This is a genomic window from Kitasatospora sp. NPDC004614 (assembly GCF_042873675.1).
Classification (GTDB): domain Bacteria; phylum Actinomycetota; class Actinomycetes; order Streptomycetales; family Streptomycetaceae; genus Kitasatospora.
In genome coordinates, this window is the sequence record NZ_JBIALR010000012.1 from 56355 (window position 1) to 113624 (window position 57270).

At 72.0% G+C, this 57270-nt stretch carries 53 protein-coding genes and 1 tRNA gene (2 of these 54 running past the window's edge); 33 read left to right on the forward strand and 21 right to left on the reverse strand.

Translation table 11 applies throughout. The features are described from left to right. Together ACFYST_RS23560 and ACFYST_RS23565 are read left to right on the forward strand one after the other, a co-directional pair. Positions 1-8 carry the 3' portion of a sigma-70 family RNA polymerase sigma factor gene (locus ACFYST_RS23560; RefSeq protein ID WP_387638242.1) on the forward strand. Its footprint begins 964 nt before the window's first position, so only the last 8 of its 972 coding nucleotides appear in the window; the start codon falls outside the window, past its left edge; it ends in the stop codon at positions 6-8. A 66-nt stretch (positions 9-74) separates the two neighbouring features. Next, a complete protein-coding gene (locus tag ACFYST_RS23565; RefSeq protein ID WP_387638240.1) occupies positions 75-242 on the forward strand; it encodes a hypothetical protein in 168 nt (55 codons plus the stop codon). 11 nt (positions 243-253) lie between these two features. Here ACFYST_RS23565 and mscL read toward each other — a convergent pair whose 3' ends face one another. The 4 genes from mscL to ACFYST_RS23585 all read right to left on the reverse strand — a co-directional run bounded on the left by mscL (position 254) and on the right by ACFYST_RS23585 (position 4664). Next, entirely contained in the window at positions 254-694 is a 441-nt protein-coding gene (gene mscL, locus ACFYST_RS23570; protein WP_387638238.1) for a large conductance mechanosensitive channel protein MscL, read from the reverse strand. Between the two features lie 554 nt (positions 695-1248). Continuing rightward, the gene (locus ACFYST_RS23575) at positions 1249-1548 is read right to left on the reverse strand and encodes an FmdB family zinc ribbon protein (protein WP_387638235.1); all 300 of its coding nucleotides are present in this window, start codon (positions 1546-1548) and stop codon (positions 1249-1251) included. Between the two features lie 94 nt (positions 1549-1642). Beyond that, entirely contained in the window at positions 1643-2935 is a 1293-nt protein-coding gene (locus tag ACFYST_RS23580) for an MFS transporter (protein ID WP_387865208.1), read from the reverse strand. A 208-nt stretch (positions 2936-3143) separates the two neighbouring features. Beyond that, positions 3144-4664, reverse strand: coding sequence for a potassium/proton antiporter (locus tag ACFYST_RS23585; protein ID WP_387865209.1), 1521 nt, complete (start codon positions 4662-4664; stop codon positions 3144-3146). A gap of 217 nt (positions 4665-4881) precedes the next feature. Here ACFYST_RS23585 and ACFYST_RS23590 point away from each other — a divergent pair, with 217 nt between their 5' ends. Further along, on the forward strand, positions 4882-7626 hold the full coding sequence (locus ACFYST_RS23590; protein WP_387865211.1) for a penicillin acylase family protein: 2745 nt from the start codon (positions 4882-4884) through the stop codon (positions 7624-7626). Between the two features lie 202 nt (positions 7627-7828). On the opposite strand, the gene ACFYST_RS23595 is transcribed toward ACFYST_RS23590, so the two are convergent. Further along, a complete protein-coding gene (locus tag ACFYST_RS23595) occupies positions 7829-8425 on the reverse strand; it encodes a 5-formyltetrahydrofolate cyclo-ligase (RefSeq protein ID WP_387638223.1) in 597 nt (198 codons plus the stop codon). Positions 8426-8485: 60 nt separating this feature from the next. Here ACFYST_RS23595 and ACFYST_RS23600 point away from each other — a divergent pair, with 60 nt between their 5' ends. The 8 genes from ACFYST_RS23600 (at position 8486) to ACFYST_RS23635 (ending at position 14746) form a co-directional block, all read left to right on the forward strand. Beyond that, the gene (locus ACFYST_RS23600; protein ID WP_387638221.1) at positions 8486-9325 is read left to right on the forward strand and encodes a GGDEF domain-containing protein; all 840 of its coding nucleotides are present in this window, start codon (positions 8486-8488) and stop codon (positions 9323-9325) included. A gap of 57 nt (positions 9326-9382) precedes the next feature. After that, on the forward strand, positions 9383-10303 hold the full coding sequence (galU, locus tag ACFYST_RS23605; RefSeq protein ID WP_387638219.1) for a UTP--glucose-1-phosphate uridylyltransferase GalU: 921 nt from the start codon (positions 9383-9385) through the stop codon (positions 10301-10303). A 26-nt stretch (positions 10304-10329) separates the two neighbouring features. Next, entirely contained in the window at positions 10330-11643 is a 1314-nt protein-coding gene (gene glp, locus ACFYST_RS23610; RefSeq protein WP_387865214.1) for a gephyrin-like molybdotransferase Glp, read from the forward strand. 116 nt (positions 11644-11759) lie between these two features. Next, positions 11760-12197: a cyclic pyranopterin monophosphate synthase MoaC gene (moaC, locus tag ACFYST_RS23615; RefSeq protein WP_387638881.1), complete on the forward strand. Its 438-nt coding sequence runs from the start codon at positions 11760-11762 to the stop codon at positions 12195-12197. Beyond that, on the forward strand, positions 12194-12685 hold the full coding sequence (locus ACFYST_RS23620; RefSeq protein ID WP_387865217.1) for a molybdenum cofactor biosynthesis protein B: 492 nt from the start codon (positions 12194-12196) through the stop codon (positions 12683-12685). The genes moaC and ACFYST_RS23620 overlap by 4 nt, the downstream gene beginning before the upstream one ends. After that, positions 12682-13308: a GNAT family N-acetyltransferase gene (locus ACFYST_RS23625; RefSeq protein WP_387638878.1), complete on the forward strand. Its 627-nt coding sequence runs from the start codon at positions 12682-12684 to the stop codon at positions 13306-13308. The genes ACFYST_RS23620 and ACFYST_RS23625 overlap by 4 nt, the downstream gene beginning before the upstream one ends. A gap of 163 nt (positions 13309-13471) precedes the next feature. Beyond that, complete coding sequence (glpR, locus tag ACFYST_RS23630; RefSeq protein ID WP_387638212.1) at positions 13472-14533, forward strand: gephyrin-like molybdotransferase receptor GlpR; 1062 nt, start codon at positions 13472-13474, stop codon at positions 14531-14533. A gap of 139 nt (positions 14534-14672) precedes the next feature. Further along, a tRNA-Ala gene (locus tag ACFYST_RS23635) sits at positions 14673-14746 on the forward strand. Positions 14747-14998: 252 nt separating this feature from the next. On the opposite strand, the gene ACFYST_RS23640 is transcribed toward ACFYST_RS23635, so the two are convergent. Continuing rightward, the gene (locus ACFYST_RS23640) at positions 14999-15178 is read right to left on the reverse strand and encodes a hypothetical protein (RefSeq protein WP_387865220.1); all 180 of its coding nucleotides are present in this window, start codon (positions 15176-15178) and stop codon (positions 14999-15001) included. 187 nt (positions 15179-15365) lie between these two features. Then, complete coding sequence (locus ACFYST_RS23645; RefSeq protein ID WP_387865222.1) at positions 15366-15932, reverse strand: hypothetical protein; 567 nt, start codon at positions 15930-15932, stop codon at positions 15366-15368. 207 nt (positions 15933-16139) lie between these two features. Between ACFYST_RS23645 and ACFYST_RS23650 the strand changes: the two genes are divergently transcribed. Then, the gene (locus tag ACFYST_RS23650; protein WP_387865223.1) at positions 16140-16715 is read left to right on the forward strand and encodes an AAA family ATPase; all 576 of its coding nucleotides are present in this window, start codon (positions 16140-16142) and stop codon (positions 16713-16715) included. Here ACFYST_RS23650 and ACFYST_RS23655 read toward each other — a convergent pair. The 4 genes from ACFYST_RS23655 to ACFYST_RS23670 are packed head-to-tail and all read right to left on the reverse strand — an operon-like array spanning position 16712 to position 20662. Beyond that, on the reverse strand, positions 16712-17569 hold the full coding sequence (locus ACFYST_RS23655; RefSeq protein WP_387865224.1) for a hypothetical protein: 858 nt from the start codon (positions 17567-17569) through the stop codon (positions 16712-16714). The genes ACFYST_RS23650 and ACFYST_RS23655 overlap by 4 nt on opposite strands. After that, on the reverse strand, positions 17569-18804 hold the full coding sequence (locus ACFYST_RS23660) for a hypothetical protein (RefSeq protein WP_387865227.1): 1236 nt from the start codon (positions 18802-18804) through the stop codon (positions 17569-17571). Before ACFYST_RS23660 ends, ACFYST_RS23655 begins: the two co-directional genes overlap by 1 nt. After that, entirely contained in the window at positions 18801-19514 is a 714-nt protein-coding gene (locus tag ACFYST_RS23665) for a hypothetical protein (protein ID WP_387865229.1), read from the reverse strand. Before ACFYST_RS23665 ends, ACFYST_RS23660 begins: the two co-directional genes overlap by 4 nt. Next, positions 19511-20662 carry a glycosyltransferase gene (locus ACFYST_RS23670; RefSeq protein WP_387865232.1) on the reverse strand — a complete coding sequence of 384 codons (1152 nt, stop codon included), beginning with the start codon at positions 20660-20662 and terminating at the stop codon, positions 19511-19513. Before ACFYST_RS23670 ends, ACFYST_RS23665 begins: the two co-directional genes overlap by 4 nt. Before the next feature lie 139 nt (positions 20663-20801). On the opposite strand from ACFYST_RS23670, the gene ACFYST_RS23675 reads away from it, so the two are divergent. From ACFYST_RS23675 to ACFYST_RS23720, 10 genes are all read left to right on the forward strand, one after another. Then, positions 20802-21746: a helix-turn-helix domain-containing protein gene (locus ACFYST_RS23675; RefSeq protein ID WP_387865234.1), complete on the forward strand. Its 945-nt coding sequence runs from the start codon at positions 20802-20804 to the stop codon at positions 21744-21746. 17 nt (positions 21747-21763) lie between these two features. Then, positions 21764-22327 carry a peptide deformylase gene (locus ACFYST_RS23680; RefSeq protein WP_387865237.1) on the forward strand — a complete coding sequence of 188 codons (564 nt, stop codon included), beginning with the start codon at positions 21764-21766 and terminating at the stop codon, positions 22325-22327. Between the two features lie 792 nt (positions 22328-23119). Beyond that, positions 23120-23554: a hypothetical protein gene (locus ACFYST_RS23685; protein WP_387865240.1), complete on the forward strand. Its 435-nt coding sequence runs from the start codon at positions 23120-23122 to the stop codon at positions 23552-23554. Between the two features lie 5 nt (positions 23555-23559). After that, the gene (locus tag ACFYST_RS23690) at positions 23560-25608 is read left to right on the forward strand and encodes a hypothetical protein (protein ID WP_387865243.1); all 2049 of its coding nucleotides are present in this window, start codon (positions 23560-23562) and stop codon (positions 25606-25608) included. Beyond that, on the forward strand, positions 25605-26417 hold the full coding sequence (locus ACFYST_RS23695; RefSeq protein WP_387865245.1) for a hypothetical protein: 813 nt from the start codon (positions 25605-25607) through the stop codon (positions 26415-26417). Before ACFYST_RS23690 ends, ACFYST_RS23695 begins: the two co-directional genes overlap by 4 nt. Before the next feature lie 493 nt (positions 26418-26910). Beyond that, positions 26911-27846: a GIY-YIG nuclease family protein gene (locus tag ACFYST_RS23700; protein ID WP_387865247.1), complete on the forward strand. Its 936-nt coding sequence runs from the start codon at positions 26911-26913 to the stop codon at positions 27844-27846. A gap of 515 nt (positions 27847-28361) precedes the next feature. Continuing rightward, on the forward strand, positions 28362-29579 hold the full coding sequence (locus tag ACFYST_RS23705) for a DEAD/DEAH box helicase (RefSeq protein WP_387865250.1): 1218 nt from the start codon (positions 28362-28364) through the stop codon (positions 29577-29579). 93 nt (positions 29580-29672) lie between these two features. Then, positions 29673-32426 carry a hypothetical protein gene (locus tag ACFYST_RS23710; RefSeq protein WP_387865253.1) on the forward strand — a complete coding sequence of 918 codons (2754 nt, stop codon included), beginning with the start codon at positions 29673-29675 and terminating at the stop codon, positions 32424-32426. 437 nt (positions 32427-32863) lie between these two features. Further along, positions 32864-33358: a hypothetical protein gene (locus ACFYST_RS23715; protein ID WP_387865256.1), complete on the forward strand. Its 495-nt coding sequence runs from the start codon at positions 32864-32866 to the stop codon at positions 33356-33358. A gap of 119 nt (positions 33359-33477) precedes the next feature. After that, positions 33478-35601: a tetratricopeptide repeat protein gene (locus ACFYST_RS23720; protein ID WP_387865259.1), complete on the forward strand. Its 2124-nt coding sequence runs from the start codon at positions 33478-33480 to the stop codon at positions 35599-35601. Between the two features lie 279 nt (positions 35602-35880). Here the strand turns inward: ACFYST_RS23720 and ACFYST_RS23725 are convergent, their stop codons facing one another. The 6 genes from ACFYST_RS23725 to ACFYST_RS23750 form a co-directional block, all read right to left on the reverse strand. Beyond that, a complete protein-coding gene (locus ACFYST_RS23725) occupies positions 35881-37566 on the reverse strand; it encodes a hypothetical protein (RefSeq protein WP_387865261.1) in 1686 nt (561 codons plus the stop codon). A 297-nt stretch (positions 37567-37863) separates the two neighbouring features. After that, positions 37864-38508, reverse strand: a complete 645-nt coding sequence (locus ACFYST_RS23730) for a response regulator (protein ID WP_387638198.1) — start codon at positions 38506-38508, stop codon at positions 37864-37866. Then, positions 38460-39737, reverse strand: coding sequence for a sensor histidine kinase (locus tag ACFYST_RS23735; protein ID WP_387638195.1), 1278 nt, complete (start codon positions 39735-39737; stop codon positions 38460-38462). Before ACFYST_RS23735 ends, ACFYST_RS23730 begins: the two co-directional genes overlap by 49 nt. Further along, positions 39734-40507 (reverse strand): CPBP family intramembrane glutamic endopeptidase, encoded by a 774-nt coding sequence (locus tag ACFYST_RS23740; protein ID WP_387638192.1) that lies wholly within the window; start codon positions 40505-40507, stop codon positions 39734-39736. Before ACFYST_RS23740 ends, ACFYST_RS23735 begins: the two co-directional genes overlap by 4 nt. 121 nt (positions 40508-40628) lie before the next feature. Next, complete coding sequence (locus tag ACFYST_RS23745; RefSeq protein ID WP_387638189.1) at positions 40629-40865, reverse strand: response regulator transcription factor; 237 nt, start codon at positions 40863-40865, stop codon at positions 40629-40631. 34 nt (positions 40866-40899) lie between these two features. Then, positions 40900-41103, reverse strand: coding sequence for a hypothetical protein (locus ACFYST_RS23750; RefSeq protein ID WP_387638186.1), 204 nt, complete (start codon positions 41101-41103; stop codon positions 40900-40902). 313 nt (positions 41104-41416) lie between these two features. Here ACFYST_RS23750 and ACFYST_RS23755 point away from each other — a divergent pair, with 313 nt between their 5' ends. Both ACFYST_RS23755 and ACFYST_RS23760 read left to right on the forward strand, forming a co-directional pair. Continuing rightward, the gene (locus ACFYST_RS23755) at positions 41417-41839 is read left to right on the forward strand and encodes a hypothetical protein (protein ID WP_387638183.1); all 423 of its coding nucleotides are present in this window, start codon (positions 41417-41419) and stop codon (positions 41837-41839) included. A 119-nt stretch (positions 41840-41958) separates the two neighbouring features. Further along, positions 41959-42453 carry a hypothetical protein gene (locus ACFYST_RS23760; protein WP_387865263.1) on the forward strand — a complete coding sequence of 165 codons (495 nt, stop codon included), beginning with the start codon at positions 41959-41961 and terminating at the stop codon, positions 42451-42453. An 11-nt stretch (positions 42454-42464) separates the two neighbouring features. Here ACFYST_RS23760 and ACFYST_RS23765 read toward each other — a convergent pair whose 3' ends face one another. Next, entirely contained in the window at positions 42465-42785 is a 321-nt protein-coding gene (locus ACFYST_RS23765; protein WP_387865265.1) for a hypothetical protein, read from the reverse strand. 205 nt (positions 42786-42990) lie between these two features. Between ACFYST_RS23765 and ACFYST_RS23770 the strand changes: the two genes are divergently transcribed. Continuing rightward, a complete protein-coding gene (locus ACFYST_RS23770) occupies positions 42991-45183 on the forward strand; it encodes a germacradienol/geosmin synthase (protein ID WP_387865268.1) in 2193 nt (730 codons plus the stop codon). A gap of 151 nt (positions 45184-45334) precedes the next feature. On the opposite strand, the gene ACFYST_RS23775 is transcribed toward ACFYST_RS23770, so the two are convergent. Continuing rightward, the gene (locus tag ACFYST_RS23775; RefSeq protein ID WP_387865271.1) at positions 45335-46201 is read right to left on the reverse strand and encodes a peptidase; all 867 of its coding nucleotides are present in this window, start codon (positions 46199-46201) and stop codon (positions 45335-45337) included. 2 nt (positions 46202-46203) lie between these two features. Next, complete coding sequence (locus ACFYST_RS23780) at positions 46204-47526, reverse strand: VWA domain-containing protein (RefSeq protein WP_387865273.1); 1323 nt, start codon at positions 47524-47526, stop codon at positions 46204-46206. Positions 47527-47621: 95 nt separating this feature from the next. On the opposite strand from ACFYST_RS23780, the gene ACFYST_RS23785 reads away from it, so the two are divergent. The 8 genes from ACFYST_RS23785 (at position 47622) to ACFYST_RS23820 (ending at position 56970) form a co-directional block, all read left to right on the forward strand. Then, on the forward strand, positions 47622-48452 hold the full coding sequence (locus ACFYST_RS23785) for an ATP-binding cassette domain-containing protein (protein WP_387865276.1): 831 nt from the start codon (positions 47622-47624) through the stop codon (positions 48450-48452). Beyond that, complete coding sequence (locus ACFYST_RS23790) at positions 48449-49099, forward strand: ABC transporter (RefSeq protein ID WP_387638163.1); 651 nt, start codon at positions 48449-48451, stop codon at positions 49097-49099. The genes ACFYST_RS23785 and ACFYST_RS23790 overlap by 4 nt, the downstream gene beginning before the upstream one ends. Positions 49100-49201: 102 nt before the next feature. Beyond that, a complete protein-coding gene (locus ACFYST_RS23795; protein ID WP_387638161.1) occupies positions 49202-49705 on the forward strand; it encodes a DUF1269 domain-containing protein in 504 nt (167 codons plus the stop codon). Positions 49706-49780: 75 nt separating this feature from the next. Beyond that, positions 49781-51118, forward strand: coding sequence for an FtsW/RodA/SpoVE family cell cycle protein (locus tag ACFYST_RS23800; RefSeq protein WP_387865279.1), 1338 nt, complete (start codon positions 49781-49783; stop codon positions 51116-51118). Between the two features lie 86 nt (positions 51119-51204). Continuing rightward, positions 51205-52626, forward strand: coding sequence for a penicillin-binding transpeptidase domain-containing protein (locus ACFYST_RS23805; RefSeq protein WP_387865432.1), 1422 nt, complete (start codon positions 51205-51207; stop codon positions 52624-52626). Between the two features lie 87 nt (positions 52627-52713). Beyond that, positions 52714-54141, forward strand: coding sequence for an amino acid permease (locus tag ACFYST_RS23810; RefSeq protein WP_387865282.1), 1428 nt, complete (start codon positions 52714-52716; stop codon positions 54139-54141). Between the two features lie 88 nt (positions 54142-54229). Continuing rightward, positions 54230-55492, forward strand: a complete 1263-nt coding sequence (locus ACFYST_RS23815) for a glycosyltransferase 87 family protein (protein WP_387865285.1) — start codon at positions 54230-54232, stop codon at positions 55490-55492. After that, positions 55489-56970: a N,N-dimethylformamidase beta subunit family domain-containing protein gene (locus tag ACFYST_RS23820; RefSeq protein ID WP_387865288.1), complete on the forward strand. Its 1482-nt coding sequence runs from the start codon at positions 55489-55491 to the stop codon at positions 56968-56970. The genes ACFYST_RS23815 and ACFYST_RS23820 overlap by 4 nt, the downstream gene beginning before the upstream one ends. Positions 56971-57011: 41 nt before the next feature. On the opposite strand, the gene ACFYST_RS23825 is transcribed toward ACFYST_RS23820, so the two are convergent. Further along, positions 57012-57270, reverse strand: the final stretch of a protein-coding gene (locus tag ACFYST_RS23825; protein ID WP_387865290.1) for a penicillin-binding transpeptidase domain-containing protein. The gene runs 1469 nt beyond the window's last position; the window shows 259 of its 1728 coding nt (coding positions 1470-1728); its start codon lies beyond the right edge, outside the window; it ends in the stop codon at positions 57012-57014.

The window sequence follows — 57270 nt, forward strand, 5'->3', positions numbered from 1 at the left end:
CCGCGTGACCATCGACGCACGATCAGTCCTTCGGGCGCCCCTGCGGGGGCGCCCGTCGGTTCTAGAGTGGACGAATGACCGAGCAGGACGAGACGAACAAGCCCAAGCCGCGACTGGTCTTCAAGGACCCGTTCGAGCAGCAGACCAGTGACGACACCGACCGCGGCTGGGGTGAGTCGCAGGGCGGGCGGGGGCTGGACTGGTACCTCGACCAGCGGCCCCCGCACCACGGCGAGAAGTAGCAGCGCAGCCCTCAGCGGCTGACCAGCGCGTCGCGGATCTCGGTGAGCAGCTGGACCTCCTTCACCTCGGCGCTCAGTACCTCTTCCTCGACCGTCTTCCGCTTCTCCATGAAGTGGTTCATCGGCAGGACGATCAGGAAGTACACGACAGCGGCGATGATGATGAAACTGATCACGGCACTGATCACCGAGCCCCACAGGATGAAGATGCCGGAGGTCACGTTGCCGCTCGCGTCCATCGAGCACGGCCCCCGGAGGCAGGACGCGTAGCTGTTCAGGTCCTTGGTGCCGATCAGCCCGAGGAGCGGGTTGATGACGCCCTTGACGAACGCATTGACGACGTTGGTGATGGCCGCACCGATGACGACGGCGACGGCCAGGTCCACCACGTTGCCGCGGAGCAGGAATTCCTTGAAGCCTTTCATGCCGCGTCGAACGGCGGCAGTACTCATAGGTCACGGGTGAATCCACAGCCCTCCGGTTGACGCCCGGGGGCATCCGGCGGCTCCCGGACCGGGCGGGGGAGCGGGCCGCAGCGGGCCCGAGGTGAACGCGGCGGCCAGCGCCAGGCAGGCCATAGCGAGCAAGCCCGGACGCCGGCGCACGGCCTGCCGCAAGCGGTGGCGGCCCCGCGCGGTGCCCCGGATCGGTGGAAAATCGGGCACTTCGCGGCGCGGCGGCACCGGCGCGGCGGGCAGCGGGGGAAGCACGAAGGCGGTCATGGCGGCAGGCCCTTCCTCGGGAACGGCGGCCCCGACCGGGGTCGCGGCAGTCATCCTGCGCCCGCCCCGCGGCCCTCGCCCGCCGATATCCCCACCCTGTGGATAACCCGGCCCTGTGGAAAACCGCCGTCACCCGCAGGGCTGAACCGCTGCGCCGTTCGGAGCACACCCCGCAGGCGCCGCGCCCCGCCGTCCGGAGGAACCCGCGTAACCGCCCCGGACACGCCAGCAGGCCCCGCCCGGTCGGTACCGGGCGGGGCCTGCCGTGCTGCTGCTTCAGGCGATCAGCTCGCGGCCGGAGCCGAGCTGCTGCTGGTCGACGACGAGGCCGACGAAGAAGAGGTCGAGGTGCTCGACGAGGACGACGACGAGGCCGAGGATGACGAGCTCAGCGAGCTGCTGGAGCTGCTGCGGCTGTCGGTGCGGTAGAAGCCGGAGCCCTTGAAGACCACGCCCACGGCCGAGAAGACCTTACGGAGCTTCCCCTGGCAGACGGGGCACGTGGTCAGCGCGTCGTCGCTGAACTTCTGCACCGCCTCGAGGCTGTTGCCGCACTCGGTGCACTGGTACTGGTACGTGGGCACTTTCCGCTTCCTCCTGCACTCCCCCTGGCACTCTCACGCTACGAGTGCTAACGACGGTCCATGATGCGGCATTCCGCTGGTGGAGTCCAGCGGCTCAGCCGCGCAGGCCCGCTCCGGCCGGCTCCTGACGGGCGTCGGCACCGTGAACCACCGTACGGCCGGGGGCGGCCGGAGCGAGCAGCAGGCCGCGCATCGTGACCATCGCCACCAGGCCGAGGCCGGAGCCGATCAGCGCGACGGCGAAGCCCAGCGAGGGCCCGGAGTGGTCGATCAGCTGGCCTGCGGCGGTGGAGCCGACCGCCAGTCCGAGGCCGATGGCGCCGGTCAGCCAGGTGAACGCCTCGGTCTTGGCGCCGTCCGCGACCAGGGTTTCCACCAGGGTGTAGCCGGTGATCAGGGTGGGGGCGATGGCCAGGCCGCAGAACAGGCCGGCGATCGCCAGCGAGACCAGGTTCGGCATCGCCCACAGGGTGGAGCAGCCGATCACCAGCAGCGCGTAGCAGGCGAGCATCCGCTGCCGGGCGGAGCTGCGCCACGGGATCAGGCCGTAGAGCACGCCGGCGACCATCGAGCCGGCCGCGAACAGGCCGTAGACCGGGCCGCTGAGGCCGGGGGTGCCGGCGTCCTCGGCGAAGGCGGTGATGGAGACCTGGAGCGCACCGAAGACGGTGCCGAGGCCGAGGAACCCGCCGGCCAGCAGTCGCACGCCGGGGGAGGCCAGTGCGGAGGCGCGGCGCAGGCCGGGGGCGGCGGGGCCGCTGGGGGCGGGGGCGGTGCCGCGGCGGGCGGCGAAGGCCAGGCCGCCGATCACGGTGAGGGTGGCCTCGGCGATCAGCCCGACGGACGGGTTGACCGCGGTGGCGATGCCGGTGGCCAGCACCGGGCCGATCACGAAGGTGAACTCGTCGGTGACGGACTCGAAGGCGAACGCGGTGTTCAGCAGCGCGGGCCGCTGGTTCAGCCGGTTCACCCAGCGGGCCCGGACCATGGCGCCGACCTGCGGCACGGAGGCGCCGGCCGGGGCGGCGGCGAGGAACAGCGTCCACTCGGGGGCGCCGCCGTGGGCGAGCGCGATCAGCGTGCCCACCGCGGCGGCGTGCACCAGGACGGCGGGGACCAGCACGGCGGCCTGGCCGTGCCGGTCGGCGAGCCGGCCGGTCTGCGGGCCGATCAGGGCCTGCGAGACGGCTGCGGTCGCGGCGACGGCGCCGGCCAGGCCGTAGGAGCCGGTGGTGTCGCGCACCAGCAGCACGATGCCGAGGCCGAGCATGGCGTACGGCAGTCGGGCGACCAGGGCGGGGAGCAGGAAGGTCCAGACGCGCGGGGTGCGCAGCAGGGCCACGTAGCCGTTGGAGGTGGTGTCGTCGACCGGTCGGCGGGCCGCCACGGTCGGTCCTCTCTGCTGCCTGGTAGCGCGGGACCGGGCAAGCAAGAAGGAACCGGGACCGGCGCCGAGAGTCGTCCTCTCGCGCGTCGACCGGGGTTGTTACCGGGCCCGGGCGGTGCGCCTCGGGGCCCGGCCGCCGAGCGGTCGCGCCGACTCTGCATCAGGCAGATGCGGGGGAATCGGGGTTTTCAGCCTTCAGCTTAGCGGTTCAGCCCGCTTTCTTTCTGGGAACGGAAGGTGAAGCCTCGGCATTGTGCAGCCAGCCGGCCAGCTTGCCGCCCTGGTCGACGGCGCGCAGCCGGTGTTCGGCGGCCTCCGAGACCTCGTCGGTGGTGACCACCAGCAGTTCGTCGCCCTCGCGCAGCACCGTCGTCCGCTCCGGGACGAAGCTGGAGCCCTCGCGGACCACCAGGGTGACGGCGGCGCCCTTGGGCAGGCGCAGCTCGGAGACCTCGACGCCGGACATACGGGAGCCGGCGGCCAGCTGCACGGACAGCAGGTGGCCGTGCAGCTTCTCCAGCGGGGCGGATTCGATGTCCAGGTCCTGGCCCATGTCGCCCTCGCCGATCTTCAGCCAGCGGGCGACCATCGGCAGCGTCGGGCCCTGGAGCAGGGTGAAGACCACGACCAGGATGAACACCACGTTGAACAGCTGCTCGGCGTCGGCCGCGCCGGACACCAGCGGGATGGTGGCGAGCACGATGGGCACGGCGCCGCGCAGTCCGGCCCAGGACAGCAGGGCCTGCTCCTGCCAGGAGATCCGGAACGGCGTCATGCTGACCATCACCGACAGAGGCCGGGCGACGAACACCAGCACGGTGCCGGCCACCAGGCCCGGAATGATCGCCGAGCCCATGCTCGCGGGGGTGACCAGCAGGCCGAGCAGCACGAACATGCCGATCTGGCCGATCCAGGCGAGTCCGTCGGCGAAGCCGCGCACCGCGGGGCCGTGCGGCAGCTTGGAGTTTCCGAGGACCACCGAGGCGAGGTACGCGGCCAGGAAGCCGGAGGCGTGCAGCAGCGCGCCGCCCGCGTAGGCGAGCACGATCAGCCCGAGCACCGCGATCGGGTACAGGCCGGAGGAGGGCAGCGCGACCCGGCGCATCGCGTACGCGCCGAGCTTGCCGACCGCGAGGCCGACGGCCGCGCCGATCGCCAGTTCCATGGCGATGGTGCCGAGCAGCACGTACCAGGAGTCGAGTTCGCCGGTGGTGGCGAAGGCCACCACCAGGATCACCACGGGCGCGTCGTTGAAGCCGGACTCGGCCTCCAGCAGGCCGGTGAGGCGCTTGGGCAGCGGGACCGTCCGCAGCACCGAGAAGACCGCCGCGGCGTCGGTGGACGAGACGATCGCGCCGAGCAGCAGCGCGGTGCGCCACTCCAGGCCGACCAGCCAGTGCGCGCCGGCGGCGGTGACGAACACCGAGACCGCGACGCCGACGGTGGCGAGCACGGCGGCTGCCGGTACGACCGGTTTGATCGCCTTCCAGCTGGTTTTGAGTCCACCCTCGGCGAGGATGACCACCAGGGCCGCGTAGCCCAGGACCTGAGTGAGTTCGGCGTTGTTGAAACTTATGCCGATGCCGTTCTGGCCGAGCAGGACACCGATGCCGAGGTACAGCAGCAGTGACGGCAGTCCTGTTCGGGTGGAGAGCCTGACGGCGCCGACGGCGACGAGCAGGATGACGGCGGACTCGAGAAGCAGCTCGTTCAGGTGGTCAACGGTCACGCAGGGGCACCTCGGGGCAGGAAGGGCGGCTGACGGATCGTTACTCAGTCTAACATTTTACTTGATCTTTACGCTAGTCCCTCCTTTCATCCAGGCCCGATAGGGTCCGAACGGCACCGGCGAAGCCCTGCCGGTGTCCCCCGTGCACAGCTGCCGCTGCCGTCGCCCTAATGTGGTGACCTGTTACGGCTGCACGCTCCCTCATACAAGGACTCGGATGCCCCGCTCGAAGAAGTTCCGGCGCGCACGTCTGATCGTGATCCTGCTGGCCGTGCTGCTGGTAGCGGGTCTGGCCGGCGGCGGCTGGTGGGCAGTGGACACCGTCCGCTCGTCGTTCCCGCAGGTCAGCGGCACCGTCAAGGTGCCCGGCATGTCCGCCCCGGTGGACGTGGTGCGCGACGACAAGGGCATCCCGCAGCTGTACGCCGACACCGACGCCGACCTGTTCCGCGGCCAGGGCTACGTCCAGGCGCAGGACCGGTTCTGGGAGATGGACGTCCGACGGCACATCACCGCCGGCCGGCTCTCCGAGATGTTCGGCTCCGGCACGGTGGAGAAGGACAGCTTCCTGCGCACCATGGGCTGGCGTCAGGTGGCCCAGAAGGAGTGGGACACCACGCTGTCCGAGGAGACCAAGCGCAACCTGACCGCGTACACCGAGGGCGTGAACGCCTGGCTGGCCGAGCACCCCGGCGGGGCCGGCGCCTCGGTCGAGTACGCGCTGCTCGGCGCCGTCAACTCCGGCTACACGCCCGAGAAGTGGGACCCGGTCGACTCGGTGGCCTGGCTGAAGGCGATGGCCTGGAGCCTGTCCGGCAACATGCAGGAGGAGATCGACCGCTCGCTGCTGACGCAGAACTTCACCACCGAGCAGATCGCCCAGCTCTACCCGGACTACCCGTACGACCGCAACGGCACCATCGTGAAGACCGGCAAGGTCGTCACGGACGGCACCTACACCCCCGGCGAGGGCGCCACCGTGCCCGCCCAGCCCGGCAGCGCCGCCGCGGTGAACACCGCTCAGGCCCGGGCCGTGACCCAGCAGCTGCTCGGTGACCTGTCCGGCAAGATGGGCGAGATGCCGCAACTGCTCGGCCCCAACGGGCAGGGCATCGGCTCCAACTCCTGGGTCGTCTCCGGCGCCAACACCACCACCGGCAAGCCGATGCTGGCCAACGACCCGCACCTCGGCCCCGGCATGCCGTCGATCTGGTACCAGATGGGCCTGCACTGCCGCGCCGCCTCCGCCGCCTGCACCTACGACACGGCCGGCTACACCTTCGCCGGCATGCCGGGCGTCGTCATCGGCCACAACAAGGACATCGCCTGGGGCTTCACCAACCTCGGCGCCGACGTCACCGACCTGTACCTGGAGAAGGTCACCGGCCCCGACACCTACCTGCTCGACGGCAAGGACGTGAAGTTCACCGTCCGCAAGGAGACCATCAAGGTCGCCGGCGGCTCGGACCGGACCATCACCGTCCGCACCACGCAGGACGGCATGCCGATGATCTCCGACCAGTCCTCCGAGGACCAGAAGATCGGCAGCTACGCGCCCGCCGGCAACGCCGCCCCCGACCGGGCGGCCGGCTACGGCGTCGCGCTGCGCTGGACCGCGCTCGTCCCCGGCAAGACCATGGACGCCGTCTTCAAGCTCGACAAGGCCAGCGACTTCACCACCTTCCGGGCCGCCGCGCAGGACTTCGCCGTCCCCGCGCAGAACCTGATCTACGCCGACACCAAGGGCAACATCGGCTACCAGGCCCCCGGCCTGATCCCGGTCCGCGGCAAGGGCGACGGCCGCTACCCCGCCCCCGGCTGGGACTCCACCTACGCCTGGAACGCGAACTACCTGCCGTTCAAGTCGCTGCCCTACGCGTACAACCCGCCCGAGGGCTACATCGTCACGGCCAACCAGGCCGTCGTCGACGACACCTACAAGCCGCTGCTCACCAAGGACTGGGAGTACGGCACCCGCGCCAAGGAGATCACCGACCAGATTCAGTCGAAGCTGAAGAACGGCGGCAAGATCTCCCTCAACGACATGCAGTCCATGCAGCTCGACAACACCAGCGTGCTCGCCAAGGAACTCGTCCCGCTGCTGCTCAAGGTCCAGATCGACGACCCGTACGTGCGCGAGGCCCAGGACCTGCTGAAGGACTGGAACTACCACCAGGACGCCGACTCCGCCGCCGCCGCGTACTACAACGGCGTCTGGCGGAACCTGCTGATGCTCTCCTTCGGCCAGAAGTTCCCGGCCGACCTGCGGGTCGAGGGCGACTGCCTGCTGGTCCGCCAGAAGCGCGACAACACGCTCCCCGACGACGCGCTCGGCGGCGCCGCGCAGGCCGTCACCGAGTGCGGCACCCGCAAGCCCTCGCTGGCCCAGCCCGACGGCGGCGACCGCTGGATGGAGGTCGTCCGCCAGCAGCTCACCGACCCCAAGTCGCCGTGGTGGGACTACATCGACTCCAACCACCAGCAGCAGCACGGCCTGGACAAGCTGCTCGCCGAGGCCCTCAAGGACGCCCGCCAGGACCTCACCTCGCGCCTCGGCAAGGACATCTCCACCTGGAGCTGGGGCCGACTCCACCAGCTGACCCTGCAGGAGCCCACGCTCGGTACCGACGACTCGTCGATCGCCTCCACCGCCGTCCACAAGCTGCTCAACCGGGGCCCGTACAAGATGTCCGGCGGCAGCGCCGCGGTCGACGCCACCGGCTGGAACGCCGCCGCCGGCTACGACGTCGACTGGATCCCCTCGATGCGCATGGTCGTCGACCTCAGCGACTTCGACGCCTCCCGCTGGATCAACGTCGGCGGCGCCTCCGGCCACACCTTCCACCCCAACTACAACGACCAGACCGACCTCTGGGCCAAGGGCGAACTCCTCCCCTGGTCCTACACCAAGGACGCCGTCACCAAGTCCGGGAAGAACACCCTCACCCTGACCGTCGGCTGACAGCCCCTGCCCCAACGGAGGCGGACCCCCAACGACAAGGGGGTCCGCCTCCGGCGCGTTTCGGGGCGGAACTCCGGAAAGCGGCGCGGGGCACAGCGGCGCCGCGGACGGTGGCCGCCTGCGGCGGGCCGGCACGCCGGCTTCCGGTGGAACGGCGGCCCTGCCGACCTCCGTGCCACCCTGCCTCCGGCGTTCCCCGCGGTCAGTCCGCGAAGCGGGTCACGCCGGCCGGGGTGACCACGGCGTGGACCGGGAGGTCGTGGGGTTCGGCGGGGACAGCGGGGAGGAGCTCGTGCGGGTAGAGCAGGGTGGCCAGCAGCGGGTGGGCGCCGGCGCGGGCGAGGCGGGCCAGGACGCGGTCGTAGGAGCCGCCGCCGCGGCCGAGCCGGATGCCGCGGGCGTCGACGGCCAGGCCGGGGAGCAGGACGACGTCGGCCTCGCGGACGGCGTCGGGGCCGAGGCGGTCGGCGAGCGGTTCGAGCAGCCCGCGGGTGGCGGGTGCCAGCCGGGCCTCGCTCTCGTAGGGGGCCCAGTCGAGGTCGTTGTCCGGCAGCAGGACCGGTAGCAGGACCCGCGCCCCGGCGGCCGCCAGCGCGGCCAGCAGCGGGCGGGTGCCGGGTTCGGCGCCGACCGAGACGTACGCGGCGACGGTGCCGCCCGGCGGCACCAGCTCCGTCGCGTGCTCCGCCAGCGCCCGGGCCGCGGCGGCCCGCTGTTCGGCGGTGAGGGCCCGCCGTTCGGCGAGCAGCCGTGACCTGAGCGCCGCCTTGTCGTTGGACAACTGATCCGCAGACACCATCCGTATCCCTTCGGCTCCGTCATTCGCAGTGACACGAGCCTGACACGTCGAGGCCGCCGCATGCCCACCCCGCTCCTGCTCCAGGCCCTGGCCGTGCTCGGCGCGGCCGCCCCGGTCGCCGCCGGCGTCGCGGCGCTGCGCCGCCGCGGGGCCGGGGCCGCGCCCGGCGGCAGGGAGACGGAACTTCTGGCGAAGATCGCGGAACTGACGGCGGAACGGGACGAGCTGCGCCGCACCGCGTCCTGCGACCCGCTCACCGGGGTGTGGAACTACCGGCACCTCCAGCTCACCCTGGACCAGGAGATCGAACGGGCCCGCCGGGCCGAGGCCACCGCCGTCGACCCGCGCCCGCTGTCGGTGCTGATGGTGGAGCTCGTCGGCTTCGACGCGCTGGTCGCCGAGCACGGCCGCTCGCGCGCCAACGGGATGCTGCGCGACCTCGCCCAGCGGCTGGCCGTGGAGATCCGCAGCTGCGACACGCTGGGCCGATACGGCGGCGAGGAGTTCCTGGTACTGCTGCCCGACACCGCCCCGGAGGGCGCCGCCCAGGTCGCCGAGCGGCTCTGCTGGTCGGTGCGCCGGCACCGCCTGACCGACCGTCACCCTGGCGAGCCGGCCGACCCGGAGGCCCGCAGCGGGCTGACCGCCGCGATCGGCCTGGCCGTACTGCCCCGGGACGGCGCGCACGCCGCCGTCCTGCTGCGGGCCGCCGACCGCGCGCTCGCCGAGGCCAGGGCGGCCGGCGGCGACTGCTGGCGCCCCGCTCCGTCCGGCCCGCCCGCGTCGAGCGGTCCGGACGCTTCACCGGTGCCCGGTAAGGTGTTTTCCGGCCCCGGCGGGAACCCCCTCGCCCCGCCCGTGGCCACCGTCGGCCCCCATACGACCGGTGACCGGCCCTGACCGACGATTCATCCGCCTCTCAGCGGGGTGGAGTTCCTGCCTTAGTAAGGTCGACGCATGACGAACAAGCACGCCCGCACGCCGGTCACCAAGGCAGTCGTCCCCGCTGCCGGCCTCGGCACCAGGTTCCTCCCCGCCACCAAGGCCACGCCGAAGGAGATGCTCCCGGTCGTCGACAAGCCGGCCATCCAGTACGTCGTGGAGGAGGCCGCCTCGGCCGGTCTGTCCGACATACTGATGGTCACCGGTCGCAACAAGCGTGCTCTGGAAGACCACTTCGACCGCGCGTACGAGCTGGAGGAGCTGCTCACCCGCAAGGGCGACCACGACCGTCTGCGCCGCGTCCAGGAGTCCGTGCAGCTGGCCAACATGCACTACGTCCGCCAGGGCGACCCGAAGGGCCTCGGCCACGCCGTCTCGGTCGCCGAACAGCACGTCGCGGGCCAGCCGTTCGCCGTCCTGCTCGGCGACGACCTGATCGACCCCCGGGACCCGCTGCTGGCCCGCATGATCGAGGTGCAGCAGGAACTCGGCGGCTCCGTGGTCGCGCTGATGGAGGTCGACCCCGCGCAGATCCACCTGTACGGCTGCGCCGCCGTCAAGCCCAACGGCTTCGGCGAGGACGTCTTCCAGGTGACCGACCTGGTCGAGAAGCCCGACACCGCCGACGCCCCGTCCAACTACGCGGTCATCGGCCGCTACGTGCTCGACCCGGCCGTCTTCGACGTGCTGCGCGAGACCCCGCCCGGCCGCGGCGGCGAGATCCAGCTGACCGACGCGCTGCGCGAACTCGCCACCCGCGACGAGAACGCCGGCGGCCCGGTCTACGGTGTGCTGTTCAAGGGCCGCCGCTACGACACCGGCGACCGCGCCGACTACCTGCGCGCGATCGTCCGGCTGGCCGCCGAGCGCGAGGACCTCGGCCCCGAATTCCGGACCTGGCTGCGGCAGTTCGTCGCCGCCGAGATGCAGGGCTGACCCACCACGAAGGCGAGCGTGAGGCGATGACCGGGAAGCACGACCCCTGCGGAGAGGGCGCCGGCTCCCCGGCCTCGCCGCGCCTGTGGAGTGTCGACGAACACCTCGCCGACGTGCTCTTCGCGGCCGCCCCGCTGCCGCCCATCGAACTGCGGCTGCTCGACGCCCAGGGCTGCCGGCTCGCCGAGGACGTGCGGGCCGGCGCCGACCTGCCGCCGTTCGACAACAGCTCGATGGACGGCTACGCGCTGCGCACCGCCGACACCGTGCGGGCCACCGGGCAGTACCCGTCGGTGCTCGCCGTGGTCGGCGACATCGCCGCCGGGGCCGGCGACCTGCCCAAGGTCGGCCCCGGCCAGGCCGCCCGGATCATGACCGGCGCCCCCGTCCCGCCCGGCGCCGAGGCCGTCGCCCCGGTCGAGTGGACCGACGGCGGCACCGGCACCGGGCAGGCCGCCGACGCGATGGGCGGCGCCGACGAGGGCACCGAGGTGCGGGTGCTGCGCCCGGTCTCCGAGGGCGCGTTCATTCGCCGCCGCGGCAGCGACGTCACCGCCGGGGACACCGTGCTGGAGGCCGGCACCGTGCTCGGCCCCACCCAGATCGGCCTGCTGGCCGCGATCGGCCGGGCCACCGTCCGGGTCCGCCCCCGGCCGCGCGTCGTGGTGCTCTCCACCGGCAGCGAACTCGTCCAGCCCGGCGAGGAGACCGGCCCCGGCCGGATCCACGACTCCAACTCCTTCACCCTGACCGCCGCCGCGATCGCTGCCGGCGCCGTCGCCTACCGGGTCGGCGGCGTCCCCGACGAGGCGTCAACTCTCCGCGCGGTACTGGAGGACCAGCTCGGCCGGGCCGACCTGATCGTCACCAGCGGCGGCGTCTCCGTCGGCGCGTACGACGTGGTCAAGGAGGTGTTCGCCGACTACGCCGGCGTGGACTTCCGGCGGCTGAGGATGCAGCCCGGCAAGCCGCAGGGCTACGGCCGGATCGGCGGCGAGCGGGGCGTGCCGCTGCTCGCGCTGCCCGGCAACCCGGTGAGTGCGTACATCTCGTTCGAGTTGTTCGTCCGCCCCGTCATCCGCACCATGCTCGGCGCCCCCGACGTGCACCGCCCCGTGGTGCGCGCCACCACCACCGCCGCGCTGCGCTCCCCGGCCGGACGGCGGCAGTACCTGCGCGGACGGTACCGCCCGGCGGACGGCACGGTCGGTCCGGTCGGTGGCGAAGGATCGCACCTGGTCGGGGCGCTGGCCCAGGCCGACTGCCTGATCACGGTGCCCGAGGACACCACCGCACTGGCGGCCGGCAGCCCCGTCGATGTGCTCCTTCTCACGGACTGACCCGCGCGGGGCGGTACGGTAGCGCGAGATTCGCACCGTGTTACTGGAGCCCATTCGTGACCGACACACCCCCCGGCGACCGCCTCACGCACGTCGACCACACCGGCGCCGCCCGGATGGTCGACGTCTCCGAGAAGGCCACCACCACCCGGGTCGCGGTGGCGGCCGGCCGCGTCCGGGTCGCCCCCCGGGTGGTCGAGCTGCTGCGCGGCGAGGGCGTCCCCAAGGGCGACGCGCTCGCCGTCGCCCGGATCGCCGGCATCATGGGCGCCAAGCGGACGCCCGACCTGATCCCGCTCTGCCACCCGATCGCGCTCACCGGCACCACCGTCGACCTGACGGTCACCGACACCGCCGTGGAGATCACCGCCACCGTCCGCACCGCCGACCGCACCGGCGTCGAGATGGAGGCGCTCACCGCCGTCGCCACCGCCGCGCTCACGGTCATCGACATGGTCAAGGCCGTCGACAAGGCCGCCGCCATCGAGGACGTCCGGGTGCTCAGCAAGACCGGCGGCAAGAGCGGCGACTGGGTGCGGGAGGACGCCCGATGAGGGCGCTCGCCGTCACCGTCTCCAACCGGGCCGCGGCCGGCGTGTACCAGGACAAGGGCGGCCCCCTGCTGGTCGCCGGACTGCGGGAGATGGGCTTCGCGGTCGACGGCCCGACGGTCGTCCCCGACGGCGACCCCGTCGAGGCCGTGCTCCGCGAGGCCGTCGCCGCCGGGTACGACGTGGTGCTCACCACCGGCGGCACCGGCATCTCCCCGCAGGACCTCACGCCCGAGATGACCGCCCGGGTGATCGACCGCACGGTCCCCGGCATCCCCGAGGCGATCCGCGCGTACGGCCGCGAGCAGGTGCCCACCTCGGCGCTCTCCCGCGGCCTGGCCGGCCTCGCCGGACGCACCCTGATCGTCAACCTGCCCGGCTCCACCGGTGGCGTCCGCGACGGCCTCGCGGTGCTCGCCCCGCTGCTGCCGCACGCCGTCGACCAGTTGGCCGGCGGCGACCACCCGCGCCCCGCGGGCGGTGCGCACTGAACGCGGGCTGGCCGGTCGAACTGGCCGAGGGCGACATCGTGCTGCGGCCCATCCGCCGCCGCGACCAGGCCGAGTGGCAGGAGGTCAGTCGGCGCAACCGGGAGTGGCTGCGCCGCTGGGAGGCCACCGTCCCGCCCGCCCCGCCCGGCCGCGTCCCGCTGCCCCGGCCGACCTTCCGGCAGATGGTCCGCTACCTGCGCGCGGAGGCCGCCGCCGGCCGGATGCTGCCCTTCGTGGTGGTCTACCGGGGCCGCCTGGTCGGCCAGTTGACCGTCGGCGGGATCACCTGGGGCTCGATGTGCTCCGCCAACGTCGGCTACTGGGTGGACGAGGCGGTGGCCGGCCGAGGTATCACGCCCACCGCCGTCGCGCTCGCCGTCGACCACTGCTTCCGCGACCTGGGCCTGCACCGCATCGAGGTGTGCATCCGCCCCGAGAACCGGCCCAGCCGTCGGGTGGTGGAGAAACTCGGCTTCCGCGCCGAGGGAATGCGCCCCCGCTATCTGCACATCGACGGCGACTGGCGCGACCACCTGGTCTACGCGCTCACCGCCGACGAGGCCGCCGACGGCCTGCTGCGGCGCTGGCACTCCCTCAGGAGCGGTCCTCCGCAGGAGAATTGAATATCTGTTCGAATAGTAGATATCGATATGGCATCGGCGGGGCGCCGGAGCCGGGGCGAGCCGCCACAAATAGCGGCAAAATAGTCTGAGAATCAGCTTGATCGGACGACACGCCGTCCCAAATTGCTGCAGCGCCTTACCCCGCGCCCGTACCGTGTGAAACGTGAGCAGCAGTGGCCTTATCTACGCGGTCATCGTAGGGGCCTGGGCCGCCTATCTGGTGCCGATGTGGCTCCGCAGGCAGGACGAGCTCAACGAGTCGCGTCCGACGGAACGGTTCAGTACCGCGATCCGCCTGCTGGCCGGGCGATCGGCCATGGAGCGGCGCGCGGCCCGAGCCCTCGGCGAACAGACCGCCGACCAGCAGCACCCCGCCGGGGAGCCGGACGGGGTCCTCGCCGACCCCGCGGACGTCCCCACCCGGCCCGCCGGATGGGACGGCGCCGGGGCGGCCTCCGGGTCCGGGTCCGAGCCCGACGTGCCGGCCGGGCCGGTCGCGACCGCCGAGGAGACCGCGCCCGCCGCTGCCGTCCCGCCGGTCGCCACCGCCCCGTCCGCGCCGCCTGCCTCGGCGGTTCCGCCGGCCTCCTCGGCCGGGAAGGGCGCTCGTGGCGAGCAGGACGAGCGGCGCTCCGCCGAGCGGCGAGCCCGGCTGCTGGCCCGGCGGCGGCGGATGGTCTCGATGCTCTTCCTCGCCTTCGCGCTCGGTGCGGTGGTCGCCGCGGTGGCCGGTGTCGCGTTCCTCTGGGTGCCGGCCGTGCCCGGCATCCTGCTCACCCTCTACATCGGGCACCTGCGCCGCCTCGAACGGCAGCGCTACGAGGTCAAGTTCGACCGGGTCCGGGCCGCGCAGGCCGCCGAGCGGCTGCGGGAACGCGAGCGGGCCCGGACGGCCGACACCGCGACCGCGCCGCACGGCATCGACGTCCCGACCGAACCCGCCGCCCGGGCCAGCGCCCTCGCCGACGCGACCGAGCACGAGGAGTGGGTCGACGGAGTCCGCGCCCGCGCCGCGGCCGGACCCGACTCCTGGGAGCCCGTCCCCGTCCCGCTGCCCACCTACGTCACCGCGCCGGTGGCCCCCCGGGTCAACCGTGGCCTTGACCTCGCCGCCCCGAACACCTGGGACTCCGGCCGTCCCGCCGCCACCCCGCTGTTCGACCAGTACGGCGAGCCCGGCCACCAGGCGGCCCCCGAGTACCGCCCCCGCGCCGCCAACGAGTAGCCCGCACCTCCGAGCGCCCCGCCCATCGATCCAGGTGGCCGGGGCGTCCGTGTTTTCCGGGCTTCGAACGTCCAGTCACGGCCGCCCGGCGACCATGGTCATGAGTACCCCTCCAGGGGTGATAGAGTTTCTTCTTGTTGGGGCTGTGGCGCAGTCCGGTAGCGCACCTCGTTCGCATCGAGGGGGTCAGGGGTTCGAATCCCCTCAGCTCCACCCAACGGGCCGTTCACGACCTAGGTCGTGGGAGGTTCACGAGATCCCGTCCAGATGGCAAATCTGGACGGGATCTTTTGCTTTGCGGGTCTGGCAAGGGCTCGTGGGGCCGGTGTTCCGGCTTCGTGGGACGGCTGAGCGGAGCTGGCGGTGCGAGTGCGGGCATGGCGAAGTGCCCGTGGGATCAGGGAGCTGGTGGTCCCACGGGGCGGCTCGCTCTGCTCTTCGCTTGCGCCGACGACGGGGCGTTGGTTAGCCGGGTCGGGGTGGATCCGCTCCGGGTTCTCCCGCCGCCGTGACGGTGGGATCGTCCTTGGCTGGGTCGAGGTGCGGGTCCGGGGTGTCAGTGATGTCGACGAGGGTGTGGTCGTCCGGGGTCCAGAGGCGCCGCTCGCGCAGGTAGGACTCGATGGTGCGGAGGTTCTCCACCATCAGTTGGACTGCTGCGAGGAGGGTTTGGGCGACGCGTCCGCGGCTCTGGCGGACCTCGGGCCGGTCTAGGAAGGTGTCGACGCCCTTGACGCGGCCGTTGAGGCCCTCGGTGTGGCTACGCAGAGCCCCCGGTAGGCGCTCTGCCAGGTGGCGCGGCCCCAGGGGATGTCCTGGCGCAGTTTGGGCATCAGGTCGATGGGAATGCCGATGGTCGCCTGTCGGCAGATATCGGGCCGCTGGTGGATGGGCTTGTCGGGGACACGGACGACCGGCTTCGCGGCAGGTTGGGTCCTGCGGGAGCGGGGGCGTCCAGATCGATCACGGGGCGGGGCGGTGCCGCGCGTCGTTGCTGCCGGGTGCGTTGGTCGCGTTCGACGGCCCAAGGGCACTGGACTTTCGGGCTGGTGCCGGCGGCCGGGCACTGCCGCCGTTCGTCGCCTTTGGCGTTGGCCCGCTGCTTGAGCGGCAGGATGTAGGGGTCGGCTTCTTCGATGAGCCGGAGGACCTTCTGGCGGCCGTCGCTGGATTTCTGGGCGGCCATCAGGTGGTAGGCATTCAGGGCCCTTCGCGGGGTGTGCGGGCACAACAGGTCGCCGGCCATACCGATGACGCCCAGCCATGGCTTGGGCTTGATCATGTCGGTGCGGCAGTCCAGGACGGGTTCCCAGCCGAGCACACGGACGGGCTGGTGGAAGGTCTCGACCCGGGCATCGGTGTAGGCGCGGTCCCCGGCAAGGTAGCCGGTGCGCGGCAACAGGCGCTTGGTGACGGCGAGCAGGCGGACCGCCTGCGGTCAAGGGGCGCTGCGTCGGAAGTAGAGCGGTGCGTGGCCGGGGAGCTGGCGAGGCAGACGGTCTGGCCTGGCCCAGTGGTGGGCCCGTCCGCCGGACTCCTCGGTACCCGTCGCGCTGTTCTCACCGATCGTGCCCGGTCGCCGCGCAAGGGGAGGACGATGGATCGCGTGGATGAGAACGCCTTCTGTGCAGCTGCAGGTCCGACGGTGTCGGTGGGGCCCCGGGGAGCGGCTGGCGCGGCGTCCGGCGGTCTGACGCCGACGGTGTTTCTGCTGGTCGGGCTGACCGGTTCCGGGAAGACCACGTATGCCACCCGCCTGCTGGAGTCGGCGGGTGCGGTGCGGCTGTCGGTGGACGAGCTGGTGCACGCTCGGCACGGCCGCTACGGGGTGGACTATCCCGAGCACCGGTACTTCGAGCTGGAGGCTCCGGTGGTCGCGGAGGTCCGCGAGCGCCTGGCCGAGTTGGTGGCTGCCGGTCAGGACGTGGTGCTTGACCACGGGCTGTGGCTCCACCAGGACCGCGACCAGTGGAAGAAGCTGGTCGCCGAGGCCGGCGGGCGGTGGCGGCTGCTGTACTTCCCCGTCCCGAAGGATGAGTTGCTGCGGCGTCTGCAGGAGCGCAACCGGCGGGACGACGCCAACGCGCTGACCGTGACGGCCAGTGCGCTGGACGACTTCTACGAGCGGTTCGACGTCCCCGAGGACGAGGGCGAGGAGATCGTCGAGCCCGGTTCGTTCTAGCCGAGCGGCCTGGCCGGCGGGAGCCAGGTGTCCACGATGTGCTGGGCCTCCCCGGCCCACCAGTCGGGGGCGGCGGCGAGGGTGACCGGTCGCAGCCCGAGCGCCTGCACGCCGATCCGGCCGCCGTTCCGTTCCAGGTGGGCGAGGACCCGACGGGCCTCGCTGTGGCAGGCCGGGCCGAGGCTCTCCCAAGTCCCGGTCGCGTAGTGCTCGGCGCGTCGACGGATGTCGGCGGCGATGCCGTGTCGCCACTTGAAGTGGTGTACGACAATCGGGGGCCGGTTGACCGGTCGGTGGCCGGGGGCGCGGTGGTTGCCGGAGGCGACTTGCACGGACGAGTGGGCGAGGACGATCTTGCGGGGGTCGCCCCGGACCACGCGGTGGGTGACGAACCCGCCCAGCGGATACGCCGCGTCCAGATCGTCGGCGGTGTCGAAGCCGGTCAAGGAGCCGTCGGCGGTGACCCGGTCGAGCATCAGCCCGCGTACGGTGCCGACCCGGTCCGATTCCGCCTGGGCGATGGCGGCGGCGGTACCCGCCGGGTAGGTCTGGAGTTCGTCGGAGTCGGCGAGCAGATGCCAGCCGTCCCCGGCCCGGCAGCGGAGTTCGTCGCGCAGGGCGCCGTTGACGCTCTCGTGCCACGGCCCGGTGCTGACGACCTCGGGGGTGATTCCGAGGTTTCTGCAGGCGGCGTGGAGGGCCTGGCGGCGGTCGTCGGTGACGTGGTCGGGGAAGTGGAAGGCGAGGTGAAAGCGGGTGACGCCGAGGGTGCGGTAGTGGGCTGCGAAGGCGGTCAGCAGCTCGGGCTCGACGGGGCCGATCACCGAGATCAGCGGCGGGGCGGACAGGGGCATCAGGTCGGGTCTCCTTCGCCGGTGAGCCGGGTGTAGGTGTCGGTGAGGTATGCGGTCTGCTGCTGGGCGGTGGGCAGGCCGAGTGCGCTGGCGTCGTCGGGGCCGGGCCTACGGGGCGCGTTGAGGTGGGCGGTGTTCAGGGCGTGCAGCAGGTCGTCGGGGTCGCCGGCGGTGAACAGCCGGGCCCAGCCGCAGCCGGCCAGTGTGCGGGTGAGCTGGGGGTCGTGGTCGGAGGCCAGCAGCGGAACCTGGTAGCGGAGGGCGTCCGTGACCAGTCCGGATTCCTTAGCCACTCCGCGGTGGCGGGAGACGAGGACCAGGTCGGCGGCGGCGTGCACGGTCCGGATCTCCGTCTCCTCCGCCCGGCGGTCGATGAGGTGCAGTCGCACGTGCCCGAGTGCCCGAATCCGTTCCAGCAGGCCGATGTCGAGCGGGTGCCCGGCGACCAGCAGGTGCAGTGGCCGATCCAGCCGGGCGAGCGCGGCGGCGATGGTGGGGATGTCCTTGTGCGGCCACCAGCCGCCCACCAGGGCGACGGTCTGCTCGCTCAGTGGGATGCCGAACATGGTTCGGGCCAGCTTCCGCTCCTGCTCGCCCACCGGGGCGTCCGGGCCGATGACGGCGAAGGGCCGTACCTGCACGTCGAGGTGTGGCGCGTTCGCGGTGACGTCGGCACGGACTCCGCCGGTCGGGCACAGTGCCCGCACCGCGGGCCCTCCGGGCCGGTCGAGGCGTCGGAGCCATCGGGCGGGGAGGGTCGAGACCTCGTGGACGAACCGCAGATGGGGGAGCCCACCGAGGCGGGCGGCGGTGTGATGCAGGGCCTCGCTGGCGGTCAGCACGACCACCGCGCCGGGCCTCTCGCCGGCCAGCACGACGCGGGCCGTGGCCAGGTGGGCCGCCTCGGCCAGGCACCGGGCCAGCAGGGTGACCTGGTGCGGCACCCGGCGTACCGACCGGGGCAGTCGGCACGCCCGGGCGGCGCGGATCGCGGCGGACGCCAGGGCACCAGTGGCCCGCGCCGCCGACCACAGGGCGCGGGCAGCGGGTCCGACCGGGCGGTCCACGAGCCAGGCGCCGGCCCGGGTGACGGCGGTGGCGGTCTCACGGTCGGTGCCGCCGAGTACGACGGCCACCGCCCGGCCGGGGGCGGCGGTGGCGAGGGCTGCGAGGACCCGTGGGGAGTGTCCGGCCGCTCTCGGCTCGATCAGCACGAGCCGCTTTTGACCCGTCATCGGGCACCTGCGGGGAGGGCAGCGCCGTGGGCCTGGTGGAAGCGCTGGTGCAGCCAGGCCGGGTCGTTGATCAAGTCGAACCCGGCTGCCTCTGTGCGGTGCTCGGAGTCGGCGAAGGAGACGCCCTCGCGGGCGCCGAGCACCGCCCACTCCCCGTACGGTCCATCCCCCCGATCGGTCCAGGAGGCGATCCGGAACCGGGCGTCGGCCGGCGCGGTCCCGTACTCGCAGCCCCGGGTGAGCATCGCGCACTCGCGGAAGCCCGCCTTCCAGGCGTGGAACGGGCTCTGGTCGAACCTGGTGACCCCTGCGACCACCTTGGCGAACTCCACCTTCCCGGGCAACGCGGCGAGCACGTCGAAGGCCTCGCCCATCTGTCGCAGAGCGGCGGTGCGGATGAGCTTCATGCCGCCGTAGCCGTAGGTCAGCCCGTTGACCGGGTTCACGGCCTGCCACACCCGCATCGCCACCCCCTCGGCCAGCGGCGCGACGGCGGACGCATCGAAGCGGTCGTCGATCTCGAAGTCGCCGTCGGCGAGGAAGAACGCCTCCGAGTCCACCGCGTCGGCGCACAGCCGGTAGGCGCGGCGCATCCCGTAGACGCCGTGCAGGCGCTTGACCGGCCAGCCCAGCACCCGCTCGGTGCGGGCGTGCAGCACGGATGCCAGCGGCTCGTCGAAGGACAGGAACACCGCGTCGAAGCCGGTCACGCCACGGCCTCCAGGTAGCGGGCGGCGATCACCGCGGGGGCCAGGGACTCCGTGGATGCCCTGGCGTAGTCCGAGTGGTCGGCGTAGAAGGCAGCGTCGCCGGTCAGTCGGGCGGTGATCTTCACGGCCTCGGCGGGGGTGTCGAAGAGCAGGTCGGGATGGACGTGCTCGGCCATCCAGCCCAGGCGGGGGGAGATCACTGGCAGGCCCATGGCCTGGCAGTCGATGACCGACAACGACCATGGGCAGGATGGCCGGTACGGGGCGATGCCGACATGGGCGGCGGCCAGCACCTGCCGGTAGCGGCCCCGGTCGCCGCCGTCGGAGGCCACCTCGACACCCGGCAGGGCGGCGAGGGCGTCGCGGAACCGCTCGGGGCTGGCGTCCAGCGCGGTGCGGCCGGCCCGCCGGTTGCCGAACAGGTCCATCACCGTCAACCGCAGGGCGGGCGAGGCCAGTTCGGTGGCCAGCCGCACGAACTCCTCGGTGCCGTAGTGCGCGTACAGGCGGTGGTTGTAGACCGCGCTGAGCGGGGTCCCGTCGGCCGGGCCGGGGGCACCGTCGCGGACCAGGGCGGGGTCGCGCGGCGGCGGCACGATCCGCAGCCTCTCCCCGATTTCCAGCCCGGCCCGGCCGGCCGCCGAGGTGAGCCAGCGGGCGGCGGTCTCAGAGTGCACGAGCACCCGGTTCAGGGCCTCCACCCCTGCGAGGAAGGTCAGCAGGACCGGGCGTCCGAGGCCGCCGTCGTTCAACGACGGGTCGAGCACCAAGTCTGCGCGGTCGAAGGAGAACGGCAGGTAGTGGCAGTAGCCCGCGAGGACGGCACCGCTTCCCGCCTCCAGCATCGCGGCGCGGACCAGCGGCGCGGACTCGACCTGGTTGGCCACGACCACGTCCGGGCGGGTCCGCCGCAGCAGGTCGGCCAGGAACGCGATGTCGCCGTCGAACCGGGCCCGGTACTTCGTGCCCGGCACTGTGGTCGGCACGAAGCCGACCCGCCGGTCGGTGACCGGGGCCGGGGCGGCGAAGACCACCTCCGTGCCGGCGTCGACCAGCGCGGGCAACAGGGTGTCCGCGACCACCCAGCCGGAGTCGGCCGACAGCCGGTCCGGGTTGGAAATGTTGAGCAGGTACAGCACCTTCGGCATCAGGGCCTCCGTCGCCTCGCCTCGCGCCACCCGGTCCGGGCGGCTGCGGGTTCCAGGACAGCGGGGGCTGGGCCGGTGACGGGATGCTGAAATACCATCACTCACGGTTCATTCATCACTCATTGGGGGCGAGCGCGGGATGACCGGGACGACCGAAGCCGATCCGGTCGAGCAGGCCGCCGAGGCGTTCGCCGCAGAAGTGTCCTACTGGCGTGAGGTACGGGGTCTGTCCATGCGGGGCCTGGCCCAGAAGATGGGCTTCGATCCGTCCTATGTCAGCCACATCGAGTCCGGCCGCCACCGGCCGACCGAGGAGTTCGCCCGCCTCGCCGACGAGGTGCTGAACGCCGGTAAGGCGATCCGGCGCCGCTGGACGGAGTTCGACAGCGTCCGCATCCGCACCCGCGCGCAGCAACCGCCGGCCCCGCGTCGGACCGAGCAGCCGTATGCCTCCGGCTCCGCCCTGGTCGTCGAGCACGACGAGGCTCGGCTCTATTTCGACGGCTCCGCCTACCGGCTCACCATGCGTCGCCGCCTGCGGAACACCGGAGTTGAGCCCATCACCCGCTACCTGATCCGGATTTCCGTCGACCGCTACCCCGGAGAGCCGGAACGCTCCAACGCCCACTACCGTGAACACCCCCTCATCTGGGACGAGTTGGCGCTCGCCGCCGAATGCGAGGGCGAGGCGATGCGCTGGCAGGCCAAGCACGACCGCGACGCGTTCAAGGAGGTGTGGCTGCTGTTCGAGAACGAGGACGGACGCTTCCCCCTCTACCCCGGTGACGCGACCTGGATCGAGTACGCCTACAGCGTCACCGAGGACAAGTGGGGCCACTGGTTCCAGCGGGCCGTCCGCCTGCCCACCGAGCACCTCCTGGTCCGCCTCGACTTCCCCGCGAACTTCGACCCGGTCGTCTGGGGCACCGAGACCTCGATGACCGCCGAGGCGGTGCCGCTGCGGACCGCACCCGAGCGAAGGGAGGCCGACGGCCGGCGGACCTTCACCTGGTCGACCGACGACCCCACCCTGCACGCTCGCTTCCGCCTCGAATGGCGGTTCCGAAACCCCCACCAGCAGTAATCCACCAAGGAGTTCAGGTGATCGAGGTGCGGCCCAGCCAGCACATGCAGAACCTCGGCGTCGTCCAGCAGGGCGCCGACATCCTTCACCGCCCCGCCGCCCCGTTCGACCTGCCCGCCGAACGCGAAGCCGCCCAGGCCGTCATCGACCAACTCTTCGCCGCCGTCGACCGGATCGGCCGCGTCCACTCCTTCGCCAAGGGCATGGGCCTCGCCGCACCGCAGATCGGCCTCGACCGCGCCGCCGCCCTCGTCCTCCCGCCAGACCCGGACGCCGACCCGATCATCCTGCTAAACCCCCGCGTCACCGACGTATCCGAGGAAGCCGATGAGCATTACGAGGGCTGTCTGAGCTTCTTCGACGTGCGCGGGCTGGTCCCCCGCCCGCTGCGGATCGAGGTCACTGCAACCAGCCTCGACGGCACCAAGACCGTGACAGTCTACGAGCGCGGCCTGGCCCGGCTCATCGCCCACGAGATCGACCACCTCGACGGCCTGCTCTACACCGACCGCATGCGACCCGGCGTTCACCCCATCCCCGTCGAGGAGTACCGGGGCACCGGCTCCACCTGGACCTACTGATCACAGCGAGGGACGCGGCGAGTTTCTCCAGGTAACGCGAGAGCGCGGGCGGCACTGCGGTCCGCCCGTGGCGCGTGATGCAAGTGCTTCGATTCCTCCGCCGAGCTACAGCCGGCGCCACTGGTAAGCCGACGTCGAACTCGGCCGCAGGTGCCCCCCGCCAGCTTGACCTCCTGCTTGAACAGCGCGGGGGCTTGCACCCGCACCGACTCCCGGCGCAGCCGTCCCGTGGTGGCCAGCCCGCCCCTGTCCGCACATCTCACACACCGTGGGTACAGCCACTGCTTCAGGTCCGTCATGAGCTTTGTGCAGAGTCACCCGACGAGCTGAAGTTAGTAAGCGATCAAGGAGATGCGGAGCGGCAGCGGATGTGAAGTCCTGGCCCATCAGCACCTGCGATCTGCAGGTCAACTGCCGTTTTCGTGGGCCTCCTGTGAGGTGGGGGAACGCAATTATTGGCAGTTGAGGGGCGAACCGGCTCTGCGCTGTCGACCGCCATCGGGCGGCCATGGGCACGGCCGTCAACAATCCGCCAGTTTGCAGGCGGGGGCCAGGTTCGGCCTCGCACGTGTGGACTCGAACAGTGATCTTCGATGGATTTCCGAACAACATGCCTGGAGGCGCTGTTAACTGCTGCGGCAAAATCGAACGGCAATGCGGCTGCGCAAGGAACGACGCCCAAGTGGGAGGAGCGAGAACTGGCCTATTTACACGTTCCGCTTGTGCGGCATCACACATCGTTCGCATTCTTTCGTGGCGCGGCCCGGTGGCGGGCCGTACGAGTGGTGGGGGATGAGTGTGATCGACATCGATGTGACGGACTTGGCAACGCGTGCTTCCGAGGCGCTGGCCGCAGAGGTGGCGCTCTCCGGCTGGGCGTTGGTCCGAGAACGGCTCGCCGGCTTCCTGCGGCGAAGGGGCGAATCGGATGACGTCCAGCGGCAGTTGGCCGAACTCGACAGTGCTGCGGGGCAGGTCGGAACGGGGCGCGAGGGTGCGCAGGAGGCGTTGAGGGATCGGTGCTTCTGGCAGCTCGGGGCGTACCTGTCGAGTCACCGGGACATCGCCACGGAGCTTGAGGAACTCATTGCGGCCTGGGGCCCGGGCGAGGGTGGCAGTGCGGGGATGAGCGCCAATGGGAACAAGGGCAGCGTGATCATCCAGGCCGGTGGGAACGTGAGCACCGGAACGGGATCTATCACCGCTTCCGGACGGCCCGGGCAGTGACGGAAGTGCAACTGCAGCCGGAGGCCAGCGCCGAGTACGAGGGGCTCGGGAGCCAGAACGCGTCAGGAAACGAGCGGTCTGTGGTTGTCCAGGCCCAGGCGGCTGGTGCGGCGAGCCTGGTGACCGTGGTCAACATCCACGAGAAGGCGCTGCTGCCTGTTCATGAGGTGGCGCCGGAAGTGGTCGAGGCGGTGCGAAAGGCATGGGTCAGGGCGGACGGCCGGGGGAGCGGCGCTGCGGAAGAGCTGCGGGACGTACTTTCGCGCGGTAGCGGCCTCGGAGTGGTCACCGGGCACGACGGCAGTGGCCGTTACGCCGCCGCTGTCCGGGCGCTGCTGTTGGTGAACCGCGAGCGGGGGGCTGCGCCGCTACGGTTGGGACAGGTCACGCCGGACTGGGACCCGCCGGACGTCACCCTGCTGCCGGTCGAACCGAACCGGGGCTACCTGCTTGATGTCCGCGATGAGATCGCCGACTGGCCCAAGGACATGCCGGCCAAACTCGCCGGGCACGGCCGTCTCCTGGCGCAGGTGGGATCGTGTCTGGTCGTGATCGCGGGTCAGAACGGCTGGCCCACCACCGGCCACGAGGCGGACGTTGCGGTGCTGGCCCGGCCCGCCGCGCCCAGAAGTCTGGTCAGCACGCACTTGAGCTTCCTCCACCAGTGCACGGGCCTGGCCGAACGGCTCCATCCCGAGTACGAGTTGAAGGAGAACGAGCAGGACCTCAGACACCTGATCACCGACGGCATGCACCCGCAGGACGCCGCGGACCTCGCCCGGCTGCTGGCCGAAGCCGCCGGGGACGAGGGCAAGCTTGCCGCCGCCGTCGAACGCTTCACCGGGTGGCGCGACTACGTCTCGGCTTTCTTCGTGCGCACCACCGACCGCCCCGAGGACCGCGCACTGCTGCTTGCCGCGGTCCTCCTGGACGGGTTTGCCCCCGCACAGGTGAACCAGGCGGCCCGCGACCTGCTCGGCGATACGGTGGACACCAGCGTCCGCAGCGCACTGTCGGGCATGGACCTGGGCAGTCGGCTGCGGGCCGGTGGAGCGGAGACCGTCGACAACAAGGTCACCTTCGCGCACCGGCCCGGATTCGGCTACGCGGTCCTGCGACACATCTGGAACGAACTAGACGAGGCGCAGATCCACATCCGCAAGTGGATCGCCCGGATCACGGCAGACGGACAGATCGGGGCTCCCCGACTCGACGCCATCGCCGACCTGTTGGCCAAACTGGCGGCCGATTACAACGACAGCAGCGTCCTGCCCAACCCCACTGTCCGCGGCAGCGAAGCCGCGGCGGCGCTCAGCCGCGGCGAGCCCGCCGCCCGGATGCTGTCCGTTGCGGCTCAGCACCCGGTTCTGGGGGCGGGTATCCGCAAGCAGTTGCGGGAGAGCTGGGCGCCCAGCCGCGACCCGGAGGTCGCAAGGGTTGCCGCGCTAGTGTGCCAGGGCCCGTTCGCCGCGAAGTTCCCCGGCCAGGCGTTGGTGCGCCTGCGGCACGTCCTGGGCCGCGACGTCGACGACCGGGCCAACGAGGAAGCGGGCCGGGCACTTCGCGCCCTGGTCCACGAGCACGGAAAACTGGCCCAGACCTGGGCGGCTGTCACCGACTGGATCGGCTTGTCTGGTAGCTCGGGGCCGAGAGGAGCGAATTGGGCTCGCGCTGGTAGAAGGGCCTTCCTTGCTCTGGCTGACATCACGGCTGACGCCCGCCCCGTGGAACTGCTTCTCAGCGCCGCAGTCCACGACAAGTCGGTGACCGATGAGCTCGTCGCCTGCTGGGGCGCAACCGTGTCGCACACCGCGCACGCCCGGGCTTGCGAGAACACCCTCACCGCGTGGGCGGAGGCCAGTATCGAGGGGTGCCTGCCGGCGGATCAGGTCCTCGAACTGATAGAGGAGGTCATCAACGGCCGCGTCGGGCTCGACCCGGTCGCAGCCGTCGCCGTCGGCCGCGAAACGGAAACTCAGTCCAAGGCCATGCGGGAGTTTCGGCGCCGCCTACTCGACCGCCGCTTCCCTGCGGCCAGACCGGAGCACCCGTGAGCCGAGAGCAACCGACCCGTGCGCAGCGGCGGACACTGCGTCGTGAAGTGACTGCCTTCCCGGCAATTTTGCCGAGCCGCTATCCGGACATCGCCTTCAGCGCGCGGATCACCGCCACCACCTATCCGGTTCACATCCCCGGACACGACCACTCGGCACTGGCCCGACTCGTCCGGGGCACTCTGCGCAGGGCCGCGGCCGACGTCGCGTCACAACTGCACCCGGCAGACCTGCCGGGTGCACAGGACGCGTTGGCCGATAACCTCGCGGGCCCACGCCCGATGGCCGGCCACCCAGGCCACGACCTGGGAGCAGGCATCACCATCACCTTGGACAGCGGCGCCGCAGCAGCCACCGACCGGCTCGTGCAGGCATGCCGGCAACAACAGCTGGAGGACACCGTCTTCCTCCAGGCGGCCCGAGCACGCGCACGAGCCCTGGCCGATCCGGCAGTCCTGGGCGCGGCGCTGACCATGCCTGCGGCGGGCCCGTGGGCGGACCTGGTCAAGGACTTCAAACTGACCGACAAGGGCGTTCGGGAGGAACTGTTCGGCGCGCTGACCCACCTGTCGCAGTTCCTCGCCACCGTCCGCGCACCGTCCCACGACCCGTCCGACCGTCAAGTCCTTGAGATCATGCGTACCTTCTTCTCCCGCTTCGAGCACACGCATCAGCGACGCTTCCTCATCAGCTTCACGTCCCGCTACCTGCGGGCGGTCGGCCAGCCGGACCTGGCAGACCAGCTGGAAGGCAGCGTCGAGGTGTCGGCCGACATGTCCGGGGACGAGGCCCCGGAAGCAGTGCGATGACCACCGCCCTGCTGCGGTGGCTGCTCGACCCGCGTTCGAGCTGGCTGGCCTGGCGTCTGGCACGGCAAGCCCCGGAGGTGATCGATTTCGATATCGCCTGGCGCAACGCCCGGGTATGGCTCCATCGGGACGAGGATGGATTCCGAGCACGGGGCCACCAGCTGTCCCCTGGATCGCCAGGGGCGGACGGACAGCGGCCGGGGCGAGCCGACCAGGGGTGATCTGGATGCCCGAGTGTCGTCCTCAGCGACGGAAAGCAGTTGTGGACACGGCATTCGAGAAGAGGTCTTCACGTAGCTGGGAAGGCTGTTGAGCGAATCCCCAGACAACGAGATCCCGCCCGGGAAACCGGGCGGGATCTCTGCTTCGCGGGTCCGGTCGGGTGGCCGAGTCTGCGGGTGACGGTTTCGGTGTTCCGGTGGGAGGCGTGGAGTTGCTGAACCGGTGATCTGGGGTGTTCAGTCGACAAGGATTGTGTGCGATCGTTTCGGTCGTGACCAGTACCGAGGAGTTCATAGAGATCGCGTTGGCGGATGGGCGTCCGGGAGGCATCCGGGTCGCAACGAGCGTGGAGCGCGCCTGCCTCTGCGTGGCGTTCGGACGTGCGGACTACGCGAAGGCCCGTATGCGCCCGGAGCTGTCCAGGACGGGCGTCTACCTGGTCCAAGGGCCCGATGCCGAGCAGCCAGGCAAGCAGCGCGTCTACATGGGAAGAGCCCGCGTCCTCACGGAGCGACTCGACGAGCACCAACGGGACAAGGACTTCTGGACCCAGGGCTTCGCCTTCACCTCTCACAACGACAGGCTCACCGAGAACCACGTGGCCCATCTCGAAGCACGCCTGATCCGCCACTCCATGAGCATCGGTACCGCCATCGTGGACAACAAGGAAGTCCCTGCCCCGAAGGAGCCGCGCGCAGAGATGCGTCCCAGTTACGGCAGGCTCTTCGAAGACGTCCTGCTCTTGATGGGAGTCCTGGGCGCGGTTGGTCTTGAAGAGGCGGCCGGCGTGGTTGCCGAGCCCGATACGGAGGCGGTCCGGTACCGCCTGAAGGCTACGGGAACGGACTGCTGGGGTTCCGAGCGTTCCGACGGATTCCTCGTTCGAGCCGGAGCGGAGGGGAAGGTTGAGGCGAGAAGTCTCTCGCGTAGCTACCTGCGGCTGCGCCGAGAGCTCATAGAGGACGGGATCCTTGTGGAGACGAATGACGGGAAGCACCTGCGGCTGATGAAGGACCACTGCTTCGACAGCCCTTCGGCAGCGGCCAGTGTGTTGGCGGGGGTGAACTGGAACGGCCGAAAAGCGTGGGTCGACGAGTTGGGGATCACGCTCAAGGACCATCAGGTCGGCACCACTAGGACGCCCCCTCCGGCACTCGCCCACCCCGATGTTCAGCAGGTGTTGTTCGAGGCGGACCGATCCTCGTGACCGCCGGAGGAAGCATAGGTTCCGCGTTTGCCGCGTGCGGATGAGGTCCCCGTCGTGCGGTAGCGACGATTCGGGAGATGGAATGGCAGCCGGGGGCAAGTGGTCGGCGGCAGTGGTGGAGTTCTGGCGCGCGGTGGAGCTGTTCAGCGCCCAGACCGTGCCGGCGCCGAACGACCGGGAGCGGATCTACGATTTCGACGGTGCGGGGCGGCTTCCCTGGGAGGAGGGGCACCAGCTCGGGCGGGTTCCGCTGCCAGCGGGGTTCGTCTGGCAGCACGTGGTCTACGGCGGGCTCTTCCCGCTGGGCGAGGCGCTCGATCGCCCGGCGGATCGACCTCCGCGAGCGCCCGCAGTTTGCCCTGGAGAGGGTCGAGCCCGGACGCTCCCCGGCGGGCCGCCGCCAAGCATCCGCTGGCTCTCAGCCAGCAGTTCGCGGTCAACACGACCCACGCCGAACTGGCCCGTGAAGGCGGGGTGTTCTCGGTGAACGCCCGCCCGGGACCGGCAAGTCCACCATGCTGCGCGACGCGATCGCCGACCGGATCGTCGAACGAGCGCGGGCCCTCGCCGATCTGCGCATGCCGTCCGACGCCTTCCTGAAGACCCCACTGAGGTGGAAGAGCGGCGAGCACACCCGCACGGTGTACCCGTTGCGGCCCGAACTGACGGGCTTCGAGATGGTGGTGGCCTCGGCCAACAACGGTGCGGTGGAGAACATCTCCAAGGAGATCCCCGCGCGCGCCGCGCTGGCACCGAAGTGGCGTGACGAGGTGGACTACTTCGTCGAGCAGGGCATCCGGCTGCTCAAGGGCACATCGGCCTGGGGCACGGTGGCTGCCCACCTGGGCAACAAGACCAACCGGATCGCCTTCGTCAACCGCCTGTGGCACGGCAAGTACCTGCCCGACGACCAGGCCTTGCCCCAAGGGCCGGACCTGCCGCCGGTGAAGGGCAAGGGCTGGCAGGAGACCGGCCACGGGTTGTCCCACCTCCTCTCCTCCTACCGGAACGAGTCGCAGACGGGGGTCTGGTGGAACGCGAAGGAGCCGGGCTGGACCTCCGTCCAGCAGGTGGCCGACCGGGTCACCCGCTACGGCACCACGCTGCCCGCCGGACTCCCCGACGGATCGACGGAGGTGTGGGTCGGTGCCCCGCTGCGGGTGCACTGCCGCTGCGAGAACCCGATGTTCACGGTCAGCAACGCCATCGCGTACGACGGCCTGATGGTCAACGGCACCCACTACCCCGACCCGTACGCCTACCCGCCGCGCAGCTCCTGGGTGCACGTCGCCTCCGCGCACTTCGAAGGCCACTGGGTTCCGGAGGAGGGACTCGCGCTGCACAGCATGCTCAAGAAGCTCCGGGACCACGGGATCGACCTCGACCAGGAGGCGTATGTCATCAGCCCGTTCCGGGCCGTCGTCGCCGGGGCCCGCTGGACGAGCCGGCCGTTCATGAAGGCGGGCCGGGTCGGCACCGTCCACACCACCCAGGGCAAGGAAGCGAACGTGGTCATCCTGGTCCTCGGCACCGACCCACGAACTCCCGGCGCCCGGACATGGGCGGCCAAGCGGCCAAACCTCCTGAACGTGGCGGTCAGCCGGGCCAAACGGCGACTGTGCGTCATCGGCAACCACGAACTCTGGACCCAGGAGCGATTCTTCACCGACCTCGGCGAACGCCTGCCCCGGTACGACTGGAGCGCCAAGCCGGCCGACACCTTCGGAGGCTGAGCTCCGCAGAACCGCTTTCGACTCAGCTCTCGCGACCGCCCCGGTAGTCGAGGACGATGTGTTGCTGTCGGACTGGTAGGTCACACTGAGCGGATGAGTCTGGAAGCCGAACCGCCGGACCCCGAGCGGATCCACCACCGACCTCCGACCCCGGGTACCGAGAAGGCTCTCTACGGCACCGCACTCACCTGCGGTGTCCCTTCGTGCGGTGAGCCGTTGTACCGACGCATCCCGGACACGGGGAAGTTCCTGCTCAACAGCCGCGTGGCCCACATCAACGCACGGAGCGAGGGCGGCCCCCGGTGGGACAGGGCCATGAGCGAGGAAGCCAACCGCAGTTACGAGAACCTGATCCTGATGTGCGAGCGGCACGCTTCCGAGATCGACATCACGCCGGGCCGCTATCCGCGGGAGCAACTGCTCGAATGGAAGCGGCGTCAGAGCGAGGAGTCCGAGCGGGCGGTGGCGGCCCTCTCGGCAACGAACAGGGCGGGGCTGGAGGGGAGTCCGGAGTTCCTGTCACTCGGCGAACTCATCGAGCGCTTGCAGAAGTTGGTGCCTTCCTCCGTCAGCTCGCGGTCCCGGGCCGAGGCGTTGGAGATCGGGGGTCGGGAGTCGCGCGGCCGGAGCCTGGTGCGGCTGCGCAGTACGCCCGCTGAACGCAAGGACGCTGTCCTGGGGTGGAAGGCGGGGCAGGCCGACCCGGTGGTGGAGGTCCCCGACGGCACGTTGCGGGTGCTGGTGGCTCCCATGGGGGCGGGCAAGAGCGAGACGGCGGAACGTTGGTGGGATCAGGGGCTGACTCGTGCTTGGACGGACGACGAGGTGGCGATTCCACTCTGGTGGCAGGCGCGGGAGGTCGGGTCGTCGCTGTTCGTGAGAGTGCGGGAGGCGTTGGGGGGCGATCCGGCGGGGCCGTGCCGGATCGTGCTCGACGACCTGGACACCCTGGGCTTTCAGGAAGCCGATCAGCTCCTGGACGAAGCCCGGCGGTTGGTGCTGAATTGGCCACAGGTCAGTGTGTTGGCGACCACGCGTCCGGGAGCTGGCACGGTGTCGGAGGAGGAACGCCTCGCCGTCGAGCCGTGGCCGGTTCAACGGGGACTGGACCTGCTGAGAGTGGTCATCGACGACGGATACATCGGATTCGGCGGGTCCGAGACGAGGCAATTCCTCACCAGTCCTCTCCAGGTCCACGCCCTGGCCAGCAGGCTCTGGGCAGGCGGCGACACGCAGGTTTCCACCAGCGAACTGCTGGCCGGTCTGGTGGACAGCATCCTCGAACGCGAACGCCCGGACACGTCCGCCGAGACGTGGGACGGTCTGGCCAGGCTCGCGGTGCGCATCCTCGACTCCCGGAAACCGGTGCGAGCAGCCTCCTTCGCAGCGCACCAACTGCTGTGGAAACTGGAAGACACCGGGCTGGTCGTCCGAGAGAACGGCTTCCTGCACTTCGCGCTGCCGCTGTTCGAACAGCACTTCGGCGCCCAGGCGCTGAAGAACGGCGACGTGCGGTTCGACGCCGTGGCGGGGGTGGGGCGCTTCCCGCGTTGGCGGTACGCCATCGCTTTCGCGGTGGAGACCTCGACCCCGGAGGCGGCGGACGGGCACATGGCCGTACTCGCCCGGGCCAATCCCGCCGCAGCGTCGTGGGTGCTGGGGCAGCTCGCGGAGGAGGAAACCGAGGAGTCCTTCTTCGCCGAAGGGCCAGAAACGGACGGGCCGGAGCGGTCGAAATGGGTGGCCGGCCACCTGCGTGCAGCGGTCGAGAATTGGCTCGCCGGTCTGGGAGACCTGGGTCCCCGGCTCGAACTGCACCACGGCGGACGGATCGCGCCGTGGGCCGTGGCCGTTTCGGGTGACTGGATGAACCTCGGCCAGTCGTACGAAGGCGCCCTACAGGACGACATCGTGGCCTTGGACGGTCCGGATTTCTGGACCACGGACCGCCCGAAGTTCCGCACCCGAAGCGGATTCCTCCTCCCGGGAGGACGGCTGGGCCGTTGGCGCTGGGCCAGGGACCGTCTGCGCCGCCCCCTTACGGAACTCGTGCAGCGGCGGATCCTGCCGGTGGCGCACAGTTCCCCACTCGCAGCGGAGCGCGCGTGGTACCTCAGCCAGATGGTCATGAGGATGACCGACCGGACGTGCCCCACCGAGGGAGTACCGCTTGGCAGTCTGCGGCCCGTGGTCAACGACCTAGCTCGGCACGTGGCCCAGACCGCATGGTCCCGCTGGAACTGCCCGGGGGGAGGGGAATTCGATTCCGGTGATGCCTGCTGGCTCTACGAACACCTCGAACACCTCGAACAGGAGCAGGCGGAGTCGCTTCGGAACCCCCGGCCGGCCCCCGATCGTAGCCGCGCGGCCCACAACTTCATGTGGCAGTACTACTCGCCTGAACTGACCAAGAAGATCACCGCTGACGCGCTCCGCGATGCACTGATCGGGTACCGCGAACTCGTCGAAGCCAACTTCCCGGGCTACGCCGACTCCTTCGAGCTCTACCGGGCGTTGCCGATCCGCATCCAGGGGACGGTCGTCATGCCCCACCCCGAGGACACCGAAGCTTGGTGTGCGACAGTCGAGTACCACCTGATCCAGGAGCCGTCCGGCGACCGGACGGCTCCTGACGTGCAGCTCGACGCTGTGGAAGAACCCTACGACCGTCAGATGCCGTGGACGTTCGACAGCACGGAGGATCCGGACCGTCTGCCTCTTCGCAGTACTGAGCAGGTCCTTTCGACCAACCTTGTCCGCCAGGCGACGAACTGGTCCTACGGGTGGCTGGCCGCAGATCTGAAAGCTTTCGGCTGGTTGTCTAACGACATGCTTTACATCGACTGACGGATGGGCGGGTGTGCTGAGTATGGCTCGGCAGCGGCGGGTCTTCACCTGCTCAAAGCCCAACTTGTCGGACCTGGTAGCGCCGACTGGAGCGACCGGGCGCGGGAGGCTGTGGAGCAGGTAAGGCGCGGAGAGATTCTGGGAACCGTGTCTTGGGAAGCGATCTTCTGTGCCGTGGGAAGCACTGTCTGCCGCAGCCACTTCGTTACAGGTCAAGGCGACTCGTGAACGGCCCACCCAACAGAAGTCCCGCCCGGGTCACCCGGGCGGGACTTCTGCGTTGCGGCGATTCGGTAGGCGGACGTGGCGGGCGGGGTCGAACGGGCGGCGGCCGTGGTGGAGTTCTGGCGGGCGGTGGAACTGTTCAGCGCTCAGGCGGTGCCGGCGCCGGAGGAGAAGCAGAAGGTCTACCCGCTGGACGCCGACGGGCTGCTCCCGTGGCAGGACGGTCACCGGCTGCGGCGGACGAAGCCCGCGCCCGGGCACACCTGGCAGCACGGGTCTACGGCGGGCTGTTCCCGCTCGCGGAGGTGCGCAACACCTTGATGGAGGTGTTCGGCCGCGACCCGGAGAGCCACGACGGGCGGGTGGACAGCCAGGGCGCGCTGTTCGCGCAGATGGCCGTCGGCGGCCTGTGGCGGGCCCGCCGCGCCGTCGTGGTCGGCGACCCGCTCCAGCTGGAGCCCGTGGTGACCGTCCCGTTCACCGCGCGGCAGGCCTTGCGCGGGCAGTACGGCGTGGCCGAGGAGTGGCTGCCCGGCTGGACCTCCCTCCAGCAGGTGGCCGACCGGGCCACCCGGTACGGCACCACGCTGCCGGCCGAACTCCCCGACGGGTTGCCGCAGGTGTGGGTCGGCGCACCGCTGCGGACCCCGCAACGGTTCTTCACCGACCTGGGCGAGCGGCTGCCCCGCCACAACTGGAGGGAATGACCGGGGCCGGGGGCCGGGAAGGCGTGCTGACGGAGGGTGGTGTGCAGGCTACCGTTGGGCGCGTCGGGTGGAGTGGGCGGAGGCCGTCGTCTTCGCGCACGGTACTGAGGGGTGGGGGCATGATCGATCCGCTGTCGGTCTCGGCGGTCGCGGGGGTGCTGGGCACGATCGGCTCGGCGATGGCCGGGGAAGCCGGGAAGTGGGCCTGGGAGTCGATCGGGAACCTGGCCCAGCGGGTGACCGGCCGTCAGCTCGCGGCGCCCTCCGGGGCCGAGGAGCGGGAGGAACTCGCCCGGCTGCTGGTCGAGGGGGCGCGGCGCGATCCGGCCCACGCCCGGGCGCTGGCCGCGTGGTTGACGGGCCTGGCCGAGGGGGAGTCCGAGCAGGCCGGCGCGGTGCCGCGGCTGCTGCCCGTCTCCACCCGGTACTTCACCGACCGCAAGGGGCCGCTCGCCGCGCTCGATAAGGAAGCCGGACGGAAGGCGGACGGCCGGCCCCGGCAGGTGCTCCTGCACGGCCCGGACGGCATCGGCACCAGCGCGGTGGCGATCCACTGGGGCGGCCGGGAGGCCCACCGGTTCCCCGACGGACAGCTGTACGCCGACCTGCGCGCCGGCGGACCGCAGGGCGCGGCCGACCCGGCGACCGTGCTGCGGCGCTTCCTGCAGAAGCTCGGCGTCCCCGCCGACCAGCTGCCCGCCACCGTCGAGGACCGGGCCGAACGGTTCGGGCAACTGCTCGCCGGGCGGCGGCTGTTGGTCGTCCTCGACCACGCGCACTCGGCCGCCCAGGTGCGGCCGCTGCTCACCGCCGCCCCCGGCGTCGTCACCGTCATCACCGCGCGCCGCCCGCTGGCCGGGCTGGACGCGCTGAACATCCCCGTCGGACCGCTCGCCGACAAGGATGCCCGCCGCCTGCTCACCGACCTGGCCGGCAAACACGCCGTCAGCGCCGCCAAGGCCGCCCTGCCCGGGGTGCTGGACCGCTGCGCCGGCTCACCGTTCGCGCTGCGCGCCGCCGCCACCGTGCTGGGCGAGACCGCGCCGCGGGCGCTCGCCGGGCAGGTCTTCGCCGACCCCGTGGAGGCCGCGACCGCCGACCGGTACGCCCGCATCGCGCCGAACAGCGCCTCGGTGTACCGCAGTTGCGCGCTGCGCCGGTGGCCCGCGATCGGGCCGGCCGCCGCCGCGGCCGCCACCGGACTGACCGAGGCCGAGGCCGCCGAGGCGCTGGACGAACTCACCGCCGCCGGACTGCTGGAGACCGCCCTCGACGGCCGCCACCGCTACCGCCCGGCCGTCCGCCGGCACGCCGAGGCAGCAGCCATTCGGGAGGACGGGCTCGCGGCCTGCGCAACTGCCGTGCGGCGCACCGTCGATCACTACCTGCGGCTCGCCGTCCGCGCCGACTACGCGGCGCTCCCGCAGCGCTGGCACCTCGGCCCGCTGTACGCGGAGCTCGGACCGGACGGCTACCCCGGCGAGGCCGAGGCGCTGGCGGCGCTCGGGACGGAACTGCCCAACCTGGTGGAAGCCGTGGGCGCCGCCGAGGAGTTCGCCGCCCCCGACCTGGTCTGCCAGCTGGTCGAGGCGCTGTGGGCGGTCCAGTTGAAGGCCGGCCGGCACGACGAACTGCTGCCCGCGCTGCGGGCCGGTGCGCGGGCCGCGTCCGCCGTACGGCCTCCGGTGGCGGCCCGGATGCACGTCCAACTCGCGCTGGCGCTGACCGAGTTGCAGGAGTACGGCGAGGCCGAGCAGCAGCTGGTGCTGGCCGCCGAGGTGGAGGAGTCGGACGGTCACCTGCGCGGGCAGGCCACCGCCGTGGAGACGCTCGGCCTGCTGCGGCTGCGCCAGTGGCGCTGGGCCGAGGCGCTGGAGTGCTTCGACCGGGCCGTCGGACTGCTCGACGGCATCGGGGACGGTGACAGCGGGCAGGCCGACCTGCCCCGGGCCCGCGCCCTGCTCGCCCGGCACCGCGGCCGGGCGCTGCGCGGACTGGGCCGGTTCGAGGAGGCCCGGGCGTCGATCGAGCAGGCGGTGGCGTTCTTCCGCGGCACCGGCGAGGCCTACAACACCGCCCGCGCGCTCACCGACCTGGTCCAGACGCTCATCGACCAGGGGCACGGGGCGCAGGCGCTGCCGCTGCTGGACGAGGCCGGGGTGCTGCTGGAGCGCGGCGGCGCGGTGTTCCACCTGGTGCCGCTCGCGGTGCTGCGGTCGCTGTGCGGCGGCGCGGGCGAGTGACCGAGTCGGGCGTCAACGGGGGGCGAGTGACCGAGTCGGGCGTCAACGGGGGCTGGTGACCGAGCTGCACGTCAGCGGGGCTGAGCGCCCGTCACCCGGTGGATCGTGGTGCCGGTGCGGACGGTCAGGGTGCCGGTGGCCGGGCCGAGAGTGGGCCTCCGGCGGCGGGGGGCTTCGTCAGGCGCGCGTGGCGGAGCGGTTTGCCGGGTGGCTGTCCTTCGCTGAGCGGCTCCGCGGTGGTCCACCTGGCGCAGCTCGCGGTGCTGCGGCTGCTGTGCGTCAGCGGGGCTGAGCGACCGTCACCCGGTGGATCATGGTGCCGGTGCGGACGGTCAGGGTGCCGGTGGCCGGGCCGAGGGCGAGCAGGGCGGAGGCGGCGGTGGCTGGGTCGAGGCCGTCGAGGGAGGTCAACTCCAGGTTCGCGCCGGAGCGGTGGCGGGCCGTGCAGGTGGTCGGGCCGGTGATCTGGACGGCCAGGGTGCAGGAGGCGTGGCGGGACAGGGTGTGATCGGCCCAGGCGAGCGGCGGGTCGAGCCGGGGGTCGTCGAGGGTGCCGTGGCGGATGATGACGTCGGCGAGGGCCAGGGTGCCCGGGTCCAAGGTGTCCTCGTGGGCGACCAGGTGGGCGGTGCCGGGGCCCTCCGGCTCGTGGCGGGGAGCGGCGAACCGGCGTATCTCGACCGTGCCGTCCTTGCCGGCGTGGGCCAGCACCCGGACGGGTGCCGTCACCAGGGGCGGCTGGTGGGCGGGCAGGGGCAGCAGGTCGAGCAGTGCGGGGGCGGGCGGTTCGGGGAGGTCGAGGAGGCGGTGGAACAGCGCGCGCAGCAGACCGGCGGACTCGCCCGGGCGGGAGCTGGTCAGCTCGGCCGGTCCGGCCGGTGGCGTGCCGCGGGCGAGCAGCTCCGCCAACTGCGGGGCCAGCGCGGCGTGCAGGTCGAGCTTCGGGGCCTCGCGGACGAACGCGGCGACCTGGGAGCCGTCGTCGAGGACGGACGCGCCGGCCGCCGCCAGCACCACCGGGGTGCCGAGGGCCGCCGCGTAGTAGCTGACCGAGCCGAAGTCGCCGATCACGGCGTCCGCGGCGATCAGGGCCTGCCGCCAGTCCGCGACCGGGTCGACCAGCGTCACGCCCGCCCGGCGGGCCCCGTCGAGCCAGAGCCGGACCTGGCCGGGGCCGTGGCCGTGCCACACGTTGGGGTGCAGGACGACGGCGACCCGGTACTCGTCCAGCGGCAGCTCCGGCAGGCGGGAGAGCAGCAGCGGCAGGACGTCCTCCGCGCCGCCGTCGCCGAACAGCGAGGTGGGGTTCCAGGTCGAGTTGAGGACGATCAGGCGCTGGCCGGGGCGGACGCCGAACGCCCGGCGGAACGCGTCGCGGCGGGGGCGGGCCGCGAGGATGCGGTCGAAGCACGGGTCACCGCCGAGCACCGCCGTGCCGGCCGCCTCCGGGCAGGCCGCCGCGAGCCGGTCGAGCTGATCGGGGTGGGACAGCACCAGTGCATCGGCGACCGGGACCCCGTCGTGGAGCAGCCACTCGCGCGAAAGCCCGAACACCGGCGCTCCGGTGTCCGGTATCCGGTGTCCGGTGTCCGGTGTTGCCAGCTTCTTATTGTAGCCAACGCCGTGCGATAGGACGATCAACCGGCTTTTGAGCTCGTGCAGTTGACCGCCGAAGCTGGCCGAGATCGCCAGCTCGGGGGCGAGCTCGAGGGCCTGCTCCCAGGGGACGACGGGGACGCCCAGGGAGTGGAGGAGTTCGGGCAGTCCGGAGCGGAACGGGGAGCTGCCGGGGCAGGTGGCGAGCAGTTGGACGCGCAGGTCGTCGCGGAACAGGCCGACCACGTCGAGCAGCCGGGTCGCCGAGGTGACGTTGTGTGCCACCAGCAGGACCCGCCGGCACTCGCCCCGGGTGGTCCACCGTGCGGAGTCGTCGCCGACCGGCACCCTGATCCACTCGCCCCGCAAACCGTTCCTCCGTGATCGTTCCACCACCGCCCCGGCAGCTTAGCGATCACGGGCGGGCGGCGGACCGGCTTCCGGGGACAGGCTCTGGCGACGCAGCAGCAGGCCGAGTCGCGGGGCGAGCAGCGGCCGCAGCAGGCGGGCCACCGGGGGAGTGGACAGCAGCAGGGCGAGTGCGGTGGCCCCTTGCCGATGGCGGGCGGCAGAGGCGGCGCGGGGGAGGGTTCGGCGAGCAAAGAGGCACTCCAGGTTCGGCGGTTCCTCAGGACCCTGCGAGCCCGACTGCGCGGCGCCAGGGCGTCAGCGCTTCAGATAGGCGAGGACGGCGAGCACGCGGCGGTTGGCGTCGGGGGTGTTGTCGATCCGGAGCTTGCCGAAGATCGCGGCGGTGTGTTTGGCCACCGCGCTCTCGCCGATGTGCAGTTCGGCCATCACCGCGGCGTTGGAGCGGCCCTCGGCCATCAGGCGCAGTACGTCGAGTTCGCGGGGCGACAGGTCGGCGGTGGTGCCGCGGGCGGTGGACCGGGCCATCAGGCGGGCGATCACCTGCGGGTCCATCACGGTGCCGCCGGAGGCGACGGTGCGGACGGCGTCGACGAACTGCGCGGTGTGGGTGACCCGGTCCTTGAGCAGGTAGCCGACCGCGCCCTCCCCGTCGGCGAGCAGTTCCTGCGCGTACAGCTGCTCCACGTACTGGGACAGCACCAGCACCGGCAGGGCGGGCCGTTCGCGGCGGACGGTCAGCGCGGCCTGCAGGCCCTCGTCGGTGTGGGTGGGCGGCAGACGGATGTCGACGACGGCCACGTCGGGGCGCAACTCGCGCAGGGCGCGCAGCAGTTCGGGGCCGTTGTCGACGGCGGCGACGACCTCGAAACCGTGTTCGGCGAGGGTGCGGCTCAGGCCGTCACGGAGGAGGAAGAGGTCTTCGGCGAGGACGACGCGCACGGGAGCTCCAGGGTCGCGGTGGTCGGTCCGCCCGGCGGGCTGACCAGGGCGAGGGTGCCGTCGAAGGCGGCCAGCCGGCGGCGCACCCCGGCCAGGCCGCTGCCGCGGGCAGGGTCGGCGCCGCCCCGGCCGTCGTCGGTGACGGTGGCGCGCAGCAGGCCGTCGGCGCAGCGCAGTCGTATCCGCACGGTGCGGCCGCCGGAGTGCTTGCCGGCGTTGGCGAGCAGTTCGGCGACCGCGAAGTAGGCGGCGCCCTCGACGGCGGCGGGCAGCCGGCCGGGCAGGTCGGCGTCCACCTCGACGTCCAGGAAGGCGTCCAGGGCGAGCGAGCGGACGGCGTCGGGCAGGCCGCGGTCGGCGAGTACCGGCGGGAGGATGCCGTGGACCAGGTCGCGCAGCTCCTGCAGGGCCCGCTCGGAGCTGGCCCGGACTTCGCCGAGCAGCCGGCGGGCGGCGGCCGGGTCGCTGTCGACCAGCCGGTCGGCTTGGTCGAGGGTCAGGCCGAGGGCGACCAGCCGGGCCTGCGCGCCGTCGTGCAGGTCGCGTTCGATCCGGCGCAGTTCGGCGGCCTGGGTGTCGAGGGCGTCGGCCCGGCTGTCCGTCAGCTGGCCGATCCGGCGCTCCAGCCGGGTCGCGTACGGGTCGCCCAGCAGCTTGCCGGTCCACTCGCCGTAGCGGACCAGCACCGGGACGGTCAGCCACAGGCCCCCCGCGACGAAGGCCAGGCCGAGCGCGGCGGCGGCGAGCGCGGTGCCGGTGGACTCCACCGGGACGAAGGCGTACCAGTTGTCCGGGCCGAGGTACTGCCAGATGAACGGCTGCACCAGCGCGCCGAACAGACCGAAGCCGACCAGCGTCGGCGGGACGGCGACCAGCAGGCCGGTGCTCCACGGGCCGAAGCAGGACCAGGCGAGGTCGCGCCAGAAGGCGTGCGAGCCGAGCACCGCCACCGCCCGGCCGGTGACGGTCGGGGCGGTGGGCAGCGGTTCGGGATCGTCGAGCACGGTGCCCGTCCAGCGGGCGGTGCGGTCGCGTTCGCGGTCGCTGCCGCGGCGCAGCAGGCCGGCCGCGGACGGCAGGAGCAGCAGACCCAGGCCGACCGGCAGCAGTGTCAGCGCGCCGAGCGCCGCGAGCCCCCGCAGTGACGTCACCAGGGCGTCCAGCGAGAGTCGTTGGCAGCGGGCCAGGGCGACCAGTGGTCCCCGGAAGCGCATCTGTCGGTCCGTCATGTCGTCGCGAGCCTATCCGCACGGGCCGGGCGGCGGTCGGCCAGGACCCAGGGCAGCGCGACCAGTACGCTTGCCGCGCCGAACAGCAGCATGGGCTCCACCGCGCCGGACTCCTCGTCCAGGAACAGCAGCATGCCCAGGTTCACCAGGGTGTGGAAGCCGCCGGCGAGCAGCAGCCGGTGGGCGCCGATCCGCTCCCAGGCCAGGCCCAGCAGCACCGACATGGCGACGGTCGCCGCCAGGAACCCGGCCGCGTACGCCGGGGCCTGCGCGAACACCTGCACGTGCCAGGCGCCCCAGAGCAGACCGACCGCGGCGGACGAACCGAGCGGGCCGAAACGGGTGCGCAGCAGCGGCTGCAGCAGGCAGCGCCAGCCGATCTCCTCGCCGCAGGCGCCCACGAACTGGGCGACCACCACCACGCCGAACGGGGCGGCCAGCGAACCCGGGTTGCGCACCGGGACACCGCCGTGCAGCAGCAGGGCGCCGGCCACCGCCAGCGCGGTGATCGCCACGGCGCTGAGCAGCAGCGCCCCGCGCGGGCCGCGCGCCCCGCCGGCCGTCAGCAGGCCCCATACCTGCGACGGCCGCATCAGGGCGACCGCGGCCACGCCCAACGCCGGTCCGAACTGGGTCAGTTGGAGGACTTCATCGGGCAGTCCGGTGAGCGGCTGGACCGCGCCCAGCAGGCCGGCGGCCGGAAAGGCCACCGCGAGGAAGAGCGCGGCGGGGCCGAACCAGCCGGTCCGGGTGGCCCGGGTGTTCCGCATGGGAGTTCGCCTCTCGATCGGGATCGTCGTGTCACCCATGACGATCCCGGGCAGCGCTTCTCGTGCCATTGCAGCCACCTGCCCGGCCGGGGTGCACCTAGCTGCACCCCCTCGCCTCTTCCTAGGCGGCTGCCGGCGTGGGCAGCCGGGAGGCCAGCAGCGCGAGCTGGACCTGCGAGCTGACACCGGACTTGGCGCGGATCCGGCGCAGATAGGTGTCCACGGTGTGCGGGCTGAGCCCCAGCCGGCGGGCGATCGTCGCATAGCTGGCGCCCTCGCCGACCAGGTGCAGGACCTGGAGCTCGCGGCGGCTGAACCCGACGGTGGCAGCGGGGTGCTGGACGGTGGAGGTGTGCATGGAGAACTCCCGGAGGTCGAGGTGGCAGCGGGGGTCAGTTCCAGGGCTTGCAGAGGGGGGTCTCGCAGGCGCCGCCCCACGAGGTGTCGCCGTCCAGCGGGGTGTCCGGCAGGTCGACCGTCACCTGCTGCTGCAGCGTGGTGGAGCCGGTCGGGGCGGCGGTGTCGGCGGAGGCCGGGGAAACGGCGGCGAACAGGGCCGCGGCGGTGACGGCGGCGAGGGCGAGGGCGCGCTTCATGGGGGCCTCCGAGGGCGGTTGTGGGGTGGGGAGCGGGCCGGTCGGGCGGTGCTGCCCGGTGCTGTTCGGCCTGCATCCAGCATGTCCGCCGGGCCACCGCCGGACCACCGGGTGGCCACCTCATCAACTGCGCTGGCAGCAAAGTGACCAGGGGTCGAAACAGGTCAAATCGGTTGAAAGGCCATGTCCTGCCGGATGGTTGCACGGGGTCGGGTGTCACGCGATCTCGTGACTGTCCACCAGGTTTGAGAGCGGCCCAGGATGGTTCGGCGGTGCCCGAGACGGCTCGGCGCCCGCTCCGGAGGGGGCAGTCGTGCAGTGGTACGAAGGGGAGGACCGGCGGTCCCCCGAACCTGACGGCCAGGTCGTCGAGTTGGCGGCCTTCCTGCGGGGCGGCACCGCCCGCTCCGGGCCGGCGCTGATGTGGAGCGAGCAGGAACCGGCCCCGGACTGCTCCGCCGATGCGCTGGCCGCCGCCCTGGAACGCGAGTTGGCCCGCCCCGTCCTGGCCGTCCCCGACCGCCTCGCCGGACCGTGGCAGCACGGCCAGGTCGCCGTGCTGCTGGTGCAACGGCGCGGCGCCGCGGCGGTCCAGCTGAGCCCGCCCCCCGGCTCCGCCGCCGGCCGCAGCACGCTGCGCCTGCGCGCCGCCCAGTGCCTGCTGGTGCCTGCCGACTGGAGCTACCGCCTCGACCCCGGCAGCCCCGTCCGGCCGCTCGTGCTCGCGCTGCCCTGACGCCCCATCGGCCTCTTCGGCGGCGGAAGATACCCTGCGCTTGGTGTACGAAGATCGAACTGCGGTTCGGGGCGTGCACTGCTCGGCCCGGACGACGTGAAGACCCTGGAGGCATTCGGATGAGCGACTGGCACCCACCGGCCCCGCCCGGCCTCCGTACCGGCCCACTGCCGCAGCGCTCTGCGTTCGGGCTGCGGCTCCAGTTCGGCCTGCAGTGGTTCTGGCTGCCGATCCGGGTCCTCTGGGACTTCCTGGACGGCTCGGTGGCGCTCGACGGCACGGCCGAGCCCGGTGCGTCCAAGTTCGTTCTCACGCCGAGCCGTTACCGCCTGGAGCGGCACGGCACCCGCGAGGAGTGGGAGGCGTGGGCCGCGCGGGCGCTCGACCGGGGCATCGAACGGGAGCTGGCCAGGGTGCGCTCGCGGCTGGAGCACAACAAGAAGTACCGCTACAAGTACAAGGGCAAGGACTTGATGCCCAGGACGAGCATCCGGCGGCGTTACTACCGGGGCATCGGCCTCGACGGGCTGGCCGCCCTGGCCGCAAGCCGCGGCTGGCAGGTCGACTGGAGCAGCGACCTGGCGGAGGCCCGGATCTTCCAGCCGCAGGCCTGACGGGCGGTGCGTCAGTCGTCCTCGAACGGTTCCTCGCTGAAGCGGAACCATGCCTGCGGCGGCTCGATGTGCAGCAGGAACTCGGCGGCCGGGCCGTCCGGGGCGTGCAGGGTGCAGTTCTTCGTCAGCGCGGTGTAGAACGGGTCCCACGCCTCCCACTCCTCGGCCTCGACCAGCCGAAGGCTCTCGGCGAACCCGGGCTCGGCCGCCGGCCAGCCCGGGCCGGGCAGGAAATCGCCGGACAGCCACGGGAAGTCGGCTTCGGTGATGCGGATCTCGCCGACCAACTCCTCGCCGCGCAGCAGGCGCCAGGTCTCGTCGGTGAACGCCATGCGAGGCTCCAAGGGGCGGGGGAGGCGGGCGGTGACAGCCTGGCGGAGGGGTCCGACAGCACCCAATGTCACGCGATCGTCCCCGAGTTCACTCGTACGAGTGGATTGTGGCGTCGGGGCGGCGGAGCCGGGTAGCGGTGACCGAGGGTCGGAGGGCTCGTTAGGCATCGCGCCGATCTCTGTCGTCGAAAAGGGGCGGGACCCAGTGGCTCAGCCGTTCGAACTGCCGGACTTCTACGTGCCGTACCCGGCGCGCATCAACCCGCACTACGAGAAGGCGCGGGTGCACACCAAGGAGTGGGCACGCGACTTCGGCATGCTGGAGGGATCGGGCATCTGGGAGGAGCACGATCTCGACTCGCACGACTACGCGCTGCTCTGTTCCTACACCCACCCCGACTGCGACAGCGAGGCACTCGACCTCGTCACCGACTGGTACACCTGGGTCTTCTTCTTCGACGACCACTTCCTGGAGATCTTCAAGCGCACCCTCGACCGCGAGGGCGGCAAGGCCTACCTGGACCGGCTGCCCGCCTTCATGCCGATGGACCTCGCCGACGGCTTCCCCGATGCCACCAACCCGGTCGAGGCGGGCCTGGCGGACCTCTGGCAGCGCACCGTCCCGCACATGTCGGCCGACTGGCGGGCCCGGTTCGCCGAGTCCACCCGGAACCTGCTGAACGAGTCCCTCTGGGAGCTCTCCAACATCAACGAGGGCCGGGTCTCCAACCCCGTCGAGTACATCGAGATGCGCCGCAAGGTCGGCGGCGCCCCCTGGTCGGCCGGTCTGATCGAGTACGCCGCACACGCCGAGGTGCCCGAGGCGGTCGCGTACTCCCGTCCGTTGCGGGTCCTGCGCGACGCCTTCTCCGACGGCGTGCACCTGCGCAACGACCTGTTCTCGTACGAGCGCGAGATCCAGGAGGAGGGCGAACTCTCCAACGGCGTCCTGGTGCTGGAGACCTTCCTCGGCTGCTCCACCCAGCAGGCCGCGGACGCGGTCAACGACCTGCTGACGTCCCGCCTCCAGCAGTTCGAGAACACCGCGCTCACCGAACTCCCCGGCCTGTTCGCCGAACACGCGCTGAACCCGGAGGAGATCGCCCGCGTCCTGGCCTACGTCAAGGGCATGCAGGACTGGCAGTCCGGCGGCCACGAATGGCACATGCGCTCCAGCCGCTACATGAACGGCGGCGGCGCGGCAGCCCCCGTCCTCGGCCCCAAGGGCCTCGGCACCTCCGCTGCCAATATCCGCCTCGCGGCAGGCATCCGCGGCCTGCGCAGCTTCGCCCACACCCCGCACCGCAAGGTCGGGCCCTCGCGGATGCCCGACTTCCCGATGCCGTACGCCGTCTCGCTCAACCCGCACCTGGACGCCTCCCGCGAGAACGTCATCGACTGGGCCCGCGAGTTCGGCCTGCTCGACCCGGAGCCCGGCGTCCCCGCCTCCGACATCTGGAACGAACAGAAGCTCCGCGACTACGACTTCCCGCTGTGCGCCGCCGGCATCGACCCCGACGGCACCGCCGCCGAACTCGACCTCAGCTCCGCCTGGCTCACCTGGGGCACCTACGCCGACGACTACTACCCCCCGGTCTTCGGCCGCCCCCGCGACCTGGCCGGCGCGAAGGCCACCAACGAGCGGCTCTACGCCCTGATGACGCTCGACGGCAGCCTCCCCTTCGAGCCCCGCAACGCCCTGGAAGCCGGCCTCGCCGACCTCTGGCAGCGCACCAGCGCGCCCTTCTCCACCTCGGCCCGGGCCAAGTTCCGCAAGGCCGTCGGCGACATGATCGACAGCTGGCTGTGGGAGCTCGCCAACGGCGCGCAGAACCGCATCCCCGACCCCGTCGACTACATCGAGATGCGACGCGCCACCTTCGGCTCCGACCTGACGATGAGCCTGTCCCGGCTCGGGCGCGGCGAGACCATTCCTGAGGCGGTGTACGAGAGCGGCACCATGCGGGCGATCGAGAACTCGGCGGCGGACTACGCCTGCCTGGTCAACGACCTGCACTCGTACCAGAAGGAGATCGAGTACGAGGGCGAGTTCCACAACCTGGTCCGGGTGGTGGAGAACTTCTTCTCCTGCGACTACCCCGTCGCGGTGGACATCGTCGCGGACCTGATGGGCTCGCGGCTGAACCAGTTCCAGCACGTGGTGCAGGGTGAACTGCCTTTGCTGAAGCAGGACTTCGGTCTGGATGGCGAGGCGTCGGAGGCGATCGACGGGTACGTCCACGAGCTGGAGGACTGGATGGCCGCCGTGCTGCACTGGCACCAGCAGTGCCGGCGGTACACGGAGGACGTCCTCGAGCGGCACTTCGCACCCAGCACGGCTGTCACGCCGGAGCTGGGGATGTCGGCGGTGCGGATTCTCGCGACGCTCAGGGGGTAGTGCGTGGGGAACTGCGCGACAAGCGCAAGCCACGTCCGCACGGTCGCGAGCAGTGTTCAAGTCATTGCCTGCATCGCGATCTTGCGGTGGGGTGCCTTCCGCTGCGCGCAGTTCCCCGCGCCCCTGTATTCGCGCTCGCCTGCGTTCTTACCTACTCCACCGGGTGGTGATGGTGGTGCGGCCGGTGCCCTCGCGGGTGGCGGGTGAGGGTGTAGCCGAGGACGCCGGCGAGGGCGGCGAGGATGCCGCCTGCGGCGGTCCACCACCAGCGGGTGTTCCAGCCGGAGAAGAGGTCCGAGTACCAGTGGGTCTCTTCCGCGGTGGGGGACGCCGCGTACGCGGCACTCGCGCTGGGGGCGGGCGTCGCCGCCGGGCCGCTCGCGGTGGAGCCGGCGTTGACCGGCGGGACGAGCGGGGCCTTGAGCGAGCCGCCCTCGGGCTGGGCGTCGTTCAGGCCGCCGGTGGTGGCGACGTGCACGTGGACCTGGGAGGCGAGGCCGAGGTCCTGCTGCGGGATGTCGCTGGTGGAGAGCCGGATGTAGTAGGTGCCGGGCAGCGGGTCGCCGGACCAGGGTTCGGCCCAGGAGCGGATCTGCCGCAGGGTGCAGCTCAGGGCGATGGTGGTGGCGCTCTGTTCGGCGGTGCCGTTCTGCGGCCCTGCGGTGCAGGCCTGGCGGCGGCGCAGGCCGTCGAAGAGTTCGACGGTCCAGGTCTGTGCGCCGTGCCGGTCGGCGGCGTCCGGGAGGGTGACCTTGACCTGGACGGTGGCGGTCTGGCCCTCGGAGGCCGGGAACGCCCAGTACAGGTAGTCGCCGGTGGAGACCGGGACGTCCGCGTCCTGGCCGGCGGCCAGCGTGGTGGCGGTCAGGAAGCTGGTGCCGACCGAGTTGAGCACCGGCTTGGCGCCGTTGCTCGCGGACGGTGAGGGCGAGGGCGAAGCGGCGGTCGCGGCGGGGGCCAGCAGGAGCAGGCCGGTGAGCGCGGCGGCCGGGGCCGCGAGGGTGAAGAGCTTGCGCATGGTCAGTTCTCCCGCCAGACGGCGATCCGCCAACGTGCCAGCCAGCCGAAGATCAGACCGGCGAGCAGGCCGGCCAGGGTGAGCACGCCGAGCAGGATCCAGCCGCGGCCGAGGCCCATCGCGGCGCCGTCGGGCGCGGGGGAGGCGGCGGAGACGTCGACGGTCAGTTCCAGCGGCAGGCCGGGGTCGGCGGCCTGGGCGGTGGCCTGGCCGGCGAAGGAGTTGCTGACGATCAGGCAGACGGTGCGGTCGGTGCTCGCCTTGGTGCCGGAACTCGGCGACGGGGACGCGGAGGTGTCGGGCGCGGACCAGCGGACGCCGGTGGACGCCACGTCGGTGCGGCCGGAGCCGGCGTCGCTGCCGCGGACCAGTTCCTGGCCGCTGCTGTCGGTGGCCTGCAGCAGGACCCCGTAGTCGCGGGCGACGGCCCGGTCGGGGGTGACGCTGACCGAGGCGCGCAGTTCCTGGCCGGCCTTCACCGGCACCCGGTACACCCGGTGCTCGGAGAACTTCTCCCGGTCGCTGTACACGCCGGGCGCCAGGATCGGGGCGTTGGTGCACTGTTCGGCGCCGGTCACCTTGGCGGGGGTGACGGTGTGGGTGTCCTGGGCGCGGGTGACGATCTGCTTGACGCGGGTGGTCAGCTGTTCCTGGGTGCGGACGTCGGTGAAGGTGCCGCCGGTCGCGTTGGCGATGCACAGCAGCTGCTGGCGGGTCTTGTCGTCGTGGGCCAGGCCGAGGGTGTCGACCACCAGGTGGATGCCCTGGCTGGCGAGTTCGCGGGCCACGTCGCACGGGTCGGGCGGGGCGCAGGTGTCCTCGCCGTCGGTGATCAGCACGATCCGGCGGGTGGTCGGGCCGGTGCCGAGGTCCTGGGCGGCGGCGCGCAGCGCCACGCCGATCGGGGTCCAGCCCGTCGGGCGGACGGTGGCGACGGCGGTCTTGGCCTCGACCTTGTTGGTCTTGCCGACGGGGAAGAGCTGCTTGGTGTCCTTGCAGCCTTCCTTCTGGTCGGCGCCGGGGTAGGTCGCGCCGAGGGTGCGCAGGCCGAACTCGGTCTCGTCGGGCAGCGCGTCGATGACCTCGTTGATGGACTGCTGGGCGACCGCGATCCGGCTCTTGCCCTGGATGTCCGCGGTCCGCATCGACCCCGACCCGTCCAGGATGAGGTCGACCTTGGGCGCTTCGGTCGCGGCGGCGGGCGGGGCCCCGGGCTCGTCGGCGTACGCGGGGAAGCCGACCAGCACCGTGGCGCCGACTATCGTCAGCGCCCCGAGCAGGGCGGCTCCGCGGGCCGTCCGTCGTTTCTTGGTAAGGGTGATCACCGCCGCATCCTATGAACCGTCAGTTCCAATCGCCCAATGCGCGTGGTGAGCGCGACGTACCCTGAACTGGTCGGCAGAGCAGGCGGGGAGAGCGCATGACGGTGCGTCTGGCGGGCGTCGGAAAACGCTACGGGCGCGGTGGTCCGTGGGTCCTGCGGGAGGTCGGGCTGACGCTCCGTCCGGGTTCCCTGGTGCGGATCGAGGGCGCCAACGGCAGCGGAAAGTCGACGCTGCTGAAGCTGCTCGCCGGGATCGAGCGCGCCGGGCGGGGGACGGTCGAGGTGCCCGCGAGCCGGGCGTACGTCCCGGAGCGGTTCCCGCCCGCGCTGCCGTTCGACGCCCGCGGCTACCTGTGCCACCTGGGCCGGATCCGCGGCCTGTCCGACGGGGAGGCGCGGCGGCGGGCCGACCACTGGCTGGAGCGGTTCGGCATCACCGGGTACGCGGGCACCCCGATCGGCCGGCTCTCCAAGGGGACGTGCCAGAAGGTCGCGGTGGCCCAGGCGATGCTCGCCGAGGCCGAGTTGCTGCTGCTGGACGAGGCGTGGACCGGGCTCGACCAGAACGCCCGCGGCGAACTCGACAGCGCGGTCGCCGAACGGGCCGCGGCCGGCGGTCTGGTGGTGTTCGTCGACCACGACCCGACCCGGCTGGCGGGCCTGACCACCGAGGGGCACCGGGTCGACGGCGGCACGCTGCACCCGATCCCGCTGCCGCGCGTCGAGGAGGACGGGCCGCGCACCGCGGTCGTGGTCGAGGCCGAGTCGCTGCCCGAGTGGCTGCCGGGCCGGCCCGAACGCAAACCGCTGGCCGACGGCGCCACCCGGCTGGACGTGCCGGCCGCGCACTCCGACGCGTTGCTGCGCCGACTCCTGGCCAACCATCCGCCGGTGCACATCAGGTCCGTCCAGCAGGAGGCGTCATGACGGTGCGCATGCTGACGCGCTACCACCTGGAGCTGCTGGTGCGCTCGCAGCGCTGGCTGCCGCCCGGACTGGTGTACCTGCTGCTGATGGGCCTGGGGGTGTCGGGCGGCGACGAGGCACTGTCGGCGGCGGCGTTCTCGGCCGGTCTGCTGGTGCCGGTGACGGGCTGGCTGGTCCGGTCGGCGGTGACGGCGGAGCCCGCGCAGTCCCGGGCCTGCCTGGTGGCGGCCGCGGGCTGGCGGCGGGTGCACCTGTCGGCGCTGCTGGCGGCGGCGCTGGCCGGGCTGGCGCTGGGCGCGGCGGGCCTGGCGGCGGTGCTGCTGGTGGGCAGCGGCAGCTCCGGGCCGGCGGTGGCGGCCGGTCTGCTGGCCACCGTGGTGTGCGTGCTGACGGGCACGGCGGTGGGCGCGGTGTGCAACCGTCCGGTGGTGGCGGCCACGCAGTACGCGGTGCCGCTGGGGCTGGGCGCGATGGTGCTGGTGCTGCTGGTACCGGGCTCGCCCGCCAACGTGGTGGTGCGGGCGCTGGTGCTCGGTTCGCGGCAGCACACGCTGTCCGTGCCGTGGTGGACGTTCCCGGGCGCGGTGGCGCTGGCGGCGGCCGCCGGGTGGGCGGCGGTGGCGGTGGCGGAGCGCCGGGGCGAGTGAGCGCGGGGGAACCGGACACACCGCAGTAGATGGGATTAAATACCGCGAACCCTGGCTAGGGTGCTGGTGACGTGCCCGATGCCCTGCCGGAAGGACCCTGCTGTGAGCAACCTGTTCGCGATCGCCTACCCCGATGTCGCCACCGCGCAGAAGGTCCGGGACGAGCTGATCGGCCTGCAGAAGCAGCGGCTGATCGACCTGGAGGACATCGTGGTGGTCGAGCGCCGCGCGGACGGGAAGATCAAGCTCCACCAGGCGGTCTCCAACACCGGCCTGGGCGCGGCCTCCGGCGCCCTGTGGGGCGGCGTGATCGGCCTGCTGTTCCTGATGCCGGTGATCGGCGCGGCGATCGGCGGCGCGACCGGCGCCGCCGTCGGCGCCTCCACCGACACCGGCGTGGACGACAACTTCATGCGGCAGGTCGGGCAGAAGCTGGCCCCGGGCAGTGCCGCGGTGTTCGCCCTGGTGCGCACCGCCACCCAGGACAAGGTGATCCCGGCGGTCGCGCAGTTCGGCGGCGAGCTGATCCAGACCTCGCTGAGCCACGACGAGGAGGAGCACCTGCGGGAGATCGCCCGCGCGGCGAACCCCACGTCCACGCTCTGACGCTGCCTCAACGCTGTACGGCGGGGTCGCCCGGTACCCCGCCGTCCCTGCCCTTCGAGTTGGCGAGGACGCCCGGTGGCCACTGACTACGCGATCCTCGTGGCCGGCGCGCGGCGGCCCCGGCGGTGGACCGAACTGCTGCTGGTGGTGGCCGCGGTGGGGATCGCGGTGTTCGGGTACGTCGAGGTGGGCGTCAACATCGACGGCAAGGCGCCGCCGGACGCCGCCCAGTACGGCGCCGCGTTAGGGGTGCTGGCGCTGCTCGCGCACAGCGCGGTGCGCTGGCGGGCGAAGTGGGCGGACCCGCTGCTGCTGCCGATCGCGGTGCTGCTGAACGGCATCGGGCTGGTCGTCATCTACCGGCTGGACCGCAACACCCCGCACCACGAGGCCGCCCCCACCCAGCTGTTGTGGTCCACCCTCGGGGTGGGCCTGTTCATCGCGGTGCTGCTCCTGCTGCGCGACCACCGCCGGCTCCAGCGCTACGCGTACCTCGGCGCGTTCGTGGCGCTCGTCCTGCTGGTGCTGCCGGTGTTCTTCCCGCCGGTGTACGGCTCGCGGATCTGGATCACGCTGGGCCCGCTGTCCTTCCAGCCCGGCGAGTTCGCCAAGGTGCTGCTGGCGATCTTCTTCGCCGCCTACTTGGCGCAGCACCGCGACTCGCTCGCCCTGACGGGCCGCAAGGTGCTGTGGTTCCGGCTCCCGCTCGGCCGGGTGCTCGGGCCGGTGCTGCTGATCTGGGCGGCGTTCGTCGGCGTGCTGGTGCTGGAGACCGACCTCGGCACCTCGCTGCTGTTCTTCGGCCTGTTCGTGGTGATGCTGTACGTGGCCACCGCCCGCACCGGCTGGATCGTCATCGGCCTGCTGCTGTCGGCCGTCGCCGCCGTCGGGGTGGGCTGGCTGTCGCCGCACGTGCACAGCCGGGTCACCGCGTGGCTGCACCCGCTGGCCTCGATCGAGGCCGGGCAGGGCGCCAACCAGATCGCCCAGTCGCTGTTCGCGTTCGCCTGGGGCGGCGAGCTCGGCACCGGCCTCGGCCTCGGCCACTCGGCGCTGATCGGCTTCGCCACCAAGTCCGACTTCATCCTCGCCACCATCGGCGAGGAGCTCGGCCTGACCGGCCTGCTTGCGGTGTTCCTGCTGTACGCGCTGCTGGTCTCCCGCGGCTTCCGTACCGGCATCGCGCTGCGCGACCCGTTCGGGAGGCTGCTCGCGATCGGCCTGGCCGCGCTGGTCGCGATCCAGGTGTTCGTGGTGGCCGGCGGCGTGCTCGACCTGATCCCGCTGACCGGCATGACGCTGCCGTTCATCGCGCAGGGCGGGTCCTCGGTGGTCACCAACTGGATCATCGTGGCGCTGCTGGTGCGGATGAGCGACGTCGCCCGGCGCCCCGTCCCCGAGGAGGCGGCGTGAGGTTCACCCGCCCCGAGGGCACCAACGGCGGGCCGCAGGGCCTGCCCGGCATCTCCACCACCGGCCGCCGGGCCGCCACCTTCTGCATGCTGCTGATCATCGCGCTGGCCGTCCAGGGCACCCGGGTCCAGGTGTTCCAGAAGCAGGAACTCGACCACAACAGCGCCAACCAGCGCGCCACCATCCAGCGGTACGCGCAGCCGCGCGGCAACCTGATCGCCGGCCAGTCCGTCACCGGCTCGGTCGCCACCGGCGGCCGCCTGGCGTACAAGCGCACCTACACCGACGGCCCGCTGTACGCCGCCGTCACCGGCTACTCCTCGCAGCTCTACGGCAACACCCAGCTGGAGGGCGTCTACGACGACCTGCTCACCGGCACCGACCCCCGGCTGGCCGGCTGGGCGGTGTGGGACGCCATCACCCGCCACCAGCAGCCCGGCGGCGACGTGGTCACCACCATCGACCCGGCCGTGCAGCGCGCCGCCATGCAGGGGCTCGGCGGCCAGCAGGGTGCCGTCGCCGCGATCGAACCCGCCACCGGCCGGATCCTCGCGCTGGCCTCCACCCCCAGCTACGACCCCGGGGCGATCGCCGGCACCGGCTCCGCCGACCAGGCCACCTGGGAGAAACTCCAGGCCGACCCCGACCAGCCGATGCTCAACCGGGCGCTGCGGCAGATCTACCCGCCCGGCTCCACCTTCAAGGTGGTCACCGCCGCGGCCGCCCTCGCCAACGGCACCGTGACGGACATCCAGGCCCCCACCGGCGCGCCCTACCCGTACGTGCTGCCCGGCACCACCACCACGCTCAACAACGACACCAGCGGCTGCGACCGGGAAGGGCTGTCGCTGGACGAGGCGATGACGATGTCCTGCAACAGCGTGATGGGCTGGCTCGGCGTGCAGACCGGCCTCGACCGGATGGTCGCGATGGCGAAGAGCTTCGGCTTCGACGACGCCAGGCTCGACGTTCCCGTGCGGGCCGCCCGCTCCAACTTCGACACCACCATGAACAGCTCGCAGCTGGCGCTGTCCTCGATCGGCCAGTACAACACCGCCGCCACCCCACTGGTGATGGCCATGGTCGCCGCCGGGGCCGCCGCCGACGGGCGGGTGATGTATCCACAGCTTGTGGACAGGCTCACCAAGGCCGACGGCACCCAGGTCCAGCTGATGCGTCCCACCCTCTACCGGCAGGCCCTCGGGCCCGGCGTCGCCGCCGAGCTGCGCACGCTGATGGTGAACGTGGTGAACAACGGCACCGGCGGCAACGCGCAGATCCCCGGCGCCGAGGTCGGCGGGAAGACCGGCACCGCCGAGCACGGCGTCGACAACACCGGCGCCCCGTACGCCTGGTTCATCGCCTGGGCCCGCCCGGCCGGCTCCACCGCCACTCCGCCGGTCGCGGTCGCCGTGGTGGTCGCCGACAGCCAGGCCACCGACGTCACCGGCGGAAAGCTGGCCGCGCCGATCGCCAAGGCCGTCATGCAGGCCGCCCTGAACCGGTGACCGCCGCAAGGCTTCAAGGTCGCATAGTTATGCATAGCGGTGCATTTGATACAGTTCCTCCCTGATCCCCACCAGAAGGACAATTCGATGAGCACCACCCGCCTGCTGCGGCGCAAGCCCGTGGACACCCTGATCGCCGAAGCGGGCGGAACCGGAGCCGGGCACCTGCGCCGGTCCATCGGCCTGTGGCAGCTCTCCGCGATCGGCATCGGCGCCACCGTCGGCACCGGCATCTTCTTCGTCCTCACCACCTCCGTCCCCGAAGCCGGGCCGGCCGTGGTGATGTCCTTCGTGATCGCCGCCGTCACCGCCGGCCTCACCGCGCTCTGCTACGCCGAGCTCGCCTCCGCCATCCCGGTGGCCGGCTCCTCGTACTCGTACGCGTACGCCACCATGGGCGAGATCGTCGCGTTCGGCGTCGGCGTCTGCCTGCTGATGGAGTACGGCGTCTCCGCGTCCGCGATCGCCGTCACCTGGGGCCAGTACCTCAACCAGTTCGCCGACCTGGCGTTCGGCCTGCACCTGCCCGCGGCGCTCACCGCCCCGCCCGGCGAGAACGGCATCGTCAACCTGCCCGCCGTCATCCTGGTCGCGCTGGTCACCGTGCTGCTGATCCGCGGCGCCGGCGAATCCGCCAAGGTCAACGCCGTGATGGTGGCCATCAAGCTGGCCATCCTGCTGCTGTTCGTCGCCATCGGCCTGACCGGCTTCCACGCCGGAAACTTCACCCCGTTCGCCCCCATGGGCTGGGAGGGCGTGCAGACCGCCGCCTCCACCATCTTCTTCTCGTTCATCGGCCTGGACGCCGTCTCCACCGCCGGCGAGGAGGTCCGCGAGCCGCGCCGCACGCTGCCGCTGGCCATCCTGATCTCGCTCGGCGTGGTCACCCTGCTGTACATCGCCGTCGCCGTCACCGCGATCGGCGCCCAGCCCTGGCAGCAGTTCGACGGCCAGAAGGCCGGCCTCGCGCAGATCCTGCAGGACGTCACCGGACAGTCCTGGCCCGCCCTGGTGTTCGCCGGCGGCGCGATCATCTCGATCTTCTCCATCACCCTGGTGGTGATCTACGGCCAGACCCGGATCCTGTTCGCGATGGGCCGCGACGGCCTGCTGCCGCGCCACTTCACCAAGGTCTCCCCGCGCACCGGCACCCCCGTGTGGAACACCGTCATGGTCGGTGCCGCCGTCGCCCTGCTGGCCGCCGTCTTCCCGCTCAAGCTGCTGGCCGACATGACCTCGATGGGCACGCTGGTGGCGTTCTGCGCCGTGTCCGTCGGCATCATCGTGCTCCGCCGCACCCGCCCCGACCTGCCGCGCGGCTTCAAGGTCCCGTTCTACCCGGTCACCCCCGTGCTCAGCGCCGCCTCCTGCGTCTACCTGATCACCAGGCTGCACCGCGACACCTTCATCGCCTTCGCGATCGCGCTGGCCCTGGCCGGCGTCCTCTACTTCACCTACAGCGCCAAGCACTCCCGGCTGGCCGCCGCCCGCAGCGAGGGAACTGACACTCCGTAGCCCAAGCGCCGCTGAAATTCGGACGGAAAGGGCGAAACCGGCCCGGGCTTCGCGACAGAGCGTGTACATCCCGCCTAGCCTTCGAGCCATGGCGAGCACCCGACGGGCCCTGCGCGTGTTCGGGCACCCCGTGGTGCAGGCCGGCGGGTGGCTGGCGGCAGCGGGCTGGGCGGGGGCGTTTCCGCTGGTGTCGCACCTGGCCAACCAGGTCGCCTGGGGGCGGTTCGCGGCGCCCGGGTACCTGCTCGCCGCGGTGCTGACGCTGACGCTGCCGCGCGGGATCGCGGCGCGGGCGGCCGCCGCCGCGGCGGCGCTGAGCGCGGTGCTGCTGCCGCTGGGGACGCTGGCGCTGGCCGGGCGGCACCAGTCCGAGGTGACGGTGGTCGAACGGTCGGCGGCGCTGCTGCTGCACACCGGAAGCCCGTACCTGCCGCACCCGGTGCACGTCGTCGACTACAACCCGTACCTGCCCGCGATGTCGCTGTTCGGCCTGCCCCGGTTGCTGCTCGGCGCGGCCGGCGGCCCGGCGGTGCGGGTGCTGGGCGACGCCCGGCTGTGGTTCGCCGCGGCGTTCCTGGCCTGCCTGCTGGCCGGCTGGCGGCTGCTGCGCCCCGCCCCGGTGCGGGCGCCGGTGCTGCCGCTGACGGTGCTCACCGCCTCGCCACTGATCGCGCCCGCGCTGACCGTCGGCGGCGTCGACCTGCCGCTGATCGGCGTCTGCTGCCTGGCCATGGCGCTCGCCGAACGCGGCCACCCGCTGCGCACCGGCCTGGTGCTGGCGCTGGCCTGCACGCTGAAGTGGACGGCCTGGCCGGCGCTGCCGATCGCGCTGCTGCTGCTGCACCGCCGTCACGGCCTGAGCCCGGCGCTGCGGGCCGCCTGGCCGGTGCTGGCCCTCGGCGGGGCGGTGATCGGCCCGCTCGTGGTGGTCCACCCGCGCGAACTGTACGAGCAGGTGGTGCGCTTCCCGCTCGGGCTGACGGCCGTCCACACACCGGCCGGCAGCCCGCTGCCGGGCAAGGTGCTGGCCGGTCTCGGCCCGCTTGGCCACACCCTGTCGCTGACCCTGCTGTGCCTGGGTGCGCTGGCCGTCGCGCTGTGGCTGCGGGCCCACCCGCCGGCCACCGCGGTCGCCGCCTGCGACCTGCTGGCGGCGGGCCTGACGGTGGCGTTCGCGCTGGCCCCGGCCGGGCGGTTCGGCTACCTGGCGCTGCCCGCCGTCCTGGTGCTGTGGCCGCGGCTGGCGGCGGCCCCCGGGCGCCCGGTTCCGGTGCCCCGGCGCCGGGCGACGCAGCGGCGGCCCCTCGCAGTGCCTATGGTGTCCCGGGACACCGTACGAACACGGGAGTGATCTTGGGCGCCACCGGACGACGCCGCTTCTTGGGCCTGGCCGCCGGTGCGGCCGCCGCCTCGCTCGCCGCCTGCGGCCCGAACCGCACCGCCACCGGAGGCAGCGGCGGGGCCGCCGAGCCGAGCCCCGCACCGTCCGCCACCGCGGCGGAGAACGCCAAACCGGGCAACGCCGACTGGGCGATCCGCAACGCCGGCCCGGCCGACGCGATCGAGGGCTGGGCGGACCGGGCCAGCGTGCTGCCCGGCGAACAGGTCGGTCTGCACGTCTCCACCACCGCGCCCGGCTTCACCGTCACCGCCTACCGGATGGGCTGGTACGGCGGGGCGCGCGCCCGGCAGGTGTGGAAGTCGGAGCGGCTGCCCGGCAGCAAGCAGCAGCCGTTCACCGTCGAACAGCCCACCCGCATGGTGATCACCGCCTGGCCGCGCAGCACCGTCGTCGACACCACCGGCTGGCCGGAGGGCTGCTACCTGCTGCGGCTGGACGCGGACGGCGGCGCCGGGCAGCGGTACGTGCCGCTCACGGTGCGCTCGCGCAGCACCGCCGGCACCACCGTGGTGGTCAACGCGGTCTCCACCTGGCAGGCCTACAACGAGTGGGGCGGCTACAACCTGTACAACGGCCCGTCCGGCGGCCTGCCGACCCGCTCGCTCCAGGTCAGCTTCGACCGGCCGTACCAGTACGACGACGGCGCGGGTCTGTTCCTGGTCTACGAGGCCCCGCTGGTCGCGCAGGCCGAGAAACTCGGCATCCCGCTGTCGTACACCACCGGCATCGACGTCGCCGCCGACCCGAACCTGCTGCACGGCGCCAAGGCGGTGCTCTCGCTCGGCCACGACGAGTACTGGTCGCCCGAGCAGCGCGCGCACTTCACCGCCGCTCGCGACGCCGGATCGCACCTGGCGATCCTGGGTGCCAACTGCTGCTTCCGGCGGGTGCGGTACGAGCCGTCACCGACCGGGCCGGACCGCACGGTGGTCTGCTACAAGGGCGCCTGGAAGGACGACCCCGGGTACCAGGCCGGGCACCCGGCGACCACCGACTTCCGCTCCCCGCCCGGCGCCGACCCCGAGTCCTCGCTGCTCGGCGTGATCTACGACGGCTACCCGGTGGACGCCCCGTACGTGGTCACCGAGCCGGGCCACTGGCTGTTCGCGGGCACCGGCGCGAAGGCCGGCGACAGCTTCCCGCACCTGGTGGGCGTCGAGTACGACCGGGTCAACCCGTCCTTCCCGACCCCGCAGGGCATCGAGGTGCTGTCGCACTCGCCGGTGGTCTGCGAGGGCCGGCACTCGTTCGCCGACACCGGGCTGTACACGGCGGGCAGCGGCGCGCTGGTGTTCGCGACCGGCACCATGCGGTGGGTGGAGTCGCTGGAGGCGACCGGCCAGGGCGGCATCCACGGCATCGACGGGAAGGCCGGCGCGTTCACCCGGCAGGTCACCGAGAACCTGCTGCGGCGCTTCGCGCAGTAGCCCCCGCCGTCCCGCAGGCCGGGCGGGGGCCCCGCCCGCCGTCACTTGTGGTTGCCGACCCCCAGCACCTTGGACGAGGCCGGACCGGCCGCGGCCGAGCCGTGTCCGGCTCCCTGGAACTCGGCGGCGACGGCCAGATCGCCGGAGTAGGCGGTGAACCAGGAGTTCGCGTCGGCGGTGTTGTCGACCTCGGCGGTGCCGGTCTTCGCGCCGGAGCCGCTCGGCAGGGCCGGCTTCACGGCCGCGGCGGTACCGGACTTGACGGTCTGCGTCATCAGCGACCGCAGGCTGGAGAGCACC

Coding starts and splice junctions, on each gene's coding strand:
- glp (WP_387865214.1), top strand. CDS start 10,330: ATGACCGGGAAGCACGACCCCTGCGGAGAGGGCGCCGGCTCCCCGGCC.
- ACFYST_RS23785 (WP_387865276.1), top strand. CDS start 47,622: ATGACGGTGCGTCTGGCGGGCGTCGGAAAACGCTACGGGCGCGGTGGT.
- ACFYST_RS23765 (WP_387865265.1), bottom strand. CDS start 42,785: ATGGCGTTCACCGACGAGACCTGGCGCCTGCTGCGCGGCGAGGAGTTG.
- ACFYST_RS23735 (WP_387638195.1), bottom strand. CDS start 39,737: ATGACGGACCGACAGATGCGCTTCCGGGGACCACTGGTCGCCCTGGCC.
- ACFYST_RS23720 (WP_387865259.1), top strand. CDS start 33,478: ATGATCGATCCGCTGTCGGTCTCGGCGGTCGCGGGGGTGCTGGGCACG.
- mscL (WP_387638238.1), bottom strand. CDS start 694: ATGAGTACTGCCGCCGTTCGACGCGGCATGAAAGGCTTCAAGGAATTC.
- ACFYST_RS23775 (WP_387865271.1), bottom strand. CDS start 46,201: ATGCGCAAGCTCTTCACCCTCGCGGCCCCGGCCGCCGCGCTCACCGGC.
- moaC (WP_387638881.1), top strand. CDS start 11,760: ATGGTCGACGTCTCCGAGAAGGCCACCACCACCCGGGTCGCGGTGGCG.
- ACFYST_RS23790 (WP_387638163.1), top strand. CDS start 48,449: ATGACGGTGCGCATGCTGACGCGCTACCACCTGGAGCTGCTGGTGCGC.
- galU (WP_387638219.1), top strand. CDS start 9,383: ATGACGAACAAGCACGCCCGCACGCCGGTCACCAAGGCAGTCGTCCCC.
- ACFYST_RS23620 (WP_387865217.1), top strand. CDS start 12,194: ATGAGGGCGCTCGCCGTCACCGTCTCCAACCGGGCCGCGGCCGGCGTG.
- ACFYST_RS23810 (WP_387865282.1), top strand. CDS start 52,714: ATGAGCACCACCCGCCTGCTGCGGCGCAAGCCCGTGGACACCCTGATC.
- ACFYST_RS23760 (WP_387865263.1), top strand. CDS start 41,959: ATGAGCGACTGGCACCCACCGGCCCCGCCCGGCCTCCGTACCGGCCCA.
- ACFYST_RS23565 (WP_387638240.1), top strand. CDS start 75: ATGACCGAGCAGGACGAGACGAACAAGCCCAAGCCGCGACTGGTCTTC.
- ACFYST_RS23655 (WP_387865224.1), bottom strand. CDS start 17,569: ATGCCCCTGTCCGCCCCGCCGCTGATCTCGGTGATCGGCCCCGTCGAG.
- ACFYST_RS23595 (WP_387638223.1), bottom strand. CDS start 8,425: ATGGTGTCTGCGGATCAGTTGTCCAACGACAAGGCGGCGCTCAGGTCA.
- ACFYST_RS23600 (WP_387638221.1), top strand. CDS start 8,486: ATGCCCACCCCGCTCCTGCTCCAGGCCCTGGCCGTGCTCGGCGCGGCC.
- ACFYST_RS23740 (WP_387638192.1), bottom strand. CDS start 40,507: ATGCGGAACACCCGGGCCACCCGGACCGGCTGGTTCGGCCCCGCCGCG.
- ACFYST_RS23590 (WP_387865211.1), top strand. CDS start 4,882: ATGCCCCGCTCGAAGAAGTTCCGGCGCGCACGTCTGATCGTGATCCTG.
- ACFYST_RS23675 (WP_387865234.1), top strand. CDS start 20,802: ATGACCGGGACGACCGAAGCCGATCCGGTCGAGCAGGCCGCCGAGGCG.
- ACFYST_RS23685 (WP_387865240.1), top strand. CDS start 23,120: ATGAGTGTGATCGACATCGATGTGACGGACTTGGCAACGCGTGCTTCC.
- ACFYST_RS23750 (WP_387638186.1), bottom strand. CDS start 41,103: ATGAAGCGCGCCCTCGCCCTCGCCGCCGTCACCGCCGCGGCCCTGTTC.
- ACFYST_RS23805 (WP_387865432.1), top strand. CDS start 51,205: ATGCTGCTGATCATCGCGCTGGCCGTCCAGGGCACCCGGGTCCAGGTG.
- ACFYST_RS23815 (WP_387865285.1), top strand. CDS start 54,230: ATGGCGAGCACCCGACGGGCCCTGCGCGTGTTCGGGCACCCCGTGGTG.
- ACFYST_RS23710 (WP_387865253.1), top strand. CDS start 29,673: ATGAGTCTGGAAGCCGAACCGCCGGACCCCGAGCGGATCCACCACCGA.
- ACFYST_RS23705 (WP_387865250.1), top strand. CDS start 28,362: ATGCTGCGCGACGCGATCGCCGACCGGATCGTCGAACGAGCGCGGGCC.
- ACFYST_RS23670 (WP_387865232.1), bottom strand. CDS start 20,662: ATGCCGAAGGTGCTGTACCTGCTCAACATTTCCAACCCGGACCGGCTG.
- ACFYST_RS23660 (WP_387865227.1), bottom strand. CDS start 18,804: ATGACGGGTCAAAAGCGGCTCGTGCTGATCGAGCCGAGAGCGGCCGGA.
- ACFYST_RS23640 (WP_387865220.1), bottom strand. CDS start 15,178: ATGGTGGAGAACCTCCGCACCATCGAGTCCTACCTGCGCGAGCGGCGC.
- ACFYST_RS23745 (WP_387638189.1), bottom strand. CDS start 40,865: ATGCACACCTCCACCGTCCAGCACCCCGCTGCCACCGTCGGGTTCAGC.